Source organism: Desulfosporosinus hippei DSM 8344 (assembly GCF_900100785.1).
GTDB lineage: Bacteria > Bacillota > Desulfitobacteriia > Desulfitobacteriales > Desulfitobacteriaceae > Desulfosporosinus > Desulfosporosinus hippei.
In genome coordinates, this window is sequence record NZ_FNCP01000003.1 from 57672 (window position 1) to 115342 (window position 57671).

At 41.3% G+C, this 57671-nt stretch carries 50 protein-coding genes (2 of these 50 cut by a window edge); 9 read left to right on the forward strand and 41 right to left on the reverse strand.

Annotated elements, in window-relative coordinates; all coding sequences use genetic code 11:
- From BLS16_RS03580 to BLS16_RS03600, 5 genes are all read right to left on the reverse strand, one after another.
- A protein-coding gene (locus BLS16_RS03580) for an O-antigen ligase family protein (protein ID WP_092330063.1) crosses the window boundary here: on the reverse strand, positions 1–265 show its 5' end (the start). It extends 1199 nt beyond the left edge of the window; only the first 265 of its 1464 coding nucleotides appear in the window; the start codon lies at positions 263–265; its stop codon lies off the left edge, out of view.
- The gene (locus BLS16_RS03585; protein WP_092330065.1) at positions 252–1592 is read right to left on the reverse strand and encodes a flippase; all 1341 of its coding nucleotides are present in this window, start codon (positions 1590–1592) and stop codon (positions 252–254) included. The genes BLS16_RS03580 and BLS16_RS03585 overlap by 14 nt, the downstream gene beginning before the upstream one ends.
- The gene (locus BLS16_RS03590; RefSeq protein WP_092330068.1) at positions 1589–2476 is read right to left on the reverse strand and encodes a hypothetical protein; all 888 of its coding nucleotides are present in this window, start codon (positions 2474–2476) and stop codon (positions 1589–1591) included. Before BLS16_RS03590 ends, BLS16_RS03585 begins: the two co-directional genes overlap by 4 nt.
- Positions 2469–3572 carry a DegT/DnrJ/EryC1/StrS family aminotransferase gene (locus BLS16_RS03595; RefSeq protein ID WP_092330071.1) on the reverse strand — a complete coding sequence of 368 codons (1104 nt, stop codon included), beginning with the start codon at positions 3570–3572 and terminating at the stop codon, positions 2469–2471. Before BLS16_RS03595 ends, BLS16_RS03590 begins: the two co-directional genes overlap by 8 nt.
- 275 nt (positions 3573–3847) lie before the next feature.
- Positions 3848–4696: an N-acetyltransferase gene (locus BLS16_RS03600; protein WP_092330077.1), complete on the reverse strand. Its 849-nt coding sequence runs from the start codon at positions 4694–4696 to the stop codon at positions 3848–3850.
- A gap of 135 nt (positions 4697–4831) precedes the next feature.
- Here BLS16_RS03600 and BLS16_RS23405 point away from each other — a divergent pair, with 135 nt between their 5' ends.
- Positions 4832–4969: a hypothetical protein gene (locus BLS16_RS23405; RefSeq protein WP_176786053.1), complete on the forward strand. Its 138-nt coding sequence runs from the start codon at positions 4832–4834 to the stop codon at positions 4967–4969.
- Between the two features lie 98 nt (positions 4970–5067).
- Here the strand turns inward: BLS16_RS23405 and BLS16_RS03605 are convergent, their stop codons facing one another.
- The 9 genes from BLS16_RS03605 to BLS16_RS03645 form a co-directional block, all read right to left on the reverse strand.
- Positions 5068–6111, reverse strand: a complete 1044-nt coding sequence (locus BLS16_RS03605; RefSeq protein ID WP_092330078.1) for a Gfo/Idh/MocA family protein — start codon at positions 6109–6111, stop codon at positions 5068–5070.
- A 131-nt stretch (positions 6112–6242) separates the two neighbouring features.
- On the reverse strand, positions 6243–7598 hold the full coding sequence (locus tag BLS16_RS03610) for a nucleotide sugar dehydrogenase (RefSeq protein WP_092330080.1): 1356 nt from the start codon (positions 7596–7598) through the stop codon (positions 6243–6245).
- Between the two features lie 14 nt (positions 7599–7612).
- Positions 7613–9487, reverse strand: a complete 1875-nt coding sequence (locus tag BLS16_RS03615; protein WP_092330081.1) for a polysaccharide biosynthesis protein — start codon at positions 9485–9487, stop codon at positions 7613–7615.
- Positions 9488–9644: 157 nt separating this feature from the next.
- The gene (locus BLS16_RS03620; protein WP_092330083.1) at positions 9645–10760 is read right to left on the reverse strand and encodes an acyltransferase; all 1116 of its coding nucleotides are present in this window, start codon (positions 10758–10760) and stop codon (positions 9645–9647) included.
- Positions 10761–10927: 167 nt separating this feature from the next.
- On the reverse strand, positions 10928–11572 hold the full coding sequence (locus BLS16_RS03625) for a hypothetical protein (protein WP_092330085.1): 645 nt from the start codon (positions 11570–11572) through the stop codon (positions 10928–10930).
- 498 nt (positions 11573–12070) lie between these two features.
- Positions 12071–12823, reverse strand: coding sequence for a hypothetical protein (locus BLS16_RS03630; RefSeq protein ID WP_176786057.1), 753 nt, complete (start codon positions 12821–12823; stop codon positions 12071–12073).
- A gap of 235 nt (positions 12824–13058) precedes the next feature.
- Positions 13059–13946, reverse strand: a complete 888-nt coding sequence (galU, locus tag BLS16_RS03635; RefSeq protein ID WP_176786058.1) for a UTP--glucose-1-phosphate uridylyltransferase GalU — start codon at positions 13944–13946, stop codon at positions 13059–13061.
- A gap of 418 nt (positions 13947–14364) precedes the next feature.
- The gene (gene clpP, locus BLS16_RS03640; RefSeq protein WP_014905063.1) at positions 14365–14976 is read right to left on the reverse strand and encodes an ATP-dependent Clp endopeptidase proteolytic subunit ClpP; all 612 of its coding nucleotides are present in this window, start codon (positions 14974–14976) and stop codon (positions 14365–14367) included.
- A 93-nt stretch (positions 14977–15069) separates the two neighbouring features.
- Positions 15070–19380 carry a non-ribosomal peptide synthetase gene (locus BLS16_RS03645; protein WP_092330088.1) on the reverse strand — a complete coding sequence of 1437 codons (4311 nt, stop codon included), beginning with the start codon at positions 19378–19380 and terminating at the stop codon, positions 15070–15072.
- 693 nt (positions 19381–20073) lie between these two features.
- On the opposite strand from BLS16_RS03645, the gene BLS16_RS24160 reads away from it, so the two are divergent.
- Entirely contained in the window at positions 20074–20862 is a 789-nt protein-coding gene (locus tag BLS16_RS24160) for an HD-GYP domain-containing protein (protein WP_242876177.1), read from the forward strand.
- Here BLS16_RS24160 and BLS16_RS03655 read toward each other — a convergent pair.
- Positions 20859–22625: a two-component system sensor histidine kinase NtrB gene (locus BLS16_RS03655; RefSeq protein ID WP_092330093.1), complete on the reverse strand. Its 1767-nt coding sequence runs from the start codon at positions 22623–22625 to the stop codon at positions 20859–20861. The genes BLS16_RS24160 and BLS16_RS03655 overlap by 4 nt on opposite strands.
- 187 nt (positions 22626–22812) lie before the next feature.
- Between BLS16_RS03655 and BLS16_RS03660 the strand changes: the two genes are divergently transcribed.
- Together BLS16_RS03660 and BLS16_RS03665 are read left to right on the forward strand one after the other, a co-directional pair.
- A complete protein-coding gene (locus BLS16_RS03660; protein WP_092330097.1) occupies positions 22813–23478 on the forward strand; it encodes a two pore domain potassium channel family protein in 666 nt (221 codons plus the stop codon).
- Positions 23479–23618: 140 nt separating this feature from the next.
- A complete protein-coding gene (locus BLS16_RS03665; RefSeq protein WP_092330099.1) occupies positions 23619–25259 on the forward strand; it encodes a glutamate synthase-related protein in 1641 nt (546 codons plus the stop codon).
- A gap of 100 nt (positions 25260–25359) precedes the next feature.
- Here the strand turns inward: BLS16_RS03665 and BLS16_RS03670 are convergent, their stop codons facing one another.
- The 5 genes from BLS16_RS03670 to BLS16_RS03690 form a co-directional block, all read right to left on the reverse strand.
- Entirely contained in the window at positions 25360–25623 is a 264-nt protein-coding gene (locus tag BLS16_RS03670) for a hypothetical protein (RefSeq protein WP_092330101.1), read from the reverse strand.
- 666 nt (positions 25624–26289) lie between these two features.
- Positions 26290–26628, reverse strand: a complete 339-nt coding sequence (locus BLS16_RS03675; RefSeq protein WP_092330105.1) for a P-II family nitrogen regulator — start codon at positions 26626–26628, stop codon at positions 26290–26292.
- A gap of 59 nt (positions 26629–26687) precedes the next feature.
- Complete coding sequence (locus BLS16_RS03680) at positions 26688–27917, reverse strand: ammonium transporter (protein ID WP_092330107.1); 1230 nt, start codon at positions 27915–27917, stop codon at positions 26688–26690.
- Positions 27918–28324: 407 nt separating this feature from the next.
- On the reverse strand, positions 28325–29644 hold the full coding sequence (locus tag BLS16_RS03685) for a DUF445 domain-containing protein (RefSeq protein ID WP_092330113.1): 1320 nt from the start codon (positions 29642–29644) through the stop codon (positions 28325–28327).
- A 2-nt stretch (positions 29645–29646) separates the two neighbouring features.
- Positions 29647–30855, reverse strand: a complete 1209-nt coding sequence (locus tag BLS16_RS03690) for a DUF445 domain-containing protein (RefSeq protein WP_092330115.1) — start codon at positions 30853–30855, stop codon at positions 29647–29649.
- A gap of 576 nt (positions 30856–31431) precedes the next feature.
- Between BLS16_RS03690 and BLS16_RS03695 the strand changes: the two genes are divergently transcribed.
- From BLS16_RS03695 to BLS16_RS03710, 4 genes are all read left to right on the forward strand, one after another.
- Positions 31432–31956, forward strand: coding sequence for an NADH-quinone oxidoreductase subunit NuoE family protein (locus BLS16_RS03695; RefSeq protein ID WP_034601612.1), 525 nt, complete (start codon positions 31432–31434; stop codon positions 31954–31956).
- A 41-nt stretch (positions 31957–31997) separates the two neighbouring features.
- Complete coding sequence (locus BLS16_RS03700) at positions 31998–33881, forward strand: NADH-quinone oxidoreductase subunit NuoF (protein WP_092330116.1); 1884 nt, start codon at positions 31998–32000, stop codon at positions 33879–33881.
- A 25-nt stretch (positions 33882–33906) separates the two neighbouring features.
- Positions 33907–35649: an NADH-dependent [FeFe] hydrogenase, group A6 gene (locus tag BLS16_RS03705; protein WP_092330118.1), complete on the forward strand. Its 1743-nt coding sequence runs from the start codon at positions 33907–33909 to the stop codon at positions 35647–35649.
- Positions 35650–35886: 237 nt separating this feature from the next.
- Positions 35887–36657 (forward strand): tRNA threonylcarbamoyladenosine dehydratase, encoded by a 771-nt coding sequence (locus tag BLS16_RS03710; RefSeq protein WP_092330122.1) that lies wholly within the window; start codon positions 35887–35889, stop codon positions 36655–36657.
- On the opposite strand, the gene BLS16_RS03715 is transcribed toward BLS16_RS03710, so the two are convergent.
- The 4 genes from BLS16_RS03715 to hcp all read right to left on the reverse strand — a co-directional run bounded on the left by BLS16_RS03715 (position 36654) and on the right by hcp (position 41362).
- Complete coding sequence (locus tag BLS16_RS03715; protein WP_092330124.1) at positions 36654–37229, reverse strand: DUF5317 domain-containing protein; 576 nt, start codon at positions 37227–37229, stop codon at positions 36654–36656. The two genes, BLS16_RS03710 and BLS16_RS03715, sit on opposite strands and share 4 nt — an antisense overlap.
- A gap of 15 nt (positions 37230–37244) precedes the next feature.
- Positions 37245–38528 carry an HD-GYP domain-containing protein gene (locus tag BLS16_RS03720; RefSeq protein ID WP_092330126.1) on the reverse strand — a complete coding sequence of 428 codons (1284 nt, stop codon included), beginning with the start codon at positions 38526–38528 and terminating at the stop codon, positions 37245–37247.
- 323 nt (positions 38529–38851) lie between these two features.
- Positions 38852–39505: a hypothetical protein gene (locus tag BLS16_RS03725; protein WP_092330127.1), complete on the reverse strand. Its 654-nt coding sequence runs from the start codon at positions 39503–39505 to the stop codon at positions 38852–38854.
- 213 nt (positions 39506–39718) lie between these two features.
- Positions 39719–41362: a hydroxylamine reductase gene (gene hcp / locus BLS16_RS03730; RefSeq protein WP_092330128.1), complete on the reverse strand. Its 1644-nt coding sequence runs from the start codon at positions 41360–41362 to the stop codon at positions 39719–39721.
- A gap of 312 nt (positions 41363–41674) precedes the next feature.
- On the opposite strand from hcp, the gene BLS16_RS03735 reads away from it, so the two are divergent.
- Positions 41675–42178, forward strand: a complete 504-nt coding sequence (locus BLS16_RS03735) for a gamma carbonic anhydrase family protein (RefSeq protein WP_092330129.1) — start codon at positions 41675–41677, stop codon at positions 42176–42178.
- 105 nt (positions 42179–42283) lie between these two features.
- On the opposite strand, the gene BLS16_RS03740 is transcribed toward BLS16_RS03735, so the two are convergent.
- The 17 genes from BLS16_RS03740 to eutJ all read right to left on the reverse strand — a co-directional run.
- Positions 42284–43918: a diguanylate cyclase domain-containing protein gene (locus tag BLS16_RS03740; RefSeq protein WP_092330130.1), complete on the reverse strand. Its 1635-nt coding sequence runs from the start codon at positions 43916–43918 to the stop codon at positions 42284–42286.
- A 113-nt stretch (positions 43919–44031) separates the two neighbouring features.
- On the reverse strand, positions 44032–45846 hold the full coding sequence (locus BLS16_RS03745; protein WP_092330131.1) for a SpoIIE family protein phosphatase: 1815 nt from the start codon (positions 45844–45846) through the stop codon (positions 44032–44034).
- Positions 45847–45904: 58 nt separating this feature from the next.
- Complete coding sequence (locus tag BLS16_RS03750) at positions 45905–46294, reverse strand: DUF1987 domain-containing protein (RefSeq protein WP_092330133.1); 390 nt, start codon at positions 46292–46294, stop codon at positions 45905–45907.
- A gap of 15 nt (positions 46295–46309) precedes the next feature.
- A complete protein-coding gene (locus tag BLS16_RS03755) occupies positions 46310–46858 on the reverse strand; it encodes a SiaB family protein kinase (RefSeq protein WP_092330134.1) in 549 nt (182 codons plus the stop codon).
- Between the two features lie 306 nt (positions 46859–47164).
- Positions 47165–47902, reverse strand: coding sequence for an MgtC/SapB family protein (locus BLS16_RS03760; RefSeq protein ID WP_092330135.1), 738 nt, complete (start codon positions 47900–47902; stop codon positions 47165–47167).
- Between the two features lie 193 nt (positions 47903–48095).
- The gene (locus BLS16_RS03765; RefSeq protein ID WP_092330136.1) at positions 48096–48848 is read right to left on the reverse strand and encodes an exodeoxyribonuclease III; all 753 of its coding nucleotides are present in this window, start codon (positions 48846–48848) and stop codon (positions 48096–48098) included.
- A 212-nt stretch (positions 48849–49060) separates the two neighbouring features.
- Positions 49061–49816 (reverse strand): response regulator transcription factor, encoded by a 756-nt coding sequence (locus BLS16_RS03770; RefSeq protein ID WP_092330137.1) that lies wholly within the window; start codon positions 49814–49816, stop codon positions 49061–49063.
- 2 nt (positions 49817–49818) lie between these two features.
- Complete coding sequence (locus BLS16_RS03775; protein ID WP_092330138.1) at positions 49819–51012, reverse strand: histidine kinase; 1194 nt, start codon at positions 51010–51012, stop codon at positions 49819–49821.
- 363 nt (positions 51013–51375) lie between these two features.
- Positions 51376–51663: an ethanolamine utilization microcompartment protein EutM gene (gene eutM, locus BLS16_RS03780; protein WP_014905094.1), complete on the reverse strand. Its 288-nt coding sequence runs from the start codon at positions 51661–51663 to the stop codon at positions 51376–51378.
- Between the two features lie 22 nt (positions 51664–51685).
- A complete protein-coding gene (locus tag BLS16_RS03785) occupies positions 51686–52327 on the reverse strand; it encodes a phosphate propanoyltransferase (RefSeq protein WP_092330140.1) in 642 nt (213 codons plus the stop codon).
- A gap of 2 nt (positions 52328–52329) precedes the next feature.
- Positions 52330–53814: an acetaldehyde dehydrogenase (acetylating) gene (locus tag BLS16_RS03790; protein WP_092330143.1), complete on the reverse strand. Its 1485-nt coding sequence runs from the start codon at positions 53812–53814 to the stop codon at positions 52330–52332.
- A gap of 92 nt (positions 53815–53906) precedes the next feature.
- Positions 53907–54593: a cupin domain-containing protein gene (locus tag BLS16_RS03795; protein WP_092330145.1), complete on the reverse strand. Its 687-nt coding sequence runs from the start codon at positions 54591–54593 to the stop codon at positions 53907–53909.
- Positions 54594–54647: 54 nt separating this feature from the next.
- Positions 54648–55196 carry a BMC domain-containing protein gene (locus tag BLS16_RS03800; protein WP_092330148.1) on the reverse strand — a complete coding sequence of 183 codons (549 nt, stop codon included), beginning with the start codon at positions 55194–55196 and terminating at the stop codon, positions 54648–54650.
- Complete coding sequence (locus BLS16_RS03805) at positions 55196–56527, reverse strand: 4Fe-4S dicluster domain-containing protein (protein WP_092330153.1); 1332 nt, start codon at positions 56525–56527, stop codon at positions 55196–55198. The genes BLS16_RS03800 and BLS16_RS03805 overlap by 1 nt, the downstream gene beginning before the upstream one ends.
- 21 nt (positions 56528–56548) lie before the next feature.
- The gene (locus BLS16_RS03810; RefSeq protein ID WP_014905100.1) at positions 56549–56809 is read right to left on the reverse strand and encodes a EutN/CcmL family microcompartment protein; all 261 of its coding nucleotides are present in this window, start codon (positions 56807–56809) and stop codon (positions 56549–56551) included.
- Positions 56806–57117, reverse strand: coding sequence for a BMC domain-containing protein (locus BLS16_RS03815; protein ID WP_014905101.1), 312 nt, complete (start codon positions 57115–57117; stop codon positions 56806–56808). Before BLS16_RS03815 ends, BLS16_RS03810 begins: the two co-directional genes overlap by 4 nt.
- 19 nt (positions 57118–57136) lie before the next feature.
- Positions 57137–57671, reverse strand: the 3' portion of a protein-coding gene (gene eutJ / locus BLS16_RS03820; RefSeq protein WP_092330156.1) for an ethanolamine utilization protein EutJ. Its footprint extends 308 nt past the window's final position; 535 of the gene's 843 nt are visible here — the last part of the coding sequence; its start codon lies beyond the right edge, outside the window — the gene reads right to left on this strand; the stop codon is at positions 57137–57139.

Here is a 57671-nt window from a genome sequence, read left to right on the forward strand (position 1 = left end):
CATTGTAGGTCGCGACTCGCTCAGGTAAGCTGTAAGCCGGGATAAACATTTTCGACACTTCTATAGGAAAGGTAATAATTAGAACTGCCGGTAACCACCTAGGACGTTTTACGGCAACCCAGACTATTCCCCAGAGATAACCTAAGGTTATTAAAGTCGATGGATAATAGATCCAGCGAAGAACCATGTATATCCATAAAAGAGTCACACAGACTTCGAGAATTATGAGCAGACGATTTTCACTCAACAACTTATTTTTTCCCATCTTGCACCGCCCTTCCTCTCGAGACCCATTTATTTCTGACCTGCTTAACAAACAACGTCATCTCTTTTATGTCCTCCCATGTAAAAATCACAACCGTCACAAGCTTTTCCCCACTTTCCCGGCGGTAAAATGCATAGTTCAGGCTAAAAAGTGATAGGTATACCAGACTTGAGGCGATGGCAGCCCCCATAATCCCCCACAGAGGAATAAGTGTAAAATCAAGAATCAGGGTAATTACGACGGTAATACCTGAGGAAATGCTGGAATAAATAGGTTTGCCACGGGCCATTAAGTCAGCTGAAAGCACCGCAGACCCGCCGAGGGCTACAATTCCAGGCAACAATAGCAGCAATGGATAAAATGCTCCAATGAAGAGCCTGCCAAAGAAGAGAAGGATTAGAGGGTAGGCAATTATGCCCATTCCAAGGGCTGCAAAAAAGGTCAACAGTATGGTTAAACGCGTTACCTTGGGAGTCATAGAAAAGGTGACGCTGTCTTTCTCGGAAGCAAGTTTAGGGATCAAAGCAGTGTTTACTGCATTACCTAAGTACCCAACCATTTCGGCAAGAGTAACTGCAGTAGTGTAAAGACCAACTTGGGATAAGGGCAAAAAGCCGGCGATAATAAAGAGATCCAGTCGATAATTTATGACCATCATGACATTAGCTAAGTAGGACTTCGCTCCGTAACCCAGGGTTTGACGAATATAGGAAAGGCTAAAACTGTGAAAACGCCATTGACAGAGCTTTGCCATATCAGGGAGCATATATAAGGTTGTTAGGATATTTCCGGCAACCCATATTCCAAATCCTGTAGTCACTGTTAAACGACCCAACAGGGCTGCTATGGAGATTCCCGCGGAAAGCACTACGAATTGAACCAGTAAGGCTAAATTATACTTACCGATATAGTCCATTCCCCATAGCACACTTAGCCAATAGAGATTTAGTAAACCGAAGGGAATTGCTATAAGAATAAGCCCCAGTTGAAGAGGGGTTACCGCTTGCATGTAGCCGTTTTTCAAAAATTGATAAGCAATACCTACAACAACCACCATAAAGCCGCCTAATAGAGCAGCCATTCCCAGTGAACTTCCGACAGCTTTTTTGCCATCTTCGGGATTCCTGGCTATGTAATAAGTATTTGCATAGTTCAACCCTAAACTGCAGAGTGGCACTAAGACCGTAGGGATCTGGACAAGAAAAGCATACAATCCCTTTCCCACCGGTCCAAGGACACGGGAGATAACAATTTGAGTTATCATGGAAAAAGCAACGCGCCCTATGGTTCCAAAGAGAGTCAGGAAACTATTGCGAACAAAGCTCATGGATTTTCACCATTATCAGCCTTACCTGCTAAGACATCCGGATCTACACTCTCCCGTGTCACCGTGATACTGTCAGGAAATATTGATGAGTATTTGACCTCTAAAACATTCCCGAGTTTAACCAGATCTTTCTGCTCTTTCGTCAGATAGAATGTCCAGGTATATTTGGCATTCGGCCTGGGAGCCAGAGTGATATAGTAGGGATATTTATCAAAGTCGAAATCTCTTTCCAGTTCTAACCCTTTGATCATGTTTGTCAGCCAAAGATCTGTAATGTAGCCCTTAGCCACTTTTTCAGTATTGGCAACCGGTTGGACAAGGCTGTCTCCCGGTGAGTGATAGGCTACATGGACGCTGTTTAGGGTTCTAAGAGTTGCTAATTTAGCAGCATCTACAATAAAGCGCTGAACTGTGTCATCGCTCAAAGCATGTACAACACAATAGAATTGATCATTGTTTTTGGGAGAAATTCTTTCTAAAGAAATAATTTCTCCATCCATGGTCTTCTCCTCAGGAGAGACGGAGGTCACGGCGGAAGTGTAGTTATCCACCCCTACCCATTCCACTTTTTCCCCGGGGGTTGGTTTAGCTTGGGGTGTGACAAAGGATATTAGGTTTTTTTCGCCCTGAGGTGTTTCTACATTATAAACCGTTCCCACAAAGAAATAATGCTTTATATCGATAAGACGTCCTTGACCAATCTCTAGCTCTCCGTTAATAAACCGGGTTGCTCCATCCTGGGCCGACTGAATTTCTGTCTCTGCAAAGGGCCCTTTTACCTGTTTATAGCCGGAAAAGATACCCAGGAGCACAAATAGAAAGACACCGATTAGAACCATATTTCCTCTGCGCAACATCCCTATCTTCCTAACACTACTAGCCACGGTATACTCCTTCAATCAGGCGGATAATTTCTTCTTGCTCAGTTGCGGATAGTTCGGGATAACAGGGAATTGCCAAAGCTTGTTGACAGGCCTTTTCCGTGATCGGGAAAGAACCCTCTTTATATCCCAGATCATGAAACGCCTTCTGTAAATGCAGGGGCACAGGATAATAGATGGCGCAGGCGATATCCGCTTGTTTAAAGGCCTCCATAAGTTCTGCACGGCGGTCTGAGCGTAAGACATAAAGATGATAAATGGGGATACCCGCAGGATCCTTCCCCGGCAAAGTGAGGGGGAAATGGGCTAATTCTTTATCGTAGACCGCTGCCTTCGCTCGGCGTCCTTCATTCCATTGATTTAAATAGCCTAACTTTACTCGTAAAATTGCTGCTTGAAGCTCGTCAAGACGACTGTTATAGCCAACTTTATCATGGTAATATTTCACTTGGCAGCCGTGGAAGCGCAACATACGGAGTTCTGCAGCCAGATGCTTGTCGTTAGTGACAATCATTCCCGCATCTCCATAAGCCCCTAAATTTTTCGTCGGAAAAAAACTAAAGGTGGCTGCATGTCCTATGGAACCGGCTTTTTTCCCCCGATACTCTGCTCCAATGGCCTGAGCGGAATCTTCAATAACCTTCAAGTCATGGCGGGCCGCGATTTCCATCACTCTTTCAACATCCAGCATCTGACCGAAAATATGTACAGGGATAATAGCCTTAGTCCGCGAGGTTATTTTCTTCTCCAGCAGGTTCAAGTCCATATTCAGTGTTACCGGGTCAATATCCACAAATACCGGAGTCGCCCCCACCATGGCAATGGTTTCAGCTGAGGCAAAAAAGGTGAAGGGCGTGGTAATCACTTCGTCTCCGGGGCCAATGCCGAAGGCCTTAAGTGTCAGCACTAAAGCATCCGTGCCATTAGCCACTGCCACTGCTTCCTCCGTACCACAGAAGGCAGCGATCTCCTTCTCCAAGGCCTTCATCTGGGGTCCTAAAATATATACGGATGAATCAAGCACATTCATGATGGCTTGGTTGATTTCCTCTTTAATGGTTAAATATTGGGCTTTAAGATCCAATAACGGGATTCGCATGGGGCATCTTCCTTTCACTTAGTTTGGGGTCTTTGGAAAGTAAGGGGCGAATTGCACGTTCACACACGTTGCGTTTCACTGGCTCGTTGGATGCTGAAGGAATTGCGCCAACCTCTGGGCAGCGCAAGGAGTGAACCCAGGCGCAATTGGTCCTTCAGCATCGGCACTCGCTTTACCGTGAACTTCACTAAAGTGTTCTCTTGGCAATTGGCCCCTTAATTTCTGGTCGACGGGGCTGGGAACAGGTACCGCGAACTTCGCGCGGAAGAAAGGCTTTAGGGCAGGAGCTCTTCCTCTGGTACCTGGCGGAGATCCTTGGCTGGGAAACCTTTGATCACTCGTTTTTCTGTGGTATCTTTCGTGACCAAGGCCCCTGCTGCTACGAAGGTTTCCGGGGCTACTTTTACGCCGGGCAAAAGGATCGCTCCTCCACCGATACGGGCCCCACGCTGAATTGTTGCACCTTTTATTTCTTTAAAGCGTTTTTCTGTTCGTCCCATGTAATTGTCGTTGGTTGTTGTGACCATGGGAGCTATAAACACTCGTTCTTCAATTTCCATATAGGCGGTAATATAAGAACCTGTCTGTATTTTTGTGAATTGGCCTATCTTGGTATCATTTTCAACCACTACACCGCTGCCAATCACCACGTTTTGTCCAATTGAACACCTCTCACGAACGACGGCACCGTCTCCGACAAAGGCTTTATTCGCATAAGTGGTTCCCGCGTAGAGAACAACTGAGCACCCTATTGTAAATCCATTGCCCATTTGTAAAGAGGGCAAATCAGACTGGGCTTTTACCGTACTTGTGGCTGAAGCCTTAGGCAACCGTCCGATTGAAGCGTTACTACCAATGAAACCATCCTGACCCAGGATCGTCTTCGGGTAAATGGTGGAATGATCACCTATGCGAGTTCGCTGACCGATTAGGGCACCTTCCCCGACACTAACATAGTTGCCAAGCTCAGCACCATCTTCAACCTTAGCTCCATCGCCAAGAACACAACCAACCCCTAAGATAACATTTTCTCCGAGTATTACATTTTCACCTATAACACAAAATGGCCCAACGGTTGTTGTTAAAGGAACGGTTGCACTGTGAGAGATTAGATTATGGTTCATTGTTCCTCGCTCCTTTCCCTACTCTAAAAAACACCCCGAAACACTCTTAAGAATAATAGACCCGTAAGACAGGCGGCTTCGATCCACAGGAGTGAACTCATTGCATGGAGAGGCGGTAAAGCCTACAAAGCTTGGGTGGGAAGCGGAGCCACTGGTTTACACCAGGTATTACCCGGAGGTTTGGCACGAAAGTGTCCGGTGGACATTTTCGCTGAAGCGGCTATCTCCAAAGAATACTTATCCGCTGAAGATCGCTCCCGCCTAAGCGAGTAGGCAAGCCTCGGAGTGCTGAGTACGAAGACACTGTCTTCGCACGGATTAGCTTGTCTTGCACGGATGTGGACGAAGTCGCCTGACCCCAGCGACTCCTTCTACTCCACCAACGGAAACACAACCGGCTCTTTCGTTTCTTGGCATTTATAGATCGCCAGAATAATCTCCAGCGCCTTGCGTCCCTCTTCTCCTGGAATTGCAGGGGTTCGATCCTCGCGGATGGCTTGAATCATATCGGAGATGATCTCCCGGTGTCCATACCCGTAGACATTCGGTGGATCCCCAGCTTGGCTGGCAAAGATCTGGGCCTTTTCTTGGGTACTCTCGGGGAACTCCCAGACTTCAATGCGATTTACGGCGATTCCGCCAACGATCACAGATCCCGTTTCGCCAAAAACATTAAAGGTCTCTTCAATGTTCGTAGGATAGATGGTCGAAGCTGCTTCAATAATCCCAATGGCTCCATTCTTGAACTTGACAACTGCGGCTCCCATATCTTCCATTTCAATTTTGCGCATAAACGTCTCTGTATATCCAAAAACCGACTCCACAGGGCCAAATGTCCACTGTAAGAGGTCGATGTTATGTATCGATTGATTCATCAATACCCCTCCATCGTGGAGCTTAGTTCCGCGCCAGGGTGCCTGGGTATAGTAGTTATCATTGCGATTCCAACGTACGGTAGCTTGTCCGTGAGTTAACTTTCCAAAGCGGCCATCCTCAACAGCTTTACGAAGAAGTTTGATGGAGTCATTAAAGCGATTTTGATGGATAACCCCTAGTTTCACCCCTGCTTTGCGGCAGGCAGCAATCATAGCATCCGCTGTTTTCAAGGTCATGGCCATTGGCTTTTCAACCAACACGTGTTTGCCTGCTTCAGCAGCTTCAATTCCAATCTCTGCATGAATTCCACTGGAAGTTGCGATAGTAACAACATCAATGTCGGATCTTTTCAGCATTTCCTTATAATCCGTATAAGGCTCAGCTCCATATTTATCGGCAAAGGCCTGAGCCAACTCCGGCACTATATCACATACTGCAACTAATTCTGCTTCCGGAAGGGCAACGATAGATTCCGCATGTTTGGGAGCAATCCGTCCACAACCAATAATCGCAAACCGAATTTTGTCATTTCCACTCATTTAAATACAACCACACTTTCCTTAATTTTTTAGTCCGAACGCATATACAGGTTTAAGGGGAATCAGCTGATTCCCCTTAAACCTGGGTCTCTATACTGAAATCGCTATTACCGCCTATTTTACACCTTTAATTAGATCTTGGCGATTTTCTCACGATTTCTTAATACATTTTTAGTGGCATTTCGAGTGTCTACTACCAGCTTAGCCTTCTCAACGACTCTCTCATAATCCACATCAGTATGATCTGTTAAGATTAAAACTGTATCTGCATCTGCTAAGGCAGCATCTGTCAAAGGTACGCTTTCTAAGTGAATTGTGCTTCCTCCATGGGGCTCAATCACCGGAATATATGGATCATGATAAACGATATTGGCCCCTTGCTTCCGCAAGAGTTCGATAATTTTTAAGGCCGGGGATTCACGCATGTCATCAATATCTTTTTTATAGGCAACCCCGAGGACAAAGATATTGGAATCCTTTAAGCTCTTGTTAACACTGTTCAAGGCCCGCATGACCTTATTGATCACATAATAAGAGACTTCTACATTAATTTCCCCTGCCAGCTCAATGAAGCGGGTATGAAAATCGTATTCCCTAGCTTTCCAGGTAAGGTAAAAAGGATCAATAGGAATACAGTGTCCTCCCACTCCGGGACCGGGGTAAAAGGTCTGGATCCCGAAGGGTTTTGTTCCGGCAGCTTCCACCACTTCCCAGATATCAATCCCCATACGGTCGCAAAGCATCATTAACTCATTCACCATAGCAATATTTACTGCCCGATAAGTGTTTTCAAAGACTTTTGTCAATTCTGCAGCAGCCGGCGAAGAAACAGGAACAACGTTGCTGATTGTTTGATTATAAAGGCCATAAGCAATCTCTAAGCAATAAGGCGTCATACCGCCAACCACTTTAGAGGTGTTTTTCGTAGTAAAGCGTTTATTACCGGGATCGACCCGTTCAGGAGAGAAGGCCAGAAAGAAGTCCTGTCCCACTTTCAATCCGGTTTTTTCCAACAAAGGAAGAATAACTTGCTCTGTGGTTCCCGGATAGGTGGTGCTTTCTAAGGTGATGATTTGACCGGGGCGCAGGCATTTTCTGATTTCTTCCGTGGAGGCCTGAATATAGGAAATATCAGGATCTCGGGTAATCGTCAGCGGTGTGGGAACACAGATAATTACTACATCGCATTCTGCTAATCTTGAAAAATCGGTGGTTGCCTGTAACAACCCTTTGTCAATCATCGCCTTGAGGTCTTCGTCTTTGACATCTCCGATATAGTTATCCGCAGCGTTTACACGATCCACCCGGGCTGGGTTAATGTCAAAACCTAGTACAGGAAAGCCCACCTTTCCTTTTTCAACAGCTAATGGAAGTCCCACATAGCCTAAACCGATAACACCGATTTTTGCTTGATGTTTTTCTATTTTTTCTTTAAGAGTTTTGGCAACCACATCTTCATTAGTAATTACATTTTTAACGGTTAACATTTCTGTTTTCCCCCTTACTGATTAACGACTACTTTTTCTGTTTTCTTACGGAAGGCCGGAATAACTGTCTGCAACAGCTTGATGACTTCATCTCTGGTTAAAAAGCTACCCCGTTCTCGAATAATATGGGTTAACTCTTCCAGGAGCTTAACATCAATATTATTGGGCTTGGCAACGAAGATTCTACTATGTTTAGTAGAAGTGACTCCCTCTTCAGCCGTCAACAACTCTTCAAAGAGCTTTTCCCCCGGCCGAATTCCTGTGAATTGTATCTTAATATCAACATCCGGTTCAAACCCAGAAAGCCGAATTAAGTCTTTAGCCAAGTCTACAATCTTAACAGGTTTCCCCATATCCAAGATAAAGATCTCTCCGCCGCGAGCCATAGCTCCGGCTTGGATAACTAACTGAGCTGCCTCAGGAATTGTCATAAAGTAACGCACCATATCAGGATGTGTGACCGTAACGGGACCGCCTTGGGCAATTTGCCGTTTAAAGGTAGGAATTACGCTGCCACGACTTCCTAATACATTTCCAAACCTAACTGCTACAAACTTTGTCTGAGAACGCAGGTCTAAGCTTTGAATAATCATTTCTGACGTACGTTTTGTGGCCCCCATAACGCTAGTTGGGTTAACCGCCTTGTCGGTAGAAATTGAAACAAAGGTCTTCACTTTTACTTCATCAGCAGCTTCTGCTAAATTTTGTGTACCGACAACGTTATTTTTAAGAGCTTCTTCCGGATTTCTTTCCATCAACGGAACATGTTTATGAGCCGCGGCGTGGAAGACAACCCCGGGCTTATAGCGTTCAAAAATTAAGAAGACTTTTTCCCGATCTTTAACATCCAAGATCTCTGTAATATAGTCAATTCCCGGGTGCTCAGAACGCAGTTCTTGTTCGATGTCAAAAATGGTGTTTTCCCCATGCCCCAGTAAGACCAGCCTCCCGGGATTAAACCTGGCGATTTGACGGCAGATTTCTGAACCGATTGAACCCCCTGCTCCGGTAATAATCACCGTCTCTCCTGCAACATAGCCAGCTACTTCCTCTAAATCGACCGAAACCGGGTCTCGACCGAGTAAATCCTCAACTTGAACTTGGCGAATCGGTTTAACATTCATGTCGCCGCTAATAATGTCATAGACGCCGGGCATAATTTTCAGAATAACCCCTAGCTTTTCGCAGATTTGGACAATCTCGCGAACTGCTTCCCCTGATGCTGAAGGCATAGCAATAATAACTTCATCCACATTATGTCCTTTTACAACCCTGGCAATATCCAGACGGGTACCCAAAACAGGAATACCTAACAGTTGGAGCTTTTGTTTAGAGTGGTTATCGTCGATAAACCCAATCGGACGTCCATCCCGATAGTTGCGATTTTTTAATTCTCGGGCCGCTAATACCCCTGCATCCCCCGCCCCAACAATGAGCACCTGCTTTTGGGAGCCCGGAACATGGCGATCAAAGGCGTTTTCCTGCAAGATGCGCCAGATGAACCTAGATCCTCCAATTAAAAAGACCATGGCCAGCCAAAGAAGCACTGCCGCAGTATGGGGCATCCTAATATAGGAAAGGGTGTCCGCATTTGATAAACCATAGAAATAAACTGCCGCGACGGTTCCGCCGGTTCCAACGGATACTGCATAAACAATGGAGAGTAATTCCCCGGTACTTGCATACTGCCAGAGGCGGTTATATAGCCCAAAGACATAGAAAACAGCCAGATATAAAATAGTTCCCCCAATGGCTGTGTGATAATAGGTCTGATAATAGTCCAGAGGTATGCCTTCATCAAAGCGCAAATAAAAACTGCCGAAAGCTGCCAAGTTGATTAACAAAGCATCAATCAGCATTAAAATCAACGTCCGTTTGCGGAATAACACGTAGCTCAACCCTTTCTCGATAAACCAACATTAAACTTTATCGTTCTAAAGTTTACTACAACTTACCTGCTTTTACAACTAAAACAGAGGACAGTGAAGCAAGGACTTGATCATAGTTCACTACCTCTTCGCAACAAGTTGCAGTCTAATTCCAAAGTCATCTTTTCTTGTTCTGGGATCCTATTAGGTAATAACTATAAGGAATAAAACTAATCAATCTTACACTAATATAACTTAGAATAAGTGTGACTGCAAAAACAATTATGTAAAAAGTCCCGTTATCAAAGCCTATTTGATAGTTTCTAAGAAATTTTATAGCTGATTGATTAAAAAAGATATGGATTAAGTATATCCCAAAAGAATAATCCCCAATTTTATTAATAACTCTGGCAATGACACTTTTCTTTTTTTCCAAAAGGCTGGTTGAAACAGCGAAAAGCAGGAGAAATGTTATCGTTCTAAATGCTGGGTAGATCAGTTCCGGCCCCATAAAGAAGTATTCTGGTATTGTATTATAGGAATGCCCCGTCTTTAAGCCAATTATAATGAAAAAGCTGCCCCCTAACGTTAAGGCCAGAGACATGGCAAATAAGATGGAAATCGGCAGGTTAAAGTTCTTTTTATAGGCCGAAAAATAATCCTGCCAATAAACCCCCAAACAAAAATAGAAGAGGAAACCTATAAAGTTCAGTTTTGTCCCTGCCAAATAGGAAGAATGAATACCAACCATATAAACCGTCTGGATAACTAAGAATATTACAACCAGCAATCCGGCTTTGTCTCTCTGCCGGAAAAAAGCATATAGTTTTATGATTAGAGGGTAGAGAAGGTATAATTGGATGATAATTGTAAAAAACCATAAGTGATAGGAGGCTTCCGCCTGCCAAATATTTTTAGCAATTAATTCAAGATTCTCACCCCACGAGTTGTTATTCATGACAACCCAATTGTTAAAGGCTGTATATAAGACAGAAAACAAAAAGTACTGCGGAACAATTGAACGCATTCTTTTGCTGTAATAAACTCCTAACGAAAATTTGCCATAATAGTTCTTGGCTAATACAAATCCCGATATCATCACAAACAAGGGCACAGCAAATTGAGAAAAGATATCTGCCCATAAATTCACTAATACCAGGGTATTAAACTCTTTGACTTCCGTAAAATAACCGGTTGTGTGAATGGCTATGACCGCCAAAACCCCAAACCCTCTTAAATAGCCAATTTCTTCGATCATACCTAGTTTGCCATGATTAGCTCTGCTATGAATCATTTAAAATATATCCCCCATATATTTATTGATCCTCCTAGTGTCAGCGGTTTGACAATCCCATCAGATACAAAGCATGTTTTATGAGCTATAGTTTATCATACGCTTTGGTTTTATGCATAGACAAATAAGAATGAGCTGCTTGTCATTAAGACCGCAGCTCATTTTCCTTACTGTATCGTACTCTCACCGGTAATCAACCACCGTGAGTTTTGTTTTATAAGATTGACCCGAACTTGAACAATCTGTTCATGCTCTTCCCCAACGGGAGTGCCATCCGTTAGACTATAATCTCTAGCTGTGTAGCGATAATCAACTCTCAAGGTAGCTGTATTATCCGTGACACTTTCTACATCAATTTGATCAAAGACTATTTGACTTACATCCAGCCCTATCCCCTGCACCAAATATTCTTCTGCCCGGCGGGCGTGTTTCTCAAACAAATCTCCTGTGTACGCTTTGCCAAGTTTCAGACGGAAGCTAGCCATATCCGTTGATTTCCAAGCTCCAAAAAAGGTTCCGATGTTTTGTTTATAGTCAGTAATGACTTGTTGGGCCAAGAGTGATTGTTTATTGGAAAGGGTATGGGAATCGCTTTCAGTTAAGTTATCTGGTGCCAAATCTGAGTCCGGGATTAATGTCTGATTCGGATCACTAACTGTGCCGGAAACTGTTTGTATCTTATCTTGGCCACGTAATTTGGAGATGAATGAGGTTGGGGAACTCGAATTCGTGAGTAAAGACACACCCAGTGTCCCAACAAGTACACCAACACCTAACGCCAATACTCCAATCAGATAATTCATTTTACGCATAAAGACCAGAATCTCCTTCAAATGATTTTTATTAGTATCTTGACCAAAGGAAGGAGATGTTAGACATTTAGCTGAGAATATTTGTTTAATCCGCCGAAACTGCCCGCCTAAACAAACAAGACCAGCCTGCTAAAGACTGGTCTTGTTAATGAACATATTCAGTTTTTGCCATCTGGTTAGTATAAACCTCGCCATAACCAGGTTAATTCCTACTAACCAAAATGTTTATTTATTTTTTGGGTTTTTAGATTATTTTTTTCGGCGCTCCCCCCATCTTTTACGGATCTGTTAATCCATAAACTAACCAATTTAATGGATCAATCTATCTAAAATCCGAGTATAGTGCTCATCGACTCCAGTCATGAGCTTTTAACATGAAATAAATACAAGAGGCCATTGTGCACCTTGAATACAATTTAGCGTAGTAGTTGTAAAGGATAGTGCTGCAGATAAGCTTCATACCATTCCTAGATTTATTGCTTTAGTAGATGCCTAAAATTATGTTCGTTTGGTTGCAAATGGCGTCGCCCCGTATACTTTAGAACTTGTGTCATTACGCAATAGGTGAGCATCGAGATCATGAATTCCTTGGTGGAATTGCTCAATTCGAGTTTTATCCTTCGAATCAAAGGCATCGATTCCACTATTCAAAAGTACATCCAGATAGCCTGTAAAGGCGGCTGCCTTAGCAATATTCGCTTCGTTCTTATATTGCTTGTCCAATAATGTCTTATGGAAAACAATATACTTCTTAATATCGTCCTCATTCATCTGTGGACCTGCTGCCGGTCCATAGAGATAACCATCTACATACTGGTGGATATTCCAGGCTGATCCAAAAGCTAATGTTTTAGCATCATTACTTAATGCAGCTTCTCCGAAGTAGGTAGCGATAGACGGCGCCATGTCTATCTGCTTAGTGTCCGGCTCTTTATACTTATTCTTTGATCCGGAATCACTTTGTGGAGGTGCATTGAGAGTATTAGGTACTGTTGTTACTGTAGGTGTGGTTTCCGCCGCTCCTTGTACTGCAGGTGGAGCAGTCCCTTCCGGCAACATTGTGCCAGTAGTACCGCTAATGTTTTTATCATCAACGGTTGGTGTCTGAATAACTACCTGATCTGTGATAGCACTTTGCTGCCGGAAAACTTTCCAGACGCTAGGGCCATATACCCCTGCTGCAACAACAGCTCCTGCAAGAACCAACGTTCCTGCTAAGGTTACTATCCTCTTTTTGTCGATTGGTATCATTAGTCTCTTCCCTCCTTTAGTCTTTTTTGGTACAAGTGCATTTTACCAATTATTGGGAGAAAAGAGTGTCGTTTTAGCTGTAGAGTTTGATTCATTTTCCGTTCTCAATTTCCATTAAAAGTCACAAGCCCTCTTGCTGTCCATATAATTCGCGATTAAGGCGCAGCATTATTGAAAATAATTTGCTAATTTCTCGGCTAAAAAAAACCTCACCTTAAGCGGCGAGGTCATCATCTTAACTACTTTTATCGGCTTTCCTAACAATGTCCCGCAGATAATTAATCAGATCCTCAGAAAGATCTCCTCTCCGTAAGGCATAATCAATGGTTGCTTCCACAAACCCCAGTTTGTCTCCAACATCATATCTGCGACCCTCAAACTCATAAGCGAGTATTTCCTGAAATCGACCCAGTTCTTTAATACCGTCTGTCAGCTGTACTTCTCCGCCCCTGCCCGCCGGCAATTCCTCTAGAATATTGAATATCTCCGGATTTAAGATGTAACGTCCCATGATAGCTAAACGAGTTTCCGGTGCTTCTTCCGGACGGGGTTTCTCCACCATGTTCTTAGCTCTGTAAAGTCGATCGGCAAATTTTTCTCCATCGACAATCCCGTATTTGATTGTGTCCTCATAGGGAACCTCTTGTACCCCGACAATACTTGCTCCGTAGCGCTGGTAATGATTAATCATTTGCTTTAACGCCGGAACTTCCGAGTAAATTACGTCATCGCCTAAGAGAACTGCAAAAGGCTCATTGCCAATAAATTTCCGGGCACTATAGATTGCGTGACCTAAGCCTAAGGCTTCCTTTTGCCGAACGTAATATATATCAGCCATTTGAGCAATATCCTGAACAAGGTCTAAGAGCTCATCTTTAGAGTTTTTTTCCAAAAACCCTTCAAGTTCCATAGAACGGTCAAAGTGATCCTCTATAGCACGTTTGTTTCGTCCTGTTACGATAATAATGTCTTCTATGCCGGATTGGATTGCCTCTTCAACAATGTATTGAATGGTTGGTTTATCCACAATCGGCAGCATCTCTTTCGGTTGGGCTTTAGTGGCCGGTAAAAATCTTGTTCCCAACCCGGCTGCCGGTATCACTGCTTTACGAATTCTGCGCATGCAAATGTCTCCTTTCATCCACGGTAAAGCTCCCACTTTAATATTCAGTGTCTATCGGCTTCTGTTTCTCAAGCATAATTATTCATGGCAATATAAAATCAGCACATTTAAAAAACTATATGTGCTTATTAATTATATCTCAAAGCAATTAGATAATTCGCACATTCTTTCACAGATAGGGTTTCGACATAAGATATTAATTACCTGCCGCCCTATGAATATATGTAAAATTATATAAAATATATGATATTTCATCATTTTATCCCAAAATTATCCATTAACTTTAAGGATACCTTTCCCTATATGGTTTTGCAATATGTATTGTTTTTTACGGTTATCCATCAAAAAATTCTTGAACCATAAAAAAACGCAAGGCGATTAAGCACCTTACGTTTGTGAGTGTTAATTCTTATTTCTGTTACTTTTCTGTAGCAACTTCAAGCTTTTCCAGCACTTGATCCACCAGACCATATTCTTTGGCTTCTTCGGCAGTCATGTAATAATCACGTTCTGTATCCTTTTCAACCTTTTCAATAGGTTGACCGGTTCTCTCAGCAAGAATTTTATTCATTTTTGCCTTAGTTCTTAGCAGTTGCTTGGCATGTATTTCAATTTCTGTCGCTTGTCCGGAAAGTCCATGCCCGCCAATTAAGGGCTGATGAATCAAGACCTCTGAGTTTGGTAAAGCGACTCGTTTTCCCTTTGTTCCACTTGCCAGCAGAAAGGCTCCCATGCTTGCAGCCATTCCAATACAAATTGTCCGCACATCAGAGCGAATGTATTGCATAGTGTCATAAATAGCCATTCCCGCTGTGATCGAACCCCCAGGGCTATTAATATAAAGATTAATGTCCTTCTCCGGGTCTTCGGCTTCGAGGAAAAGCATTTGTGCCACAACTAGGTTAGCAACATCGTCATCAATGCCGCCCCCCAGGAAAATAATCCGGTCTTTGAGAAGACGGGAGTATATATCGTAGGAGCGTTCCCCACGATTTGTTTGTTCAACGACCATTGGAACCAGATAACCCATTTTCAATTCCCCCTATTCTTATTTAGGCGTCCTTACTTTAACTATTATATTCTTGCCGATTAACTTTATTTTAGTACAAAAGGTCAGTTAAGGTCAAATGATTTGTTGTAAAAAACCTACACTAACCATATATTTTATTAGTTTCGTCAAATAACCCTCCGTGATCTCCGTCCACTGAAATCCTATTTGGGCCAGATAGGCTCGAGTTATTGCACTCTCTACCTGAATACTATCGGCAATTCCCTGCTCTTCAGTAAGGTCTAGAACAAACCCACTCAATGAGTGGGGTGACTGTACATAACTGTCTAGCAATTGGTAAAAGGACTTCGTATCCAGGATTTGAACTTTAATGCCCAGTAAATAGAGGATCTCAATCAGTTTCGTCATCTTTAGCTTTTTATGATTAAACATGTGAAACACTCGGCTGGGCTGAGTATTTGTCCTTATTATATCGACTATTCCTTGAGCGCAAGCATCCACGGGCGTAAATTCAAGCTCCTGATTCAGCATATCTTGAGATATGGCCTTTATTTCGAGGAAGGATTTTAGTTTCTGATAAAAAGCATTCTCCTGAATATTCCCCTGAAAATGCCCGTCAGAATATCTTCCGGTCAGTATCCCTACTCTGAAAATTGCAGCCTGCAATCCCAACCTTGTTGCTTCTAAAACTCTTACTTCCGCCTCAAATTTGCTTCTAATATATAAGTTATCCAGATAGTTTTGACCGATATATAACTGAACTTCGTCAAAATGCCCATTGATGTAATCCCCGGTTAAACGATTTCCGGCAATGCTGATTGTTGAAATATGCTGTAAAGGCCTGCCAAAGGTTATACAAAAATCGATTACTTCCTGAGTCCCCTGAACATTTATCTTCTCAAAATCAGAGTACTCTCCGTAATGTTTAACGAGCCCTGCTGCATGAATTACCGAATGAACATTCTTCCCCAATTCGGAATATCTTTCAGGGGGGATTTTAAAATGCTTTTGCGAAATATCACACTGTATAATTTTGATCCGCTGAGAGTATGCTTGAATCCCACCGGGAAAATAGCTGTCAAATAAGCGTTGAAACCGTTTCTCTGGATCACTTCCGCGTATTAAACAATAGATTAATCCTGAGGTACTGTTTAATAACTCCCAAAGCAAGTGTATCCCCAGAAATCCGGTTGCTCCTGTTAAGAGCACATTCCCCTGCAACTCCGGCTTAGAATCAGGCATCCCTTGAAGTTCATAGGGCAACGGCAGGCACGGGAAATCTTTCCTAGATTCAACAACCTTCTGCCCCTTGAGCTTCCCCCTTACTTTGTCTGAGAGCTGTCGAACTGTTGGATAATCATAAAAGTCCTGAGCATTTAAATCCCACTTTTTGGACCAAACTTCAGTTAAGATCTCGATAATAGCCAGCGAATCCCCTCCGAGGAGAAAGAAGTTATCTTCAACTCCTACCTCCTCTACTTCTAATACTTTAGTCCATAGCCTAACCAATTCTTCTTCAAATGAATTCTCAGGTAGGGTCGGCTTGGTATCTTGTATCACCGCTATTGGGTCAGGAAGGCTCCTTTTATCGACCTTCGAATTTAGAGTAAGTGGAATCGCATCCAACCAAAGAAATCTTGCGGGAATCATGTATTCAGGTAACCGTTTCTCTAAAAAAGTTCTTATGTCTAAAACAGAACAATCCTTATTCCCAACTAAATAAGCACACAAATAGTTCCTCTTTTTTCCATCAACGCGGGAAATAACAACTGCCTCCTGAACATCCACATGCTCGACTAGGATTTTTCTAATTTCGTCTAGCTCAATACGAAACCCTCTAATCTTAACTTGGTCGTCATTTCGACCCAGATATTCTATCTCTCCTTCCGTTGTCCATCGCCCAAGATCCCCCGTTTTATAGATGATTTGTCCTTCATGAAAAGGATTGGGAATGAATCTTTCTTGCGTTAGATCATTACGGTAGAGATACCCTCGGGCAAGTCCTTCTCCCCCAATATAAATTTCCCCCGTGACTCCTTGTGGTACTATTTGTTTCCCTTGATCAAGGATGTAAATTTGAGTATTGGCGATGGGTTTTCCTAAAGTAATCTGAGTTTCTGAAGTTAACTCCTTGTACATTGACCATACTGTTGTCTCAGTGGGTCCATACATATTGTAAATTCTTGCAGCAGGAGCCACATTTTGAAGTTTATTTAGGACAGTTTCAGTAAGTGGTTCTCCGCCAATAAACATATCCATTATTGGTGCCAATCCTTCTGAACATTGAGGATCTTTTAACAAAGACTGAATTTTAGAGGGTGTAGCTTGAATCATCTCAATATCATTCTTTTTGATAAGATCAAATAATAGCGCAGGGCTTTTTTGTTCAACTTCGTTGGCTATTACTAAGGTTAACCCATAAGCAAGAGGTACGAGGGTCTCCATAACAAAAATATCAAAAGCAACCGTGGTCAGTGAGACAATTACCTTCTTCTCAGAGAAATAAAAAATCTTCAATAAAGCGTGAATTAAATTATTTACAGAGCGGTGTTCAATCATTACCCCTTTAGGCGCACCTGTTGACCCCGAAGTATAGATAACATAGGCTAGATTATTTGGCCTGATAAAATTGATCAAGTCCGATTTAGATACTGTGTATAAGGATGAATCCTTGAGATCTAGTATTTCTAGTTCTAAGTTCTTTGAAAACATATCTAAAACGACTTTTTCCTCAATACTATCTGGGTTTGTCAGCAACAAATGCGTCCTGCTATTACGCAGCATTTCCTCAATTCTAGCAACAGGGTATAGAGGATCAATGGGTAGATAAGCGCCTCCGGCTTTGAGGACTCCCAGAATACTAATCATTAGTTCAGGAGAACGATTAATCATAATCCCTACAATAGTATCGGGGGTTACACCTGTTAGTCTTAGCCTTTTAGCTATTTGATTGGCCCGTCCATTTAACTCGATATATGTTAATTCACGACCATTGACAACTAAGGCTATTTGCTCGGGCGTTTTCTTCACCTGTTCTTCAAACAACTGATGAATGGTCTTTTCTTTAGGGTAATCTAAAGATGTAAAATTTAGTCCACGAATAAGTTCATACTTTTCTTGACTTGTTAAAAGGGAAATCTTTGACAACGGTATAGTTGGCTCATTAATTAATTTTTTCAAAAAAGTTATCAAATATCTGTGAATTTGTTCGATTTCTTTATCACTTAATGCTTGAATTAAGTAGTCGTAATCTAGCCTTAACTCTCCGTCAGCCTTCCAGTCACTTATGCTTAATGATAGTGTGTTAATTTCATGACCATTAAAACTCCAAAAGGTTTCCAGATCCATATCTTCGACATCTAATTTGGAAATTTGATATGAAAAAGCAACATCATTTAAAGCCCCGGAGAAACCTTGCTTTACTCGAAGGTCTTTCAGGATTTCCTTGTACGGATAGCGTTGATTTTTTAAAACTTTCTTCCATACCTTTGAAATATGGTTTATAAAGGTTAAAAAATCCCATTGAAGATCTATCGTTATTCGAAAGGGTACGTTGCTAATAAACATTCCAGCTGTATTTCTCTGTTGAAAATTTGCCCTATTAAGTACAGGAGTGCCAATAACTAAATCCTGCTTTCCTTTTGCCTTTGATAGGTATAGAGCAAACACTGCAAAGAAGACTATAAACCCCGAAACATTGTGTTTATTCGAAAAAAGCTTTACGTCTTCGCTGAGGTCATGAGCCATTATGATTGTCTTTCTCTTAGCTCGGGTATCCTTCTTGCCTTTAAGTTTATCCTCCGAGGTGAATTCCGGCCTAACCTCTAAAAATTGCTGCCAGAAAACCTTCCGCTCCATAAACTTAGGAGAATTATAATAATTAATGTCCTCCAAAACATAGCTTAGGTAAGAAGGTTTTGGTTCAGGTATATAGGGTTCACAATTTATTAATCTCTTATAAGCATAAAGGACTTCTTTTATAATCATCGTTAAACTCCATGCATCTGAAATAAGATGGTGAAATTTAAAATATATTGCTACTTTAAAGTTAATTAATCTGATAGAGGCAAAATAAAACAAGTCATTCTCTAAAAGCTTAAAAGGCACCCTTGTTTGTTGATCCTTCCAATGTTCAAACTCTTCAAGTCCGTGTGAATGACTAAAGTCCAGTCGTTTAAGGCGATATTCCTTAAACGCTGATACATACTGACGAGGCTCTCCTTCTTCCATAATGAATCTTAAACGAATGGCCTCATGCTCTTGAATAATTATGTTTACTGCTTTTTCAAGCATATCTACATTAATATCATCTCGTATAATTACACCGACTCCTAAGTTTCCATAACTTGTATTCTTGTAGAACGTTTCAATATCCCAAATAGATTGCTGTGAAAAAGTCAGAGGGTAAAGCAACTGATTGTTCATTTCATCCTCCTAATATTCTTTATTCGGCAAATCTCACCATTTTCAATTATCAAAAGAAATTAATCCCATACATTGTAAGGTTAGCAACTGAGATTCAAAGATTTTTTTAATATATCACTCGTTTAGGAAGGAATGATGTTTGATTATGTCGAAACTTAAAATATTCACTGTATCTCATAAATGCCATTTTAGAAAGGTGCTTTACTGATGCTTTCTCCTTTTAGAAAACTACTACCTGAACAGTATAAACAAGAGTTTTTTGATGAAATAACGCGCCATAACTTTATTCGTTCTCGCAATCTTGCAAGTGTCCTTTTTTTACTTAATATCTTCTTTCTTGTTTTCGACATAATTAATTATCAGGAAGATCTTTGGGATTGGGATACCCTCTCTGGATATTCGGCACTATTCTATCTTCATGTATTCTTAGGACTTGTTTTATCAGTTTTTATTCTGATGTCCTGGTTCAATAGATTAAAAACAGATGACCAAAACTTAACTCGTTGGCATTCCTGCTTAGGTACTCTTTTTTCTTCTTTCATCATAGTTTTTAGTTCATGCATATCTATAAATGACCAACTTCTTCACAATCAGATCACTGTCTTTATTCTCGGATCTATTATAATTGCAGCTAACAATTACTTAAAACCTGTGATAAGTCTAATCACCTTTGCACTTGCATGGGTCTTATTTATGATTGGGATTAGCTATTTGCAAACGGATTTAGACGTTCTTAAAGGAAATTACATTAATGGTACAATTTTAATGGTTTTTGCTTGGTTCCTTTCTTATACACTATATAAAATGAAGATTCAAGATTTAATTAGCCAAAAAACAATTCAACAAAAAACTAAAGAGGTAGAAGAATACAATAACGACCTTATTGTGACTAATAATCGTCTTGAAGAGTCTTTGCAAGCTTTAGACGAATCTCAAAATGTAATATTCAGCTTAGCCTCGGCCTTGGAGTCTAAGGATACCTATACACGAGGTCATTCTGAGCGAGTTGCAAACTATGCTCTGCAGCTAGCACAGGCCCTTAAACTTTCAGTGCCTGAACAACAGACTGTTTGGCGGGCAGCGCAATTACATGATATTGGTAAAATCGGAATACCCGATTCAATCTTAAATAAACCTGGAAAACTAAATAATAAAGAATGGGAAATAATGCGTTCACATCCTGAAATGGGAGAAACCATTTGTTCTACACTTAGTTTTGCTCGTGATTTTCTCCCCCTTATTCGCCATCATCACGAGCGATTCGATGGAACAGGTTATCCAGATGCTTTAAGAGGAGAAGCAATTCCTTTTTTGGCCCGAATTATTACGGTCGCGGATGCAGTTGATGCAATAACCTCGCAGCGTTCTTATCGGCCTAGCCGAACCATCGATTATGCATTAGAGGAATTAGTTAATGGAAAGGGATCTCAATTTGATCCTGTTATCGTTCAAGCCTTCATTGAGTTATTTAATTATTCTTAGTTATTAGATATGGGTACTGTAAACCTTACAAAGAATGTTGATCCAGTCGGACTCGTTTCTATTGTGATTATGGCATTATGGCGAGCAGCAATTCCATAACAAACTGCTAGGCCTAATCCTGTACCTGTTTCTTTCGTAGTGTAAAAAGGCGTTCCTAACTTATCCATTATTTCAGGCTTGATACCTGTCCCTTGATCTTGGATAGACAAGATAACTTCTCTATTTCTCATAAGTGTCTTTATTCTGAGCACCCCACCTTGATCCATGGCTTCAAGTCCATTTCGCGCTAAGTTAAGAATCATCTGGCGCATCTCTTTTTCATCTAATATTAGATCTGGAATCTCCTCCAGTTCAGTTATTACACCCTTATCGTTTCTGATCGCATCTACTTGAACAAGAGGAAGGATGCTTTTAATAATATTATTAAGATTATGTACAGCCACCTCGGTTACTTTTGATCGACTGATGGATAGAAACTCAGTGATAATTTGATTTGCCCGATCAATTTCACTAATCATGAGCGGAATATAGTCCCTGTACTTCTCTGGATTCTTGCCGTCTCCTAGGAGTTGCAAGAATCCTCTGACAGTGGTCATAGGATTTCTTACTTCATGCCCAATACTAGCGGCCATTTCCCCGACGAGATTCATTTGTTCCATGCGAGACATTTCCTTCTCTATTTTCTTTTGCGCAGTAACATCTTTGACAATCGTTGATGCCCCAATAGTCTGCTCAAGATGATTTATGATCGGAGAAACTGTCAAATAAACATTAATGATTTGTCCGTCTTTTCTTACCCGAGTCGTCTCGTAATGCGAGACTGATCGCCCTTGAGAAATCGTTGATAAAATACCATCTAACTCATTTTGATGATCCAGTGGAAATAATATTCTAACCGACTCTCCGAGGATTTCGTTTTCAGAATAACCATAAATGCACTCCGCTCCCCGATTCCAATCCGTAATTTTCCCATCCAGGGCCATCCCAATAATACCGTCTTCAGTGGACTCCACTATAGAGGCCAAGCGATAGATCTTACTTTCTATTTGTTTGCGATCCCCTACTTCACGCATAAGCTTTTGATTTATTTCTTCCAATTCCGTTGTGCGATCTTTAACCAGACGTTCCAAGTAATTTTGATGCAAAAAATCTTGAACTCGCGAATTATTAAGGGTCGTTGATAAAAGCCAAGAAACAAATAAGACCAACAATGTATTTACATAATGTCCATTTTTTATTAAAGAGTCCGGCTGATTATACTGTATTCCTGCAACGACAATGACGTATGATATAAAATAAGTCCAAAAACTTAATTTCGGTCTCAAGTTAAAGAAAACTGCAACTACAAAACAACCAATGATGTAAACTGTTAACTGACCATGAATCCTTTGATCAATCCATCCAGAAATTATTGCACAAATGAATAAACAAGGGAGAGCAAAAAAGATCTCATAAAGGTTATAGCCAGGCTTAACATCCTTTACTGTCTGTAAATTAGTTCTCCAATACAATACTGTGATTACCACCATTAAAAGACCGAGTGTAACATGAGAATAAAAAAGCCATACGTACCCGGGAGTACTATCCCACAAACCTTCCTGATAATTTTTATAATCAGTAAACAGAAAAATAAAATCCAAGCAAAGAAGCACAATCGCTAAGATCCGCTGACGAAAATAATTATTAAAAACTTCATTCCTAATAAATTCCTTTTGGAGTTCTTGGGGAATAATATATCTATTTAATTTAACAGCATTTGCCATTATCGACTCCTTAAATCAAAATCTTTGATTGGTTAAGATAATCTTATTTTCTTTAATTCTCCAAAATCTCTAACAATCCTTCTTTGTTTCTTAAAATGAAACGATATTTTTATGCCGCTTAAGGTTTAACCTTATTCCTTCTAAGGAATATAATGGAATATACTTTAGAAAGGCGGTCGAATCAGAAGTGGCTCAATCAAAAACCCAGCCTCCGCAAAATCCGCCATATTTTATGCCCTATCCATTAAACCCAAATTCACGAATTTATAAGCCTTCAGGCACACATAGTTCTCCGACTGTTTGTGCACCGCTTCTCCGTCCGATACCTGGGTTTACACCAGGATATTGGGAATTGTTAACACCTGCTTTTGGTGGGGCTGCGGTCGCATTCTTTTTAAGCCTTTTTATCGAAGGAAAGAAGGAAAAGAAAAATGACAATAATCCTTATGAAGGGATACTATTAAAAATCAGTCTGATTGGATATTCGGTCTTTGCTTTGGCAGCAGCCTATTATGCAATTACAAAGGTCGTAAAAGAATCCCGACCCTCTTATAATCATCTATTTACACCCATTGCTATAGCACTGGTGGGAGTTATACTACTTTTCACCTCCGAATACCTTCTTCTCTACAGATATTTACCTTCCAGTTTTGAGGGAAAGGTCGGAGATGACTTATGCGTACAGTATTTCTCTTTCTTATATTTTAGTTCGACAACAATTGCTACTGGAACTTTAGGGGACATTCAGCCTAACAATCTGACAGCGCGCGCCTTAATTACTATAGAGATTATGTTTTACGTGTTTGTGATGGCAACAGCCCTCCCCCTCCTTCTAGTAGAGAAAGTCAATTAGTAGCCACTGGAAAATTCTACCTCTTAAATACCTTTTTACCATGTATTCAGTATACATGGTAAAAAGGTATTTTTATTAAGGTACCAATAAAGGTATCATTAGAAGGAATTTAATAAAAATTTTAAGGAGGGCATTATCAGATGTTACAATGGCGTAAATCTAATGATGTTTTAGGAACTGCAAATCGAGGAAATCCAAGTGAATCAGGACTATGTACTCTATGTCGGGCGGATTGCCAAGGAAAATGTGAAAACTGGATGTCAAGTCTCAAAGGCAGAAAAATGTTGTACCCACGGGATTTTGGTACAGTTACTGCCGGTAGTTCGAACACGACCCATATCGGCGTAAATTATAATTCCCTTCGTATTCAAGGGTTTAATTATGGGGCATCTGGCTTACCAGGCGCTTTGACAAAGAGTGCCGATGATTGCATTTTCCCCAATGTAACTACTGAAACAGAATTTGGTGCCCAAGTTAAGACTAAGGTTAGAGTACCTATTATGACCGGTGCTTTGGGCTCAACCTTTATCGCGGCTAAGTACTGGGATTCCTTTGCTATCGGTGCTGCCTTAGTCGGGTTCCCGATCGTCGTCGGTGAAAACGTTGTCGGGGTTGATAAAGAGTCTGTACTGGAAAACGGAAAAATTATCAAAGCCCCTGAATTAGACCGTCGAATTCAAACCTATCTCAATTATTACGATGGGTATGGAGCTATCATTGTTCAAATGAATGTTGAAGATACTCGCAATGGAGTTGCTGAATATATTATTAATAAATATGGGAACGATGTTATCCTGGAGCTAAAATGGGGACAAGGAGCAAAAGACATTGGCGGAGAAATTCAGGTAACCAGCTTAGACTACGCTCTGTTCTTAAAAAATAGGGGTTATGTGGTTGATCCCGATCCAACTAAGCCTGAGGTGCAAGAAGCTTTTAAAAATGGTGCCCTTAAGTCTTTCGCACGCCACAGCCGCCTGGGGTATACCGATCTTTCCAATTATGATGAGGTTCGAGCCGATTTCATGAAATCCGTAGATTATCTCAGAAGTTTAGGCTACAAGCGAATCTCTCTCAAGACAGGTTCTTATGGGATGGAAGCTTTGGCTGCCTCTATCAAATTGGCGACTGACGCTCAACTTGATCTGTTAACTATTGACGGGTCTGGCGGCGGTACTGGCATGAGCCCATGGAACATGATGGAGACTTGGGGGGTTCCTTCCATCCTTCTCCACGCAAAAGCTTATGAGTACGCCAGTATTCTCGCAGCTAAAGGCCACAAAGTTGTCGATATGGCCTTTGCCGGCGGTTTAGCCAGAGAGGATCATATCTTTAAGGCCTTAGCTTTGGGGGCACCCTTTACAAAATTAGTCTGTATGGGTAGAGGGGTCATGATCCCAGCATTTGTTGGTGCGAACATTGAGGGTGCCCTTCATCCCGAACGTAAAGACCTGTTAAATGGCAACTGGGATAGCCTGCCAAAGACTGTGTTGGAACACGGTTCGAAAGCTGAAGAAATTTTTGCTGGCTACTATGATATTCAAAACAAAATTGGTGCAGATGCCATGAAGAACATCCCTTATGGTGCTATTGCAGTCTGGACATTAGCGGATAAACTAGCCGGTGGTCTCCAGCAATTCATGGCCGGAGCGCGCAAGTTCTCACTCAGTCAAATCGCTCGCACAGATATTTCCTCTGCTAACCGCGAGACAGAAATTGAAACAGGGATTCCTTTTATTACTGATTTCCAAGATGAGTTTGCTAAAAAAATCTTAAATAGTTAATACATGAATAGCTCTAGCTCGCACGCTAAGACGGGCAGGTAATACAAAAAGTTCTCCCAAATTGAGGGAGAACTTTTTGTATTACGGTCTACTTTCACTATTAACTTTTTTTACGAGTAAATCGGCTAAGGAACTCTTTAATTCCTCCTTGTTTTTCAGTTGGTTCCTGCACCTTAAGATCGTTCAATTGACCCCTGACCTCTCCTGGCAGATTAGGGCCTGAGTAGTTTGAGTTTGGGAAGGTCATTCCTCTTTTCTGCATAAAGCGCTCCAGGCCTCTCATGGGCAATGGGCTTTGTCCCATAGTTTGCCTAAGGTTTAAAGCATTAGGATTATCAAACAGCTTAAATCCTCTGATTGACATTCTTCACCCTCCTTATTTATTAATTTCAGCTTACAAAGGGGATTAGAAAACTTGGCTAGCGCCAAGCCTCTGGCGCAGGCGGTAGCCTTAGTTGCACTTATGCTTGGACGAAGACACTATCTTCGCACGAATTAAATCTTCTTGCAGTATATAACGCAAGTTTATACTTTCTGAACTGTATAACAAAAAACGGGCTTCCTAATCATCAGGAAGCCCCGTCCTTTAGATAACTTAGAAGATAACTCCTAAAGCAATGAAGATTAAAATCGCGTTAGATATAAGTGTGGGGCTAAAATACAATTCCCATTGCGATGAGGAGCAAAATAATAACAACTACAACCGCAATGCCAGCTCCAAGTCCGCCACTTTCGCCAGTTCCGAATGCCATTTTAAATCCCTCTTTCATTCTTTCTACAATATACGAATTACTTCTTCAATCTGTTAACATATTTTGGATATAGTTCAGCTACTTTCTTATAAATTTTTTAGCAAACTTGTTTTACTAAAGGTAAATGCCTCCCCTCCTACTTAAAGTGGGAATCTCCGGATTAAATAAAAAATAAGACCGTTCTCATAATAAGAACGATCTTTACAGCTCAGAACTATTTTTGCTCCAATTATTTTCAGGATGAACTCTAATAATATCCCCTTCTTGTTCATTAAGAATTATAAAGCGTCTTCTCCACTCGCTCCTGTTCTTATTGTATAGACATTTTCTACTGAGGATACAAAGATTTTACCATCGCCAATTTCCCCGGTTCGGGCTATTTTTGTAATTATTTCAATGACCTTGTCAACATCTGTATCACGAACAACAACTTCGATCTTCACCTTTGGAATGAGGTGAATTGTATACTCCACTCCCCGATAAACCTGGGTATTCCCTTTTTGTTTTCCACATCCGATTACTTGAGTCACAGTTAAACCGTTGACCCCGTTAGACCCTAACGCATCCTTGACATTGTCTAATTTTCCGGGTCGGATAATAGCCTCAATCTTTTTCATAATAAATCCTCCATTGATTTATTTTGCTTGTAACCAAGCACTCACGGAATATCTAGAAATTAAATGAACTCTGAATAAGCAGTTTCTCCGTGCAGTGATAAATCTAAGCCATTAGCCTCTTGTTCTTCATTTACCCGCAGCTTGGTTACCAGACCAATAACTTTTAAAATTATGAATGTAGCCGCGATAGCAAACACCACTGTCACTAAAACACTTGTCGCTTGTATTCCTAACTGGGCAGGATTTCCGTAAAGCAGTCCATCAGCGCCGGCGGAATTAATTGTTTTCGTCGCAAAGATTCCTGTTGCCAGAGCTCCCCAGGTGCCTCCTATTCCATGACATCCAAAAGCATCTAGCGCATCATCATAGCCGAATTTTGCTTTGAGTATACTGATAGCAATGTAACAAACTAAGCCACCAATTAAACCTATTACTATCGAGGCGAGGGGGGTTACGAATCCGCAAGCCGGAGTGATGGCAACTAAACCGCTAATAGCTCCACTGGCTACACCGAGCATCGTGGTTTTTCCCCTATGCATTCGTTCTACTAAGGCCCACGCGACTGCAGCTGCAGCGGCGGCTGTATTCGTATTAACAAAGACCATACCTGCTAAACCATTAGCACCCAAGGCACTCCCGGCATTAAAGCCAAACCAGCCAAACCACAGGAGCCCGGCACCTAAAACGGTCATTGGCAGGTGATGGGGTGCCATGGATTCTTTACCCAGGCCTTTACGCTTTCCAAGGACTAAGGCAGCAATTAAGGCGGAGTATCCTGAGCTAATATGAACCACATTTCCTCCTGCGAAATCAAGTGCTCCAAGATTTCTTAAGAAACCGCCAATACCCCAAACCCAGTGTGCTACTGGATCATAGACAAAAGTTGCCCATAAAAGAATAAATAATATAAATGCTGGAAAACGCATCCGTTCCGCAATCGAGCCGCTAATTAAGGCAGGGGTTATTACGGCAAACATCATTTGAAATCCCATAAAGACAATTGCAGGAAGAGTGGCAGCATAGTCTGGATTAGGATCCATTCCAACTCCATTTAAACCTAACCAATCTAGCCCTCCAATTAAACCATGTTGATCAGTTCCAAAAGCTAAGGTGAACCCTATTAAAATCCATTGCAGCGAAATAAGTCCAATAGCAATCCAACTATGCATAAATGTCCCAAGAACATTCTTTTTACGAACCATACCTCCATAGAAAAGCGCCAAACCAGGGGTCATCAGCAAAACCATAGCTGAGGATACTAGTATAAAGGCTGTATCTCCCGTATCCATAATTATTCCTCCTTAATTAAAAAACTAGTTACACCATGCCCTTCCATAGGCATATTCTTAGTCCCACTTTATTCTTCCAGAAAAAATTCGAGAAAATTTTAATACATTTCGATTGCATAAGGCAACTTGACATAATCTAGGCTTAAGAAACAGGCCCTTGCCGTCGTCAAAACTAAAGGCGCTTTGAGAGTACTCTTTGCGAGTATCTCAAAGCGCCATTGCTTTGCCTAACTTCTAGATATCTGATTTTTGGTTGTGCACAACCTTATGATAGGTATTCTAGCATAAAGGTCAAACCAATTACAATACTTTCTTCCTAAGAATCCTGTATACCTACCAGAACAGAGGTCAGAATGAGGTTAATTATCTAGCGAACAAAGGAGTGGGCAATGTCTCTACTTAATTGCTTAATAGATTTGTGGTATATAATTCATCAATGCAGGCATGACGAAGGGATTATAGATAAACTCTAAGAAAAGAAATAAGATAAGCCCTACAAAGCCGCCGATCATTGAACCATTGATCCGAATCCATTGCAGGTCGTTCCCGGCTTTATCTTGGACAAACTGATTGAGATCCTGATCCGTGTACTCTGCTAACGTCTCCCTTACCATGTTTCCGATGACGTGATGCTCATTGTAAATCACTCGACAAAGGATATCCACGAAAAAGGAATTGGCCTCCTGGCAAAAAGCTTGATCGTTTTTAAGGTTATGCCAGATTTTTGCCATATAATGCTTAAGCAAGTGCTCTAGCACAGTTGGCTCCATGGTTTTCGATGGCGTAATTGCAGACTTTATGGCTGTACTAATAACCGTTTCTATGAAGCGCTCTGTCAATGGGTCAGCTAATACTGATTCTTTCCAAGTATCGACCCAAGTGAAAAATTCAGGATCCTTGATCAACAACTCTATTTCTTCCATCAGCTTGTCCTTTAAACTGAGACGCAAAGGATTATTATGATCTTTTAATCTGCTCAAGGTCAAAAGCAATTCAACCTGCAAAGCGTCAGCAGCTTCATCAAGGTTTAAGCCGTCTGACATTTCAACAAAGCCTAACAGAGTACGAAATATTGCTCCCCCGTTGCTTACTTTCTCTTGTTTTATTTTTTCAAGGTATTTCACAATAATTTGCCGTGTTTCCACTTGAGACGCTTTATCCCATAATCCTTCTGCTATCTGATCCAGGCCTTGATCGATATATCCTTTATTCAACGCCCATCTGCTTCCAGCCTGCAACCTAACCGCTAAGTTCCAGACCTGAGCATTAGCTTGTAAATAGGCTGAAAGCTTTTTGGCTAATTGATCGGGAGCTTGTTTCTCTAAATATCCCTGAAGATAGGGAGCCAGTTTCTCCGCCAGATATTCAGAACCACCTTTCCGATCAAGGTATTTAATAAACGAATCCATAAAGGGAACCTTTTCAATCTTCTGGCGGATAAGATCCATTCGCAAAAGCTCAGATTGAACCATGGAAGCAACCGCTTCGATAACTTTTTCTCGGTTCCGAGGAATAAGAGCTGTGTGAAAACCCCAGCCAAGGGGCTTTTGAAAAATCGCTGTCACTGCAAACCAATCTGCGATTCCCCCTACCAATGCTGCTTCTAAAACAAAATTTACAAGCCTTATCTTTAAGTCATTGGGATTGTAGTGTTGTATTACCGCTGCACCAATAAAGAGTATAAAAACCGTTGCTAAAGTGAGATTAGCCTTTTTGTGATAATTCATTATTATAACACCATCCCAAGTATGTAAATCAACATTCCCGCTAAACCACCCACAACTGAGCCATTAATCCTGATCATCTGCAGGTCGTTGCCTGCTTTATCCTCAATCAACTCAATCAGCTTGTCATCGGTCAAAGGGTCTAAGCCTTCACGAACAATGCGCCCGATGGCATTATGATGGTTATTAATCTGTTTATCAAGGAAGCTCTTGACTTCTTGATTAACCATCCCTCTCAGATCACTATTTTGTTTAAATTTTTCCAGAAGTCTAGGCCAATTGTCGTTTAAATAGCCTGTTTCTAGGGGGCCAGCAAAAACTTTTTTTATCTCCAAGGTTTTCAGCCCCGAACCTAAGGCCGCAAAAATTAAGCCATCAACTCGTTCTTGAAGTAAAGTTTTAGTTTTAAGTTCCAAGGCAAATTTAAGCATTAAATCCCTAAGCCACTTTTGCACTGTCCCATCCTCTAAAGTCACTTTAACCTTTTCTTGCAATCCTTGGGCAAGTTCAGCTGAGGATGGGAGAAACATACCTATCATTTTTCTTGTTGAGTTATTATCTTCGTACCTTTTTAAGGCCGCTTCAATCATATCTTTCAAGGCATCTTGAACCGCCGGTTGATCTATGATACCGGAGATTGTATGGCAAATAGCCTGCAAAACATTATCCATATCTCGGTGTTCCATTGAAAACTCAATAACCTCGGCCAGGGTAGCGGAAAGATTTAAATCTCTTAGGTTATCGTTAAGCAATTCTTTAATTTGTCGTTTAAGTTCTTCTTGATCCTCCCGGTTCCGGATAGCTTGCAGCAAATTAACCAGCATATCACTCATCTTTGCTTGAACTTCCTGCTCCTGAAAAACACGCAGTAATACGCCGGAAAAATCCCAGGCCGAGAGTTTACGTTTAAGCAGCTCCTGAGAGATTAATTCATTTTGTACCATATCTGCTAAGGCTGCAAAAATACGTTCTCGGTTCTGAGGAATAATCTCAGTCCGCAAAATCCTACTGGGGCGAATACCTAACGGACGCCGAAAAAGAGCTGTTACCGCAAACCAATCAGCAAGCCCTCCAATCATCCCTGCACTGCAGCCACTTGAGATAAGTCCTCCAATAACGCTCCCTTGAAGATAAAAGGGATAGCTTACGAAGAAGCCTAGAGTAATACCCCCCAGAGTCAGATTTGCACTCCGAGCATTATTTTTCTTCATCATTTCTTTCACCTACAATAACTTTATCGACAAATTAAGGTTCTTTCCAACTTATTTTAATCTATTTTAGAATATAGTACCAGTTGATCAAGGAAAATGTTAGTTAGCATAATCTCCACCCTCAACATTCCAGTCATAGCTTTGACAATGGCGTTACAGAGTAAAAATTTACATAGGTTGTCAGATCAGCAGCGATAAACTTAATTGCTTGCAGTTCTCTTTTTCAGAGAAAAAAGGCTCTAGCCTATATTTAGCCAGAGTCTTTTTTGTGTTTTTGTTATGTTAAAAGCTTAAGCTTACTTATAAACCTTTTCTTCACTTAAATGGGCATTTAGGGCATCCTCTTCAATAAGCCGATGATTCAATAATTCTGTTTTTAATTCTTGAATAGTTCTGGGGGTAATACCCCTTTAGCATCTACAGGTTATTTACAAAACCACGGATGATTTTACTGATAAATATTTCATAATCAGTGCTTAACTTATACGTAAATCTTGGAAAAATGGGGAACTATAAATAAAGTTCTACCCCAATGAAGCAGATTAACCAGCCTATTCACCTTTAATTAAGGAGGACATCATGTGTAACAACCCATTACTTAAAGATCCCTATCAACAGTTGGATGACTATATTGACAGCATCCCTTATAAAAAAGAAAATCTTATTCTAATTCTTCATAGAGCTCAAGAGATTTTCGGCTATTTACCCGATAAAGTTCAATGGCACATTGCTCAGAAGTTGGATCTCCCCTCGGCTAAAATTTATGGTGTTGTGAGTTTTTATTCCTTCTTTACTATGAAGCCCCGGGGGAAACATGTGGCAAATGTTTGTATGGGGACTGCTTGCTTTGTCCGGGGATCTGAAAAGTTGCAAAAGGAAGTTGAAAGCCAGTTAGGGATTAAAACCGGACAGACCACTGAGGATCAGCTTTTCTCTTTGGATTCGGTACGATGTATTGGGGCCTGTGGCCTTGCTCCTGTCATGACAGTGGATGGAAAAGTCCATGGCCGATTAGAAACTACTGCTGACATAAAACAAGCCCTAGCCAAATATCGCCCTGAAGGAACGCCTGAAGAGGCAAAAGGTAGCAATAGTAATATTTGAGCGGGGTGCAATTCTTGGAATGGTAAAAGGAAGGGATCCAAATGAAACTCAAAGACACTGGAGAACTTAATGAATTGAAAGGGCAAAGCCTTGCTCTTCTTAAAAATCGGCGTATTTCCAGTCCCCTAACAACTCTTGAGGCCCTGGGAAAACCTCGACACATTATGGTTTGCGGAGGAACCGGCTGCCATGCTTCGGATAGCCCGGAAATTGCAGCTTTACTTAAAGAGGAACTTAATCAGCGAGGGTTATCTGATCAAGTAGAAGTGCTGCAGACAGGTTGTTTTGGCTTCTGCGAAAAAGGCCCTATTCTTGAAATCCATCCTGACAATATTATGTATGTCCAAGTTTCCACCACAGATGTTGCCGATATTGTTGAGGAACACTTCATTCAAGGGAAACAAGTGGAACGGCTTCTCTATGTTGACCCCAGCTCGGAACAGCGTTTAGCTTCAGATTTCCCCTTTTATCACAGTCAGCTCCGCATTGCCCTGCGCAATTGCAGCTATATTGCTCCTGAGGACATTCGAGAATATATAGCCGCCGATGGATATCAGGCCTTAGCTAAAGTCCTTTTCAACATGTCCCCTGCTTCAGTCATTGAAGAAATCAAAAAAAGTGGCCTCCGGGGGCGGGGAGGCGGAGGCTTCCCTACCGGGGTAAAGTGGGAATTGACCGGTCAAGGGGAAGCTACTCAACGCTATATTATTTGCAATGCGGATGAAGGGGATCCGGGTGCCTTCATGGACCGCTCTATCCTGGAGGGGGATCCTCATAGCGTCTTAGAGGCCATGCTTATTGCCGGCTCAGCCATTGGGGCAACTCATGGGTTCATCTACATCCGGGCGGAATACCCCCTGGCCATTCACCGCTTAGAAATTTCCATTAACCAAGCCAGAGAGTATGGCTTGCTGGGGGAAAAGATATTAGGCAGTGATTTCAGTTTTGATGTTGATATTAAATATGGAGCCGGGGCTTTTGTATGTGGAGAAGAAACTGCCTTGATTCATTCCATCGAAGGTGCTCGCGGAGAACCTTCTGTCAAACCCCCCTTCCCTGCTCAAGAAGGTCTGTGGGGTAAACCAACTTGTGTCAACAATGTGGAGACCTTTGCTAATATCCCTCCCATTATTTTAAGAGGTTCGGACTGGTTTGCAGGGATTGGTACGGAAAAAAGCAAGGGAACTAAGGTATTTGCCCTAGCCGGAAAAGTTAACAATGTGGGGCTGGTTGAAGTCCCGATGGGAACCACCCTCCGCCAAATAATTTTTGATATTGGCGGAGGAATCAAGAATCATAAGAGTTTCAAAGCAGCGCAAACCGGGGGGCCTTCCGGCGGATGTATCCCAACCAAATATTTAGACACTCCAATTGACTATGAGTCTTTAATCTCCATTGGCTCTATGATGGGTTCCGGGGGATTAATTGTTATGGATGATAGCGATTGTATGGTCAATATCGCCAAGTTCTTCCTGGAATTCACTGTGGACGAGTCTTGCGGTCGATGTACAGCCTGCAGAGTAGGGACAAAACGTCTTCACGAAATTTTGACTAAAATAACGGAGGGCAAGGGAACTTTAGATGATTTAGATAGTTTAGAGCAACTTAGCAAAATTATCAAGGATACCTCTCTTTGTGGACTCGGCCAAAGTGCTCCTAACCCTATTCTTTCTACTATAGAGTATTTTAAAGACGAATACCTGGCTCATATAGTTGATAAATCCTGTCCGGCTGGAGTCTGTAAGAGTTTAGTCAAGTATAAGATTACTGATAAATGCAAGGGTTGTACTCTTTGCACCAAACATTGTCCGGCAAATTGCATTAGCGGTTCCGTCAAGGAACCTCACGTCATCGACGAAGAGCGCTGTCTCAAGTGCGGTGTATGTATGGAAAAATGCCGCTTTGGTGCCATTGTACACCATTAAGTTACCCCCAAAGGAGGACTCTGTCATGGATATACAACTTAAAATCAATGACATACCGCTTACTGTTCCGGCAGGAATGTCCATCTTAGATGCAGCCAGAACTATAAACATTGATATTCCAACCTTATGCTATCTCAATCTTCATGAGATGAGACTAAATAATCATATTGCCTCCTGCCGAGTCTGTGTTGTCGAAGTTGAAGGCCGGCGAAATCTTGCGCCAGCCTGTTCTACTCCTGTATTTGACGGTATGGTGGTTAAGACAGATACTCAGCGTGCTGTACTGGGCAGAAGAACTATGGTGGAACTCCTGCTCTCAGATCACCCTAAATCATGTTTAACTTGTCCTAAAAATCTGGATTGTGACCTTCAGGCTCTGGCAGCTGATTTAGGAGTCCGAAATATTACTTATGAAGGGGAAGAATCCGAATTTGCGATAGATAAATCCAGTCTGGCGATTATTCGAGACCCCAACAAATGTATTCGCTGTCGACGCTGTGAAACAATGTGCAACGACGTTCAAACTGTAGGGGTCTACTCAGCGGTGGGCCGGGGTTTTGAAACAGTTGTTAAAACCGCCTTTGATCTGCCTCTTCACGATACGTCATGTACATTTTGCGGACAATGTGTAGCTGTCTGCCCTACCGGTGCCTTAATGGAACTCGATCAAGTGGATAAAGTCTGGAAGGCCCTTAACGATCCAACCCGTTATGTCGTTGTTGAAACAGCTCCTGCTGTCCGTGTCGCCCTTGGAGAAGGCTTCGGTCTGGAACCGGGAACCATTGTCACGGGAAAGATGGTCGCCGCACTCCGTCGGCTGGGCTTTGACCGGGTTTTTGATACTGAATTTGGAGCAGATGTGACGATTATGGAAGAAGCTACGGAGCTTATTCATCGTATAGAACACGGCGGACGCTTACCCATTCTGACAAGTTGTTGCCCTGCTTGGGTTAAATTCTTTGAACATCAATTTCCGGATTTATTAGACATCCCCTCAACCTGCAAATCTCCTCATCAAATGTTAGGAGTCCTATCTAAAAGCTATTACGCTGAGACTTATGGTATTGATCCTCAAAAAATTACCGTAGTCTCGATTATGCCTTGTATTGCCAAAAAATACGAAGCAGCTCGTCCGGAGCTGGGACAAGACCCTGTCACTCCGGATGTGGATATTGTCATCACAACCCGGGAACTTTCCCGAATGCTCCGAGAAGCGGGAATTCATTTCGATCATCTCAAGGAAGAAGATTTTGATCATCCTTTAGGGGAATCCACCGGGGCTGCCGTGGTTTTCGGAACAACCGGAGGGGTCATAGAAGCAGCTTTAAGAACAGCTTATGAATGGTTGACGGGAAAACCCTTAGAAAATGTGGAATTTGAACCTCTTCGAGGGATGGACGGAATCAAGGAAGCCGTTATTCCCATCGGTAAGCGTGACTTCCGCATTGCGGTTACTCATGGCCTAGGCAATGCTCGAACCATTCTTGAGAAGATTCAATCGGGGGAAAGTCATTATGATGCTATCGAGATAATGGCTTGCCCCGGCGGTTGTATTGGGGGCGGAGGACAACCCTATCATCATGGAAACCTAGAAATCCTGGAAGCCCGTGCTAATGCCATTTACCAAGAAGATCGCTCCAAACCTTTGCGCAAGTCCCATGAAAACCCTGCGGTTCTCAAGTTATATAGAGATTATATCGGCGAACCTTACGGAGAGAAAGCTCATCGATTACTTCATACTAGCTTTACTAAGCGCCCAAAAATCTAAAATCCCGCCGTCAGACACATCTCGTTTCACATCTCCCACATTTACTTCTATAAAAACTACAGAGCAAAAGCGGTCTCTTTCACTTTAACTTTTTAGTGCCAGTGAAAACAGACCGCTTCTTTGAATCCCATTAACCTCTTTAAATTTTGGGAGCCAAGTTTCACGCCACCCCTGTATTTTTATATTGGAAAGGTTATGATAAACTCTAAGGGTAATTATTTGAAAAGTGGTGGAAATATGCAACACAAATTCTCTAGGACAGAGCTTCTTATTGGCCCTTCCGGTCAAGAAAAGCTGCAGCAAAGCAGTGTGATGATATTTGGGATTGGTGGCGTTGGCTCTTTTACAGTCGAGGCATTGGCCCGTGCCGGAATTGGTCACTTAATTCTGGTTGACTTTGATGATATATGTCTGACAAATATTAACCGTCAACTACATGCCCTCCATTCTACAGTCGGTGAGGCCAAAGTGGAAGTCATGAAACGACGGATTCAAGAGATTAATCCATCTGCCAAGGTAGAAGCTTTTAAAGAGTTCTATTCAGTGACAGATGCCGACCGTTTTCTGGATAGAAATCTAAGCTACGTCGTTGATGCCATTGATACTGTATCGAGCAAAGTTAGTTTGGCCAAAGAATGTTTACTTCGAGGTATACCTTTCATTTCCAGTATGGGGGCCGGTAATCGCCTTACCGCCGAGAACTATAGAGTTGCTGACCTCTCTAAGACAAGTGGGGATCCCCTGGCTAAAGCTATGCGTAAACTTCTGCGTAAAGAAGGTATCACCAAAGGGGTAAAAGTAGTATTTAGTCCCGACCTGCCATTAACCCCCTTCACTTCAGATGCCAATTGTACAACAAATTGCATCTGCCCGAGTGGAGATGCCCCCTGTGCTGTGAAACGTCAGATTCCTGGAAGCATTTCTTTTGTCCCGTCTGTTGTGGGTCTCCTTATTGCCGGAGAGGTTATTCGGGATTTACTGAACAATTCTACAACTGCTCAAGTTTAAGCAGTTGTAGAATTGTGTGCTTTGGGGGTAGATTTGTCTTGCTTTCTCACCATAGTTTTAAATACCAGCAGAAAAATTCCTAAATCAACGAGTATATCTCCCAGACTAAACACTTGTTTGCCTATTCCTATAATGGACAGATAAAGGCGATCCGCCAAGAAACTCAGGCGTGTCGTCGAAGTCATCAGTCCATGAGTCCCCTGCCCTTCCAGTAAAGCTTTGCGACTTTCTTCCGGAAGAAACGAGGGATCCACCGGCATTACCCCTCCATTCAGACCAATTACGATAGTGTTTAAAAAAATCCCCAGAGCAATCCAGTGCATACCGGGACATGCTCTATTTCGCCATGTGAAAAACAGCAATAAAAAATAGGATCCTATTCCAAGAAGTTGAGTGAGCCAATTTGAAGCAAGCCCAATTTCTTTAACAGCAACCCAGTAGAGACCACTTTGAATTATTAGGGCAACCGGAACCAGCCAAGATTCTCGTAGAGCAAGCTGACCTAAGCGACTAAGTTTACCCCCGCTAAACAAACTGAATAACAACGCAATAATTAAGGTTTCGATTAGCATATTTCACCTCTTAGACTAGGATAAAGCCGGTTGCACATGCTCTGCATGAACCCTCAGGGCTACTTCATCTGTAACCACAGCGCAGAAAACCTCTACAAGCTTGGGATCCAGCTGTGTTCCGGCAACTCGTTTTAATTCAGCTATTGCTTCAGAATGCGTACTTCCTTTGCGGTAACTTCGATCCGAGGTTATCGCATCATAGGTATCAGCAACTGCAATGATCCGTGATTCTAATGGAATCTCCTCACCTTGAACCCCATCAGGATAACCTTTGCCATCGAAACGCTCGTGATGATGACGTACAACTTGACCTATATCAAATAAGAATTTAATACCTTTAATAATTGTTTGCCCAATCACAGGATGACTACGAATTGCTTCCCACTCAGTATCAATAAGTTTCCCTTCTTTATTTAAGATCATTTCGCTAACCCCTATTTTGCCGACATCATGCAACACAGCGGCGTATTTAAGAAACTCAATTTTTTCCTCGCTCATTTTGATTGCCTCTCCGATAGCAACTGCAAGCTTCCCAACTCTGGCAGAGTGTCCACTGGTGTATTTGTCTTTGGCCTCTAAAGCTTGTACTAAAGCTTCGACTGTATCAAGATAATTTTCCCGCATGTCAATATAGAGTTGAAAGGCATGGCGAGAAATCAACAAGGGAATAAACAGCAAAAAAAGTCCCAAGGGGCCCCAGTTTTTATAGAGCAGAGCTAACAAAAATCCTAGGGGAACGAGTGCCATAAAATTAGGCAAGGCCCAACGAAAGTTAACTACCCATATAGCCAAAGGGGATTTATTGGATATAAGACCAAGAACAAGCGCAACAATTGTCATATTCATTACCATATAGATAAGTGCTGCTAGACTATAAATTAGGATTGATTTAAAGTCAAATTGGAACGAAGTTATTTTAAAAAAATATATAGCAGTATAGGCAACGGTTAAGGATATAACGTATTGGGATGCATTAAAAACCCTTTTGTGTAATGGCTGCTCAACGGCAACTTTTCCAAAAATCAGTAACCCGGATAAAGCCATTGCAGCCAATGTGACTCCTAACGGGAATAAAATAAGGGATGAAAGAAATATAGAATAGCTGACAGTTACATACCCTCCTTTGGGCAAAGCAACCGGTAAAGACTCACATGAGATGGCTAAAATGCCAAAGATCAAAAGATTTAATAATTGTTCCACGGTCCAATTCGTATGGTAGATATTCCATATTAAACTGATTGAGGCAGACAAGGTTATTATTGCAAAAAATAGTTTAAATTCTTTTGATGAACTTTCCATGACCCACCTCAAATATATTTTAGCCGCCAACTTAACTATCTAGATCCGTAGCCGCTCTTCAGAGAAGAACAATTTTTATTTAACTATCTAACACGTTCTACCATCTGAAAGTTGCGCCGCCGGCGAGTACGAGAGTAACAAGAACAGAGATTGCTTTGAATAATTTGCTCATATCGGTAAACCTCCTTGATTTTTTTATCAAAAGGACAGTATTACCGCTTCGCTCTCTTTCCGTTCCGCTGTTTTTTTCGCTTCGCTATAGTGAAATAAAACAGATGTACTCTAGGATCTAATTGTTAAGTTGGTCGGCCAAAATTAGTAAATTAATTGTTGCCGAGAAACCTCAGCTTTCGATTAACAGCGTCAAGAGTTGCCTTAACGACGGCTTCCCGATCATCATTTTTAACTAAGGCACACCCTGTAAGGGATTGTTCGCCCGTAGAAGCAATTAAAGTTATTGAGACCAGGGCAATCTGTTGTTTGGCAAGTTGGGTTATCCCTACATCCTCAGTGACAAATAAAAGTTTCCCTAAAGTGAGGGGCTCTAAGGCCTTTAATGTAGCCTCAACAAACAGCCGCAATTTATTATGTGCTGAAGAAGGACCTTCAGCCAGCCCTTCAATCAACTTATCTCCCTTTAGCAATTCCACTTTCACTTCTGCCATACCGTTAACAGTTCTAAGGGTTACACCTACCAATTTAGGCCGGGCAGAAACTTCTACAACTGAAGTCCCTTCTTCATCCTCTTCAACTTGGGCAACACTTATTTTCTTATGATCAATTTGCAAATCAAATTGAGCTGCCAAAATCGATTCAACATCCCGAACGATCTGCTTAGGTGCTCGTCCCGCCCCGGCAAGAATATGTACCTCTTCAATTATCCCTTGATTATTAATATTAATGCGAGCAGCAACTACGGATTTAACCTGTTTAATGGCCTGCTCCCAATCTTTAATTGGATAAGGCGTTTCTGACATGAAAACACTCCTTAGTTTCTGATTCCTATTTAAATGTAATTGAATGTTTTCGACGTCTATTTCCATTTTCCTCTATTCCTACCATAGAAAAATCCTAAGTTCTTGCAATAAGGCAAACTTTCTATATTCTTTTTGTGTAATAAAACTATAAAAAAATTAGTCCCCTTTACCACTTTGTAAAGGGGACTAATTATCTGATGCCTTTATTGCTCTTTAAGCCATAAACATCTTAACATCGTCTTCAACACTGGAGATTCCTGCTATACCAAAGTTTTCAACTAAAACTTTAACCACATTCGGGGACAAGAAACCAGGCAGGGTTGGTCCAAGGTGAATGTTCTTTACACCTAAGTGGAGTAAAGCTAACAGCACTATGACAGCTTTTTGCTCATACCAGGCAATGTTATAGGAAATTGGTAGTTTGTTGACATCATCGAGGCCAAATACTTCTTTTAGTTTTAAGGCAATTACTGCCAAAGAATATGAGTCATTACATTGTCCGGCATCAAGTACTCTTGGAATACCTCCGATGTCACCAAGGTTTAATTTATTGTATTTATATTTAGCACATCCTGCTGTTAGGATGACAGTGTCTTGAGGCAGGGCCTTAGCAAAATCCGTATAGTAGTCTCTGCTCTTCATGCGTCCGTCACAACCAGCCATAACGAAAAACCGCTTAATAGCTCCGGATTTTACTGCATCGACAACTTTATCTGCCAGAGCCATTACTTGATTGTGCGCAAATCCTCCAACAATTTCTCCGGTTTCAATTTCTGTTGGGGAAGGACAGCTCTTAGCATGGGCAATCAAAGCTGAAAAATCTTTGGCCTTTCCTTCAGCACGATCGGGAATGTGCTTAACTCCTTCAAAGCCTACAACTCCGGTAGTATAGACTCGATCCTTGTAAGATTCCTTCGGTGGAACAAGACAGTTGGTAGTCAAGAAGACCGGTCCGTTAAAAGAGTCAAATTCTTTGTCTTGCTTATACCAGGCATTTCCGTAATTGCCTACAAAGTGATCATACTTCTTAAAGGCCGGATAGTAATGGGCTGGGAGCATTTCTCCATGAGTATAAACGTCAACTCCGGTTCCTTCCGTTTGTATCAGTAATTCTTCGAGGTCCTTCAAGTCATGTCCGCTGATGAGAATAGCTGGGTTGCTTCTGACTCCGATATTGACTTTTGTGAGCTCAGGATTTCCGTAAGTGGTTGTATTGGCTTTATCTAAGAGAGCCATGACATCGACACCGAATTTTCCAGCTTCTAAGACAAGGGCCACTAGGTCACCTGCTTCAAGTGTATCATCAAGGGTAGCTGCCAAGGCTTTTTCAATGAAAGCAAAAATACCAGTCTCTTGATACTCGAGGGTATAGGCATGCTCAGCATAGGCGGCCATCCCTTTTAGTCCATAGGTAAGCAACTCGCGGAGTGATCGAACGTCTTCATTTGCCGTTGCTAAAATTCCAATTACTGCAGCCTTGGTCTCAAATTGATCTGCCTCCTCAGTCCAAGTTGCCGCATCGTGCAGATTCGCCGGAATAGTACCACCAGCTTTGATAATCTCTTGTTTTAGTCCGTCACGTAAGGCAAGACCCTCTTGGATTCGTTCTACAAAACGACTTTTATCAAAGTTTGCATTGGTAATAGTGCTGAAGAGGCTTTCCATAATGAATTTATCAATATCCGGTCGGACAAGATTAAGTTCTCTGGCTTGAACAGCATAAATGGCGATCCCTTTCAAGGTGTAAATCAAAAGATCTTGTAAGTTAGCAACATTCTCAGTTTTCCCGCAGACTCCTTTAATTGTACAACCGGTTCCCTTTGCTGTTTCCTGACACTGATAACAAAACATACTCATATTTGTTCCCCCTAAATTTTTTTTATTTAAAATTTTGCTTAACTCTCGTTGACTAAGGTTAGTTTATAGTAATTTCTATAGAGACACTGTGATTAGAAGCCAAGTTCCAGTGTGAGATAAGTCACACCTGCTTTGGTTCTTAGCTTTGGCTTCTTACAAAGTGCCTAGCATTTTAGTCCGCGGCGATTTATAATTAGAGTTATTTCCTTGAGCCAAGCTAAATTTTTAGAATCCGCTGTCCAGGTATTACTTTGCAATAGCAGTGCTTGACCAAATTTTGAATATCTATGTATTGACTGGAGGAACAAATACGTGATAGAAGATCCAAAGAAACCCCAGATAGCTGACAATGTCTATCTTGCTGAGGGCTGTAGAGTGATCGGAGATGTGCAGATTGGTGAACAGTCCAGTGTTTGGTATAACTCCGTCATCAGAGGTGACCTGTCTAAAATCAGCATTGGCAAATGTTCCAATATCCAGGATTTAGTTGCCATTCACGTCAGTAAAAATCAACCCGTAACCATTGAGGACTATGTTACAATCGGTCATTCCGCCATTCTCCATGGCTGCACGATCCGCAAAGGATCTCTGGTTGGCATGGGAGCCATTGTTCTTGATGGTGCTGTTCTCAATGAGGAAACATCTGTTGCTGCAGGAACCCTTGTTCCCGGCAATAAGACTTATCCTCCCCGTGTAATGCTGATGGGAGTTCCGGCAAGAGTAGTAAGAGATCTTACGGATAATGAGATATCTGCCATGCGTGAAGCTGCAGAGCGATATGTCGCTAAGACAGAAGCTGCTCTGAGTCAGAAATAAGCATTGGTACAAAGACAAATTAGGCGTCTTCCTTCCACTTTATTAGTGCAAGGAAGACGCCTTTTTGACAGATGCGTATTCCAATTCATACCCTTAGGGCTAAGTTCAACAGATAGCCCCTTGAGCCGATTTGGTTAACTCATTAATAAAAAGATCTATTAGTGAAGGATCAAATTGTTTCCCACTTCCCTGCTTTAACTCGTCTATAGCTTCTTCTTTAGACTTGGCTGGTCGATATGGCCGACTATGAGTCATTACGTCATAGGCATCCACTATCGCAACCAGTCGTGAAAGCACCGGTATTTGATCCCCTTTTAATCCACGCGGATACCCGGATCCATCCCAGTGTTCACGGAGAGCCAAGATTGCTTTCGCGACAACTAATTCGTCGATAGATTGGGCCATACGAAAGCCAATTTCGCTATGCCTCTGCATAATTTCCCATTCTTGATTGGTCAATTCGGTATCCTTACCTAAAATTTCTTTGGGAATACCGACCTTACCTATATCATGAAGCCTTGTCATCAAGTTTAAATTATCCAGATCAAGTGACCCCGCGCTCAATTCAGCTGCCTTCGCCAAATTAAAGGCCAAATATCCGACCCTCTCAACATGCCCCGGGTCTTCGAAAAACCTTTTATGCAGTTCTCTTTCTACACTTAGGATCAGTCGATTACGTACATCCTTGCTTTTTAACAATTTGTCACTATACATTCTATTCTCAGCCATGCCAAATAAATCCGAGATATTCTTTGTGAATTTTTTCTGAGTCGCCATACCTAATGAAACACTAAGCTCAGTCGGTAATCCCTCCTGCTGTTTACAGCCGGCAATTATTCGTTCTGCCACTTTTTCGCAAGCCTGACTATCTGTACTGGGTAATAGGATTATGAATTCATCCCCTCCCCAACGGGCCACTATATCAGTTTTCCTAGTACATTGCAGCAGTACTTTTGCCAGGCGTATTAAAAGTTCATCCCCCTGAATATGCCCATATACATCATTAGATAATTTTAGGCCATTTAAATCAGCCATGATAACACTCAGGGGGAAGGTATCCTCCATTTGAAGCTCTTCCAACCAGCTATCAATATAGGCCCGATTGTATAAGGACGTAAGTTTATCGTGGAAACTCAAAAAAGCAACTTGTTCCTGGGCCTTATGCTTTTCTGTAACATCAGTAAGTATCAACATACATAGAAGATTGTCATCTTCATAGCTTGGGGGAATTGGTTTCAGTTCGATTGAAAGATATTGGTCTTCTCTTTTTATAACTTTAGGCAGTTTACTAATGGTCTGCTGTAATATCTCATGTTCAGTGGATTCTAAGACAGTTCTGAAAACCTCTGCAAAAAGAGCATTTTGTTCTTCATCTTCGCTTCTGAGTAAATCAAGAATATTCAGCCGGCTAATTTTAAAGCCAAATATTTTCTCGCATTCTAAACTGTATTCTCTATTAATAATCAGATCCTGCCCAAAAGTGAGAAAACCTTGACCAGCGTTATTTAAAATGTTCTTAATTTCATTTTCTCTTTGTAAAAGATTGCGGGCCTGAATATCGCTAATTTTAAAAATTCGCCGCGTAAAGGTTAGCAGCTTTTCGTAATTTGCTACAATTAACTTATAATCTGTTAGAAACTCATTTCCCTCATACTTACCGTCAGCTATGTCTAATAACGCCTGTTCCAGAACCCGTAGTTCCTTATCAAACAATTGTCTCTGAAAATCTCTCTCGATCATTAGAGAAGTCCTTTCTATCTTTTTTTAGCTGGGAACTTGGTTTCTTACTCTTATCTACGGAAAAGGGATAGGGCCCTTGGGAAGATTAATCTTTGGCTTAGTCAACAGATACACTAGACCTGAAAGCCAATTACTGTGATATCATCTCTTTGAGATTCCTCTTGACAAAAATCAATTAATGCCTGATTAACGAGGTTTCGTTGTTGTTGGCTACTAAGATTACCGCATTTCTCTAGCAACGATAAAAATCGTGTTCGTCCAAATGAATGGTTTTTTGACCCTCCATTCTGGTCAAGAAATCCATCCGTTGTCATATAAAAGAAATCGTCTTTTGAGAACTCCACAACCCAATCTCGAAATATTTGGTTGGGATCCGATCTCAGGTAACCAATACTATGCCGATCTCCTTGGATCCTAAGAACACCTCCTGGGCTTTTATGGTACAGATCAATTTTAGCCCCAGCAAATACTAAGGTGTTATCTTGATATATACATATCCCTATATCCAAACCATCATCCGTAATACATGTACCCTGTTTATTCATTGCCGATCTCATTCTGAGGTTGAGTTCCTTAATAATTTCGCTGGGACTCAAATGCTGCTCTGCCTGAACAATATGATCAAGAACCGGGGCTACTGCCATGGTCATTAAGGCACCAGGCACTCCATGTCCGGTACAATCTGCCACTGCCAGAATAACTTTATTGTCCATTTTCCGAAGCCAATAGAAGTCACCGCCTACAATGTCTCTTGGCTTCCACAATACGAAACTACTCTTAAATGCTTCACTCATCTCTTGATCTGAGGCAATGATTGTCTCTTGTAGTTTCTTAGCGTAATCGATGCTATCCATAATCTTAATATTTTGTTCTTTTAGCTCCTGAGTTCTTTCGTCAACCTGTCGTTCAAGCTCCTGGCTTATCTTAATAGCTCGTTTCAGAGGATTAGCTATTCGAGTGGAAACCAGATAGAAGACAAAAGTTATTAGCACCAGAACTAATACTGCGGCAAGAATAGTATTGGTCATAATGGTCTGTAAAAATCCAATGGTTTCTTTTCTGGGAACCTGTAAAACTAACTGCCAGTCAGTGGATTTTAGGGTCTGGTGCACAAGGTCAATAAGTTCTCCGTCAGAGTTCTCGTATTCCATAATTTCTGGTTGTTCCATGCCGTGATTAACATCATTTAAAACCATTTGACAAATATCTGCCGGCAATATATCCTCTAGCTGCTTCCCCTGATCTTCTAAATTAGCTGCCAGATGAATCTTTCCCAAGCTGTCGACCAGCCAGATAGTTCCGATTTCCCCATATCTGTAAGAGGATAATTCCTCAGATATATCACCAAGATCTAGGCCAACACCGGTTACACCGATAGGTTGTTCAGGATCACCCATTAAGGCATCGATAAAGACAAAGGTGTTCTTCCGTTCTTTATTGTAATCAATATTTATATAGATAGGATTCTTTGACCGGATCGTTTCAAAAAACCACTTATCCTCTGGGTTAGTTTCAGATAATCTACCCGCTACTCCACCTTCGGCCCAATAAATCTGCGTCTTTACACTGGCCAAGAAAGTATTGCTGTAGTCATATTCCTTAGCAATGGTGTTCAATTTTTTTAAGGCTAATTCTCGAGCGTTAAGATCAATTTCTCCGTTAGCAACCCATTCCATTAAAAAAGGATCCTTAGCCATTATTAAGGATGTTTCCTTGGCCCTGGCCATCCTACCGTCAATTTTGCTGGCTGCTGACTGAACGATAAAAAATAGATCCTTGGTCTTAAGCTTTTCAATCACAGCCTTTTTTGTAATGTTATAGCTTAAGGAACCTGTCAAAAGCATGGAGAGTGCAATACTAAGACAAGCCAATATAATAACCCACATCGTCCCTTTGTCATATAGGCCTGATCTTTTTATCTCGTTCACATTCTTACTCCTGTCCTACCGTCATATTATTCTTCATGCCCAACCTATGAATTATATCTTAATGATTCTTCGCTGCCTCTGGAATAATTTCAAAGGGAAAGGTCATATCTTCCTTAAATTCCTCAGCGCATTCAACTTCGCTTTCATTTTCCATATCACAGTACCAATTAAGTTGGAGATTAACTCCCCGCTGAAAAGCTTTCTCAAAGCTTTCCAGAAGCATCATGATACACTTCGAACTGCTAGTATTCACATAACTAAGTCGAACTTCAACGTGAATTTCTTGAGGATTAGTGGCTAAATAAGAATCTATCCAATTAAACACTGGGTCATAGAATTTAAAGGCATTCTCAGGATAAGATTGTCCTTTAAGAACCAGCATGCTCTTATCTGAATCAAAATCTATTAGGGGCGTTGCTTTTGTTGACTCAATTAATAGTTTTTCCATAGTGTCCACCTCTCATTAAACCATAACTGTAAGGGTAAAGAATGCTAAGTCCTGCATATCCCGCATGGAATAATGCATAGGCTTGCTGGATTTTCTGGCTATATCAATGAGACCCAGACCTGCTCCTGTGCTACCGGGAGGCAGTTCTTTTTTCATTTGTTCTTTATAACGCTTTTTAAGCTGGTCTTTATCTAAAGGAATCACAGAGTCCAGAGCATTTGCCAACTTCTCTGCATCGGTTTTCTTAACTAAATTTCCCGAACAAATGAAATAACCTTCTTCGTTTCTACCGATAGTCACAATCCCTGAATTATATATCTGATCATAAAAATCACTACCAAGTTGTGATAATGCATATTTCTTAATATTATGGGTGATTTCTACGAAAATCGCGAAAACATTATAGATATCATTCCGGGGACGATCCTCTGCCTTCATATGTTCCATAATAGCTTCTCCAAGCTCCTCAATGATGCCTTGGGAAAAACGACCAGAAAAGCTGATCAAAATTCCACGAGAACCTAATGTGCTTTGTAAATCTAAGAGCATCTTTTCGTCAAACATTTTATTCCTCCTTAGCGCAAACCTCAATATCATGCATCTTTCGACGCATGATATTACTATTCCTGCAATTTTTCATTTGTTGTTATTAAATACTGTTGAGGATCTGTCAGGAAATAATAAACCTTGTTCAGTTAAGCTAAGATATTTAGTCCTTAAAGTGATATCCCCGTTCATCGGTTACAGGGGCTCCTCTCTTATCTAACGACATTTTGAAGACAAATAAAATATCGTTCTGCATAAAAGACACAGAACGATAGATCAGAGAACCCAGGCTGGAAATTAGGCACAAATAGACCTCACCCAATACTACATCGAAGGCTTATTAGGTCTTCTTAAACGAGAAAATACCTTAGTCAAGAATACTAAAAAGGAACTATCAGTATTTCCTACTTGTTCTGCGGAGTATATGCCATCGATTTCATTGATATCTTCAATAATTTGCTCCATATCAATTTTCCGAAAAGGCGTCCTTACTTTATATTCGAGGGTAGTTCTATGGTGATCTTCTTTTAACAAAGTCATAGAAATGTTTTGGGGAACTATACTGTGGGATTCAAGAAGTCGATTAATGTCTTTTACTTTACAGGTTCCATTAATAGCTTCAACTTTTATAGTTTGACTATTCCTGAAAAAGTATGTTTCCACAGAACGTTCTAAGGTAAGAAAAACTAAAACTGTTACAAAAAATGATGAGAAATAAAATCCTGCTCCGGCAGCTAACCCTATCGCCGCAACTACCCATAATGAAGCTGCCGTCGTTAAGCCTTTAACCGAGGTCTTATCTCTTAAGATTGTACCTGCTCCCAAAAAGCCTATACCGGAAACAACTTGGGCTGCCAGTCGAGCAGGGTCTTTATTTACTGTCGCAAAGTCATTAAATCCATACATCGATAATATCATTATTAAGGCAGAGCCTAAGGAAACTAAAATATGAGTCCTAAATCCTGCGGGACTGTCATTTTTTTCTCTCTCAAAACCAACAACACCGCCAAATACACATGCTATGAAAAGTCTCAATGCCATCTCATACTCTGTAATATACATTTAATTCTTCACCTCGTTTCTAAATGGACGATTATCCCGGCTTTACAGAAACGACCTAAACTTGCATTTTTGTTAGTTTAATATATCTATACGCTAAAACATACTATAATTCCTTTTATTCCTTAAGCAGCATAATAGAGTTTCTTTATAGAGACTTGAGGAATAATCTCATAGAGAACTATAATCAGGAGTATTATTCCATTTCCAAGCCAACAGGACAATGATCTGAACCCATGACATCATTATAAATAACTGCAGCTTTCAATCGATCTTTTAACATTTCAGATACACAGAAGTAATCAATGCGCCATCCGGCATTATTGGCTCTTGCATTGAACATATAAGACCACCAAGTATAGGCATTTGTCTTATCCGGATAAAAATACCTAAATGTATCTATAAAGCCACTCTTAATGATTTCTCCGAATTTATTTCTTTCTTCCATTGAAAACCCAGCATTCTTTCTATTAGAACTTGGATTTTTAAGATCGATTTCCTGATGGGCAACGTTCAAGTCTCCACAGAAGATGACGGGTTTGTTTTTTTCGAGATCTTTAATGAACTTTAAAAATTCTTCTTCCCATTTCATTCTGTATTCCAGTCGTGCTAACCCTCTTTGAGAATTTGGAGTATATACTGTTACTACATAGTGTTTTTCAAATTCCAGAGTTATAACTCTTCCTTCTTTATCATGCTCTTCCTGACCTATTCCATAGCTAATCTTCATCGGCTCGCTCTTAGTGAAAATGGCCGTTCCTGAGTAGCCCTTTTTTTGAGCAAAATTCCAATACTGATAATAGCCCTCCAAATTAAAGGGGATTTGATCTGCCTGAACTTTCGTTTCCTGAAGGCAAAAAATATCCGCATTTTCCTTCTCGAAAAAGTCCAAAAACCCATTTTTTACACAAGCCCTAATTCCATTAACATTCCATGAGATTAATTTCATAATCTTAATTCTCTCCTCTTTAATCCAAAGTTTGTTGTTAAAAATATTAATTTATATTTTTGGTTTTTTTGGCCACTACTCTTTACTTTAGCATACTACAATTTTCTATATATTTAATCTACTAAAAATAACCAAAGGTATTTAATTTTGATACCCCGTATTTCTTGGATAAATTGTCATATCCAAGAAATACGGGGTATTGTTCAATAGATTCACTCTTCTCTATCACACAAATAGTTTCTTCGATAAGCTTTAGGGGTCATATTCATCTGCTGTACAAAAACACGATTAAAATATGAGGGATCTGTAAAGCCACACTCACTAGAAATGCGATAAGCAGGATAATCAGTTGTTTCTAATAATTTACAAGCATACTCTATCTTCAATTTATTGACATAATCGATATAGCTGACTCCTACTTCTTTTTTAAAGATACGACTAAAATACTGGGGGTTCAAAAATACTTTCGAGGATACTAATTGGAGAGGTAATTTTTGTTTAAAGTTATCATGAATGTATTTTAACGACTTCTCGATAAGGTAGATCTGATCTGTTTGTTGTTCCACAATTTCCTCATCGGGATCAACTTTGTTAGCCGCAACTGTCGTCAATAAGTCATGAAATACCTGTTTGAAGACGGAGGGTTTGATTGGTTTCAAGAGGTAGTCCTGAACACGGAGTCGGATTGCTGTTTGAGCATAGGAAAAGTCCGAACAGGCTGATAGAATCACAACACTTACCTGGGGCAGGAATTTCTTGATTTCCTGAAGGGCCTGCAAGCCATCCATCTCAGGAATGAGTATATCCATTATTATTACGTCCGGACGGTATTGTTTGGCAAGTTTAACGGCTTGAATACCATCATCACAGGTAATCAGTTTATCTTTAGGGTGCAGCTCTTCTGCTACAATCGATTTGAGAAATTCTAATTCAAGTAATTCATCTTCTACAATTAAAACTACGCTCATCCCTATCTCCTCGCATTAGGTTTGGTGGGAATCGAGATGGTGACAGTACTTCCACTATAGTCGGACTTTGCAATTTTCAAGCCGTAATTCTCTCCGAAATATCGTTTCAATCGGTTGTCCGTGCTGCGGAAACCTATGCCCAGTTTATTCTCCGAATCTTGCAAGCTTTGTAAGACTTCCTTGGGAAAACCATTACCATTATCCATGACCGAAATATTAATATCATTTTTATATTTTTCAGCGGTAATTTTTATCTTACCCCCATCCCTTTTTGGAGTAATGCCATGGATAAGTGCATTCTCAACAACCGGCTGAATGATCATGTTCGGTATTCTATAAGGCTTAATATTATCAGCAATATCAATATCATATTCTAAACGATTTTTAAATCGTATCTTCTGAATATAAAGGTATTTTTCAATGTTATCTATCTCTGCCCCAATGGTGTGTAACTCATCGTCTTGTTTTAAATTATAGCGCAATAAATCTGAGAGACAGTAAATTAGTTCTTCTGTTGTATGGGATTTTTCGAAATAGGCAATTCTGGCAATAGAATTTAGGGTATTAAATAAAAAATGAGGGTTAATGAGCAAGGACATATTTTTGGCTTCTAGATCGATAATCTTTTTTTCCAGCATTTCTTTTTCAATAGATAAGCGGGCAATCGCTTTATCAGCAGTATTGATACTTTGCGAAAAATCATAGCTTATGTTTTGGGTAATATGATTGCAAATTTGTTCGTGAATTTCAATTTTATTTTCTTCAATAGTCCGTATTGCCGCAATTGATTTAGCAATAAACTCCGGTGCCAGTTCTTTATCCTTCGCTATATCGTTTATATCAATCAGATACTTCTGATACTCACTGTCTGTTGAGTAAACCTGGGCTCCGACAACATAACCTATGGTTTGGTTATTAATCTCCACCGGCAAAAGCATATTCGCCAGTCCATACCGGCAGTTGAAGCGTAATTTATTTCCTGGTTCTAATCTTGAAATATAGTCTGAACATATCCGCGCCTCATCTTCCTGGCAAATAAACTTACAGAAATCAGGAGACGGATTAAACTCAAGTAATATTTGTCCATTAGTATCAATCAGTTGCAAGGATATATTGGACAATGATAGTAGTCCGCTATAACGTGAATACAGATTGGCATCTAATAAGTTTTTTAAGGTTTCATTTGTCTTGTCCATGGTTTTAGCAAAACTTCCTTCTCAATGATTGATTCTAATTTCTCTTAGCGGATAAACAGGCTTCTTAGATTGAAGTTTTTTCAGATTCCTGTTGGGTTATGCTTGTCAATCTGCCCCTAATAAATAAAAAAGAATCAACCACTGTCTCCACAGTAGTTCAATTCATTCGATACATCAGAACCCGGCCTTTCATAAGAGAATCTTGTAACATAACCACTATTTTTGGCAATATGTGAAGATATATGTCACAGATTCCGATACAGATAAATTCATAATACAACACCGTCATTAAAATGTAAATAAAACGAAGGTCAAAACCTCGCTAAGAGATTTGACCTTCGTTACATTTTGTCCTAAGAATTATTAAGCTTTTTTGCCACCGGGAAGCATCATCTCTACGTCACCGTGTGGACGTGGAATGACATGAACGGAGATTAATTCCCCAACTCGTTGAGCGGCAGCAGCACCGGCATCAGTTGCAGCTTTTACAGCTCCAACATCTCCTCTTACCATAACGGTTACCAAAGCACCACCGACTTTTTCATAACCCATCAGCGTAACGTTAGCAGCTTTAACCATAGCGTCTGCTGCTTCAATTGCTCCTACCATACCTCTGGTTTCAATTAATCCTAAAGCATCTGATTTATTCATTGTTGTTTCCTCCTAATAATTTTTATTTTAGAATAGTTATTCTTGAACTTGATGTGAGAGCCATAGCATTTGCTTCTTCTGTGTCAATGTGAAACTCAAGGGCTGAAGTATTGGTAGCTCTGATGACGACATTCGAGTAGGTTCCTCCTCGAAGTCCATCTATTTGAATGGTTACCTTTTCCCCATCGCCTACGCCAAAGTTTTTAGCATCTTCCAAGGTCATATGAATGTGCCGCTGAGCAATAACCAGACCTTTGGTAAGAAGTATGCTTCCTTTGGGGCCAATGAGTGTGACTCCCGGAGTACCTTGCAAGTCTCCAGACAGTCTCACCGGAGCGGTAATACCAAGCTTAAAGCAATCTGCCTGGAGTATTTCCACCTGTGATTCACTTCTCGCCGGTCCCAGGATACGCACTTTTTCAATAGCACCTTTCGGACCAGCTATGATCAGAGTTTCTTTACAGGCATACTGCATAGGTTGAGATAAATCCTTGGTCTTTGTCAATTGGTATCCTGCCCCAAATAAGGTTTCTAAATCTGCTTGGGACAGATGAATATGACGATTTGATATTCCTACCGGTATTGAACTTAAGTCCTTGTTCAAATAACCCCCCTCTTTGATTGCTTCCAGCACCAGTGCTGCTAACTCCTCATAGTTCGCCACTTTTAGTTATCACCTCTTTTTTTCAGCATGGAAATGACTTCATTCACAACGCTCATGATCTGATCGTCACTGATGGCACTAGGCATGCCACTTTGGGCATCGCAAGCTGAATAGGTGGGGGTTTGATTTTCGGTAACATCTTTGATTCCATAGGCAACACGTTTTATATTGATTAAGTGCATGGGGGTTACATTATCGGAGGTTGCACTTCCGCCCCAAGTACCGCAACCCAGTGTAAAGGATGGAGAAAGACCTGTACTTGCGCCCACGCCGCCCTGACTGGAGGCTGTATTGACCAAGATCCTGAATACAGGTTTTTCAGCAAATTTAAGGGCCATTTCAGGATTTTGAGTATGAATGGAAAGGCTGTGTCCGACACCACCGTTATTCAAGAGTTTAATGCACAGATCACAAGCTTCTTCCCAGTCTTTTACGGTATAAAATGCCAATACGGTGGTTAACTTTTCATAAGATAGGGGGTATTCTTCACCCACACCGTGTTGTTCTCCCAACAGGACTTTTGTGCCGGCTGGAATGGTTATACCCGCGCCTTCTGCGATAACTGCCGCAGATCTTCCTACCATTTTGGCGTTCATGGCATGATTGCGAGTAAACAGGTTTTTGGCAACTTTGCTTGTTTCCGCAGGTGTCATGAAGTAGCCGCCTTGACGTTTGAACTCTTCCATGACCTGGTCACGAAGGCATTCTTCAACAATAACTGATTGCTCAGAGGCGCAGATTGTTCCATTGTCAAAGGTTTTACTGGCAATAATATTTCGGACTGCTTTCGGGATATCGGCTGTTCTCTCAATATACGCAGGAACGTTGCCTGGGCCTACACCTAAGGCTGGTTTTCCGGCGCTGTAGGCCGCTTTTACCATGGCTGAGCCACCTGTGGCAATAATCAAGGCGACTTCATTACATTTCATAAGCTCATTGGTGGCACCCATGGAGGGTTTAGAGATGCATCCGATAATATTGGCCGGAGCACCTGCAGCGACGGCTGCATCATTCATTAGTCTTGCTGCTTGGAGGGTGCATTTTAGCGCGGAAGGATGCGGGGAGAATACAATCCCGTTGCGGGACTTAATAGCAATAATCGATTTATAGATAGTCGTAGATGTGGGATTCGTTGATGGGATAATTCCCATCAGTAGTCCTACCGGTTCAGCAATTTCGATAAGTTTGTTGACCTTATCATCTTTGATGACTCCAATGGTTTGCATGGGTTTGATGAATTCGTAGAGTTCTGTGGAAGCAAAACGATTTTTAAAGATCTTATCCTCTACTTTACCAAAGCCTGTTTCCTCTACTGCCATTTTTGCCAGTGAAATTGCATTCTCTTCAGCTACTTTGACCATATTACGAATGATTTTATCAATCTGCTCAGCATTAAATTTTGCCAGCTCACTTTGGGCTTGTTTAGCTTGACGAGCAATATTTCTGGTCTCTTGTACGGATTGTAAATCATAATCAAAGTTTTCCAATTTACTATTCCTTCCTCACACTGTCTTGGCTTTTTTAAATACTCTTTACTGTTTGTACTCGTGCCTGGATTATTCTTAGTTTGTAATTTCCTCTATCCCCTAAGATCAGCCCAGTTTGCCGGGTAGGTTACATAAAAGAGTTTGGCATAATCTGATGAACTCCAGGTTACTTTAGAACCTTTAGGTACCAGGAGGGCATCACCCTGATGAGCGTGATATGTCTCTCCATTAATGGTGATGGACAGGCTTCCTTCGAGAACTACATCTATCTCTTCATAGTCTAACTCCCACTCAAAGGTGGATTTCTCAATGGTCAAAAAACCTGCGCTCATCTTAGATTCATCTTTACTGATCACTTCACGATAAGCTACGTTGGTGTAGGGACTGCCTGTGTCAAAGGTCTCAAGCTTTACGGTTCTGCCCTTTACAACTTTCAGTCCGCTTTTTGATTCTCGATCACTGCTAAAAGGTGTTTCGGGAGATGAAGCAGGAATATTTGCCATGAGCTGGTTGGTTAATACAGCTTTGACAACTTGAAAGATCATTTCCGGGTCAATCTCGTTTTCACCGCCGCTTTTTTGCGGTTCGCTGTTATTAGAAATTGGATTACCTACATTCGTTGGATTTGCCGTTGATTCTGTCGTCGTAAATTCAATCCCCAGATCTCTTGCCAGATCCTTAGCTGCCAGAGTAATAATAGTATTACTGTCAACGAAGTATTGTTTTTGCCCCTTTTTTGCAGCATCTTTTACTTCGTTTGCACTAATGAGTTTTTTCAAGGCCGCACCTCCTTTCGCTAGAATTATTTATAGAAGTTATGGGATTAGCTTTTATTAGAACAAGGATTCCCATAATCTGTCGGAGGGCGCAGGGATTATTTCTGTATCCACTAACAAGCCTTTTTCCATGGCGATAGCCTTTCCGGCTTCGATGCTTGCTTCTACGGCACCTACATCTCCGGTAAAGGTGAAGTAAGCTTTGCCCCCCAGCCCGCTGCCTAAACGCAGCTCCAGAGCTTGGACATCGGCAGCTTTGAGGGCTGCATCAGCTGAGATGATCATGGAGGCCATTGAAAAGCATTCCATAATTCCCAAAGCCCCTACTCTATCAGGCATTGACGTTGCAGTAATGGCAGGAAAGACCCCCGGATGAACATTAGCAAGAACAAAGCTGTCTACCAGATATTCTCCTGCGGTTTCTACGCCGACACTGATTGAGCTTTCCACGGCAGCAACATCCCCTTTAATGATAGCGATATACTTGCCGGGACAAACGGGGGTTGCACTAACCACTTCAACGTAGGCAGTTTTAAGCATCAAGTCTGTGGCATTTATCCCTCTGGCAATACTCGTAAGCTCAATCATACCTATTGCACTATACATTACGAACCCACCTTTATCAAAATAGAATTGTCCTTAATTTCTTTCACAGTTCCGTTTAAGCTAGCGTGAACCGTTGCTCCGAGACTGCCATCCGGGATTTTACCGATAAGCTGTCCGGCTTTTACCTTTTCGCCAACTGCGACGGTAGGTATTGCCGCTGCCCCAATGTGTTGTCGAAGGGCAATCCGAATGGTTTTCGGCCGAAATTCAACCTGAGTCAGAGGTGCCGGCTTATCGAAAGCTGTTAAGCCGATTTTGATAATTAAACGTTTGCTTGGGATAAGGCGGTATTCTCTGCTAGACCTGGCTTGGAAATCCATCTGAACAGGCTGATACTTGATCCCTTGTTCTGCCAGCTTTTGCTTGTACAAACTATTGACGGATCTGGGATGTAGATTGACGGGACAGGAGTACAATTCACAGGCATTGCATTCGCAACACAATTGAGCAATTTGTTGTTCTTTGACATCCTCTAGATTGTAACTTAGGGCTCGCATGACTTTATGAGGCTGCATATTATGACCCAGCAAATATCGAGGGCACAAATCAGTACACATACGACATTGTTCACAGGCCGTTTTGCCTATTACTCTGGCTCGCTCAAGGCTTACGGTTTTTTTACGGATCAGAAAGTGGTCTTTCTTGAGAATTACATAGCCTTTGCTTTTTTTAGTGACATAACCATCAATATTGTTCATGACCGAGCCCATCATAGGACCGCCGTCTATTACGGCATAGTCATCCAGGTTTTTAACCCCACATTGTTCGATAACATCACGGATAGCCGTACCCACCGGAACTTTTAGGGTCATGCGCTGGGGGATATCCCCAGCCACAGTAATGTAGGTTTCTGTTACGGGTTTTCCTTCCAAAGCGTTCCAGATATTGAGGGCCGTCTCCGAATTGATAACGACACAGCCGACTTTCAGAGGAATAGACACTTCCGGAACAATTCTTTGAGTCAGTTCATGAACTAAAACCTGCTCATCGCCGGCGGGATAAATATCTCTTAGTTCCATAACTTCCATGTAATTGGAAAGTCCCAAAGCAGCAATTCTTTCTCTCATGAGAACTATAACCTTTTTGTGTTTGCCTTTTATACCAATAATGGCTTTGCGAGCTTCGATGTATTTCCCAGCTGCTTCCATTCCTTTAATGATTTGATCAGGAAACATCTCCATCAGCTGCTGATCCACTCTTAGCAGAGGTTCACATTCAGCTCCATTAAGCAAAATATATTCAGCTTTAGAAGTTAGTTTAGCGTGAGTCGGAAATCCGGCTCCTCCCGCCCCAATAACCCCTGCATCCTTAACAATGTTTAGTAGATCCAACGTCTACCACCTCCGGTTTCATTAAAACGTACAGTCTTCGTCGATAATTCCTACAATTGCGGAATCAATGGGAATATCCTCACGGTCAAACATTTTACGGGCTGAACTGCCGTTACAAACAAGCACTCGCTCTCCTATGCCGGCACCGATGGTGTCGGCAGCTATCATGATCCGTCCGGCATCAATTCCGCCCAGGACTTCTATCAACATGAATTTCAGACCTATGAGGGAATCGGCTTTGCGCGTCGACCATATACTATCAATTACTTTGGCTGCAATCATCGAATTTCACCGACTTTATCTTTATTTAATTTATATTGAATCTCATTAATGGCGGCTTCTACCGATGCCGTATCTCCAAAGATAGCAATCATTATCAGATTCTGGGGACAATGCCCTTTGATGTCTTCAACTGTAACGCCGGCTGCCTTTTCCGCAACATCAGCGGCAAAAACCATATCAATCAGACGACCCTGTACCAACCCCACAGCATCATAGTTCTCAATAGGGATTGTTGAAGCGGAGCCTTTGCGACGAAAGAGAATATCTAAGGTACCACTGGACGGGGATTTGATAATTCGGTATTCCATGGTTAAACCTCACTCCTGCCTATAGTTCTTCTTGCGTGCAGTTAAGGGCAATCCCCAAAGGGGTTACAAACATAGGATTCTGAGGCTTATAGGTGGGAAGTTTAGTTTGTTTGGCAATGATATCTTCAATTCCCTCCAAACAACAGGTGCCGCCTACCAGATATAGTTCCTTTACGGAGTATTTTTTAATGTGACGACTGATAATGGTTGAGACTTTTTCTATAACCGGTCGGATTACCGGAATTAATTCTCTATGGTTTTTAAAATCACGTTTATAGACATCTGCTTCGTCAAAGCTCATTTTGTAGGCTCCGGAAATGACCAGGGAAAAATGAGTACCACCTGTCGGCTCATCAGCAACGTAAATCACTTTGCCATTTTTCAAGATGGCAATCCCTGTGGTCCCCCCACCAATATCAATAATCGCACCATCTTTAATTTTTAGTACGGCGTTAGCTGCTGTCGGTTCATCTAATATATTGGTAATTTCAAAACCAGCCGCCTGTACCACATTTTTAATGGCTCCTGAGTCTAAGGTATCAGTTCCTGGGGGC

What these genes read in the sequence shown, in the direction of transcription:
- BLS16_RS03585 (WP_092330065.1), bottom strand. Translation starts at nt 1,592, where the DNA reads ATGAGCTTTGTTCGCAATAGTTTCCTGACTCTCTTTGGAACCATAGGG.
- BLS16_RS03595 (WP_092330071.1), bottom strand. Translation starts at nt 3,572, where the DNA reads ATGCGAATCCCGTTATTGGATCTTAAAGCCCAATATTTAACCATTAAA.
- BLS16_RS03600 (WP_092330077.1), bottom strand. Translation starts at nt 4,696, where the DNA reads ATGAACCATAATCTAATCTCTCACAGTGCAACCGTTCCTTTAACAACA.
- BLS16_RS03605 (WP_092330078.1), bottom strand. Translation starts at nt 6,111, where the DNA reads ATGAGTGGAAATGACAAAATTCGGTTTGCGATTATTGGTTGTGGACGG.
- BLS16_RS03610 (WP_092330080.1), bottom strand. Translation starts at nt 7,598, where the DNA reads ATGTTAACCGTTAAAAATGTAATTACTAATGAAGATGTGGTTGCCAAA.
- BLS16_RS03620 (WP_092330083.1), bottom strand. Translation starts at nt 10,760, where the DNA reads ATGATTCATAGCAGAGCTAATCATGGCAAACTAGGTATGATCGAAGAA.
- BLS16_RS03625 (WP_092330085.1), bottom strand. Translation starts at nt 11,572, where the DNA reads ATGCGTAAAATGAATTATCTGATTGGAGTATTGGCGTTAGGTGTTGGT.
- BLS16_RS03630 (WP_176786057.1), bottom strand. Translation starts at nt 12,823, where the DNA reads ATGATACCAATCGACAAAAAGAGGATAGTAACCTTAGCAGGAACGTTG.
- galU (WP_176786058.1), bottom strand. Translation starts at nt 13,946, where the DNA reads ATGCGCAGAATTCGTAAAGCAGTGATACCGGCAGCCGGGTTGGGAACA.
- clpP (WP_014905063.1), bottom strand. Translation starts at nt 14,976, where the DNA reads ATGGGTTATCTGGTTCCAATGGTCGTTGAACAAACAAATCGTGGGGAA.
- BLS16_RS03645 (WP_092330088.1), bottom strand. Translation starts at nt 19,380, where the DNA reads ATGAACAATCAGTTGCTTTACCCTCTGACTTTTTCACAGCAATCTATT.
- BLS16_RS24160 (WP_242876177.1), top strand. Translation starts at nt 20,074, where the DNA reads ATGATTGGGATTAGCTATTTGCAAACGGATTTAGACGTTCTTAAAGGA.
- BLS16_RS03655 (WP_092330093.1), bottom strand. Translation starts at nt 22,625, where the DNA reads ATGGCAAATGCTGTTAAATTAAATAGATATATTATTCCCCAAGAACTC.
- BLS16_RS03665 (WP_092330099.1), top strand. Translation starts at nt 23,619, where the DNA reads ATGTTACAATGGCGTAAATCTAATGATGTTTTAGGAACTGCAAATCGA.
- BLS16_RS03670 (WP_092330101.1), bottom strand. Translation starts at nt 25,623, where the DNA reads ATGTCAATCAGAGGATTTAAGCTGTTTGATAATCCTAATGCTTTAAAC.
- BLS16_RS03675 (WP_092330105.1), bottom strand. Translation starts at nt 26,628, where the DNA reads ATGAAAAAGATTGAGGCTATTATCCGACCCGGAAAATTAGACAATGTC.
- BLS16_RS03680 (WP_092330107.1), bottom strand. Translation starts at nt 27,917, where the DNA reads ATGGATACGGGAGATACAGCCTTTATACTAGTATCCTCAGCTATGGTT.
- BLS16_RS03685 (WP_092330113.1), bottom strand. Translation starts at nt 29,644, where the DNA reads ATGAATTATCACAAAAAGGCTAATCTCACTTTAGCAACGGTTTTTATA.
- BLS16_RS03690 (WP_092330115.1), bottom strand. Translation starts at nt 30,855, where the DNA reads ATGATGAAGAAAAATAATGCTCGGAGTGCAAATCTGACTCTGGGGGGT.
- BLS16_RS03695 (WP_034601612.1), top strand. Translation starts at nt 31,432, where the DNA reads ATGTGTAACAACCCATTACTTAAAGATCCCTATCAACAGTTGGATGAC.
- BLS16_RS03700 (WP_092330116.1), top strand. Translation starts at nt 31,998, where the DNA reads ATGAAACTCAAAGACACTGGAGAACTTAATGAATTGAAAGGGCAAAGC.
- BLS16_RS03705 (WP_092330118.1), top strand. Translation starts at nt 33,907, where the DNA reads ATGGATATACAACTTAAAATCAATGACATACCGCTTACTGTTCCGGCA.
- BLS16_RS03710 (WP_092330122.1), top strand. Translation starts at nt 35,887, where the DNA reads ATGCAACACAAATTCTCTAGGACAGAGCTTCTTATTGGCCCTTCCGGT.
- BLS16_RS03715 (WP_092330124.1), bottom strand. Translation starts at nt 37,229, where the DNA reads ATGCTAATCGAAACCTTAATTATTGCGTTGTTATTCAGTTTGTTTAGC.
- BLS16_RS03720 (WP_092330126.1), bottom strand. Translation starts at nt 38,528, where the DNA reads ATGGAAAGTTCATCAAAAGAATTTAAACTATTTTTTGCAATAATAACC.
- BLS16_RS03725 (WP_092330127.1), bottom strand. Translation starts at nt 39,505, where the DNA reads ATGTCAGAAACGCCTTATCCAATTAAAGATTGGGAGCAGGCCATTAAA.
- hcp (WP_092330128.1), bottom strand. Translation starts at nt 41,362, where the DNA reads ATGAGTATGTTTTGTTATCAGTGTCAGGAAACAGCAAAGGGAACCGGT.
- BLS16_RS03740 (WP_092330130.1), bottom strand. Translation starts at nt 43,918, where the DNA reads ATGATCGAGAGAGATTTTCAGAGACAATTGTTTGATAAGGAACTACGG.
- BLS16_RS03750 (WP_092330133.1), bottom strand. Translation starts at nt 46,294, where the DNA reads ATGGAAAAACTATTAATTGAGTCAACAAAAGCAACGCCCCTAATAGAT.
- BLS16_RS03755 (WP_092330134.1), bottom strand. Translation starts at nt 46,858, where the DNA reads ATGTTTGACGAAAAGATGCTCTTAGATTTACAAAGCACATTAGGTTCT.
- BLS16_RS03760 (WP_092330135.1), bottom strand. Translation starts at nt 47,902, where the DNA reads ATGTATATTACAGAGTATGAGATGGCATTGAGACTTTTCATAGCATGT.
- BLS16_RS03765 (WP_092330136.1), bottom strand. Translation starts at nt 48,848, where the DNA reads ATGAAATTAATCTCATGGAATGTTAATGGAATTAGGGCTTGTGTAAAA.
- BLS16_RS03770 (WP_092330137.1), bottom strand. Translation starts at nt 49,816, where the DNA reads ATGAGCGTAGTTTTAATTGTAGAAGATGAATTACTTGAATTAGAATTT.
- BLS16_RS03775 (WP_092330138.1), bottom strand. Translation starts at nt 51,012, where the DNA reads ATGGACAAGACAAATGAAACCTTAAAAAACTTATTAGATGCCAATCTG.
- eutM (WP_014905094.1), bottom strand. Translation starts at nt 51,663, where the DNA reads ATGAATAAATCAGATGCTTTAGGATTAATTGAAACCAGAGGTATGGTA.
- BLS16_RS03800 (WP_092330148.1), bottom strand. Translation starts at nt 55,196, where the DNA reads ATGTATAGTGCAATAGGTATGATTGAGCTTACGAGTATTGCCAGAGGG.
- BLS16_RS03810 (WP_014905100.1), bottom strand. Translation starts at nt 56,809, where the DNA reads ATGATTGCAGCCAAAGTAATTGATAGTATATGGTCGACGCGCAAAGCC.
- BLS16_RS03815 (WP_014905101.1), bottom strand. Translation starts at nt 57,117, where the DNA reads ATGGAATACCGAATTATCAAATCCCCGTCCAGTGGTACCTTAGATATT.